This is a genomic window from Desulfovibrio piger ATCC 29098 (genome assembly GCF_000156375.1).
Lineage (GTDB): Bacteria > Desulfobacterota > Desulfovibrionia > Desulfovibrionales > Desulfovibrionaceae > Desulfovibrio > Desulfovibrio piger.
Genome location: NZ_DS996353.1, coordinates 21368 through 79038, shown reverse-complemented (window position 1 = coordinate 79038; position 57671 = coordinate 21368). Strand labels below are relative to the sequence as shown.

The 57671-nt window shown below is 64.4% G+C and carries 44 protein-coding genes and 1 tRNA gene (1 of these 45 cut by a window edge); 24 read left to right on the top strand and 21 right to left on the bottom strand.

The window, feature by feature from the left end; genetic code table 11:
- The 12 genes from trsM to DESPIG_RS01830 all read right to left on the bottom strand — a co-directional run.
- Window positions 1-113, bottom strand: the beginning of a protein-coding gene (gene trsM, locus DESPIG_RS01885) for a DVU_1556 family methyltransferase (protein WP_006004354.1). 592 nt of this gene lie to the left of the window's left edge; only the first 113 of its 705 coding nucleotides appear in the window; its start codon is at window positions 111-113; the stop codon falls past the left edge of the window.
- Window positions 110-325: a DVU_1557 family redox protein gene (locus DESPIG_RS01880; protein ID WP_040369047.1), complete on the bottom strand. Its 216-nt coding sequence runs from the start codon at window positions 323-325 to the stop codon at window positions 110-112. The genes trsM and DESPIG_RS01880 overlap by 4 nt, the downstream gene beginning before the upstream one ends.
- Window position 326: 1 nt before the next feature.
- Window positions 327-2690, bottom strand: a complete 2364-nt coding sequence (locus DESPIG_RS01875) for a pyridine nucleotide-disulfide oxidoreductase/dicluster-binding protein (protein ID WP_246118383.1) — start codon at window positions 2688-2690, stop codon at window positions 327-329.
- 211 nt (window positions 2691-2901) lie between these two features.
- Window positions 2902-5631 (bottom strand): molybdopterin-dependent aldehyde oxidoreductase, encoded by a 2730-nt coding sequence (locus tag DESPIG_RS01870; RefSeq protein ID WP_006004345.1) that lies wholly within the window; start codon window positions 5629-5631, stop codon window positions 2902-2904.
- A gap of 51 nt (window positions 5632-5682) precedes the next feature.
- Window positions 5683-6708 (bottom strand): molybdopterin-binding protein, encoded by a 1026-nt coding sequence (locus DESPIG_RS01865; RefSeq protein ID WP_147589186.1) that lies wholly within the window; start codon window positions 6706-6708, stop codon window positions 5683-5685.
- A gap of 596 nt (window positions 6709-7304) precedes the next feature.
- A complete protein-coding gene (locus DESPIG_RS01860) occupies window positions 7305-8222 on the bottom strand; it encodes a DUF2333 family protein (protein WP_006004336.1) in 918 nt (305 codons plus the stop codon).
- A 307-nt stretch (window positions 8223-8529) separates the two neighbouring features.
- Complete coding sequence (locus DESPIG_RS01855) at window positions 8530-11190, bottom strand: M16 family metallopeptidase (protein WP_006004330.1); 2661 nt, start codon at window positions 11188-11190, stop codon at window positions 8530-8532.
- Between the two features lie 282 nt (window positions 11191-11472).
- Complete coding sequence (locus DESPIG_RS01850) at window positions 11473-12195, bottom strand: ABC transporter ATP-binding protein (RefSeq protein WP_006004328.1); 723 nt, start codon at window positions 12193-12195, stop codon at window positions 11473-11475.
- Window position 12196: 1 nt separating this feature from the next.
- Window positions 12197-12982: an ABC transporter ATP-binding protein gene (locus DESPIG_RS01845; protein WP_006004326.1), complete on the bottom strand. Its 786-nt coding sequence runs from the start codon at window positions 12980-12982 to the stop codon at window positions 12197-12199.
- Entirely contained in the window at window positions 12979-14013 is a 1035-nt protein-coding gene (locus DESPIG_RS01840; RefSeq protein ID WP_006004324.1) for a branched-chain amino acid ABC transporter permease, read from the bottom strand. The genes DESPIG_RS01845 and DESPIG_RS01840 overlap by 4 nt, the downstream gene beginning before the upstream one ends.
- The gene (locus tag DESPIG_RS01835; RefSeq protein ID WP_006004323.1) at window positions 14013-14906 is read right to left on the bottom strand and encodes a branched-chain amino acid ABC transporter permease; all 894 of its coding nucleotides are present in this window, start codon (window positions 14904-14906) and stop codon (window positions 14013-14015) included. Before DESPIG_RS01835 ends, DESPIG_RS01840 begins: the two co-directional genes overlap by 1 nt.
- Window positions 14907-14999: 93 nt before the next feature.
- A complete protein-coding gene (locus DESPIG_RS01830; RefSeq protein ID WP_006004321.1) occupies window positions 15000-16136 on the bottom strand; it encodes an ABC transporter substrate-binding protein in 1137 nt (378 codons plus the stop codon).
- 459 nt (window positions 16137-16595) lie between these two features.
- Between DESPIG_RS01830 and DESPIG_RS01825 the strand changes: the two genes are divergently transcribed.
- Window positions 16596-17591 (top strand): LysR substrate-binding domain-containing protein, encoded by a 996-nt coding sequence (locus DESPIG_RS01825; protein ID WP_006004318.1) that lies wholly within the window; start codon window positions 16596-16598, stop codon window positions 17589-17591.
- 323 nt (window positions 17592-17914) lie between these two features.
- Here the strand turns inward: DESPIG_RS01825 and DESPIG_RS01820 are convergent, their stop codons facing one another.
- The 4 genes from DESPIG_RS01820 to polA all read right to left on the bottom strand — a co-directional run bounded on the left by DESPIG_RS01820 (window position 17915) and on the right by polA (window position 24070).
- Window positions 17915-19666 carry a YcaO-like family protein gene (locus tag DESPIG_RS01820; protein ID WP_006004315.1) on the bottom strand — a complete coding sequence of 584 codons (1752 nt, stop codon included), beginning with the start codon at window positions 19664-19666 and terminating at the stop codon, window positions 17915-17917.
- A 295-nt stretch (window positions 19667-19961) separates the two neighbouring features.
- Window positions 19962-20354, bottom strand: coding sequence for a 30S ribosomal protein S9 (gene rpsI / locus DESPIG_RS01815; protein ID WP_006004313.1), 393 nt, complete (start codon window positions 20352-20354; stop codon window positions 19962-19964).
- Window positions 20355-20366: 12 nt separating this feature from the next.
- A complete protein-coding gene (gene rplM, locus DESPIG_RS01810) occupies window positions 20367-20801 on the bottom strand; it encodes a 50S ribosomal protein L13 (RefSeq protein WP_006004312.1) in 435 nt (144 codons plus the stop codon).
- 509 nt (window positions 20802-21310) lie between these two features.
- On the bottom strand, window positions 21311-24070 hold the full coding sequence (gene polA / locus DESPIG_RS01805; RefSeq protein ID WP_006004310.1) for a DNA polymerase I: 2760 nt from the start codon (window positions 24068-24070) through the stop codon (window positions 21311-21313).
- Window positions 24071-24168: 98 nt separating this feature from the next.
- Here polA and DESPIG_RS01800 point away from each other — a divergent pair, with 98 nt between their 5' ends.
- The 4 genes from DESPIG_RS01800 to DESPIG_RS01785 are packed head-to-tail and all read left to right on the top strand — an operon-like array spanning window position 24169 to window position 27634.
- Window positions 24169-25296 carry an MlaE family ABC transporter permease gene (locus DESPIG_RS01800; RefSeq protein ID WP_006004309.1) on the top strand — a complete coding sequence of 376 codons (1128 nt, stop codon included), beginning with the start codon at window positions 24169-24171 and terminating at the stop codon, window positions 25294-25296.
- 1 nt (window position 25297) lies between these two features.
- Entirely contained in the window at window positions 25298-26071 is a 774-nt protein-coding gene (locus DESPIG_RS01795; RefSeq protein WP_006004308.1) for an ABC transporter ATP-binding protein, read from the top strand.
- 16 nt (window positions 26072-26087) lie between these two features.
- Window positions 26088-27041 carry an MlaD family protein gene (locus tag DESPIG_RS01790; RefSeq protein WP_006004307.1) on the top strand — a complete coding sequence of 318 codons (954 nt, stop codon included), beginning with the start codon at window positions 26088-26090 and terminating at the stop codon, window positions 27039-27041.
- Window positions 27038-27634 carry a PqiC family protein gene (locus tag DESPIG_RS01785; protein WP_006004306.1) on the top strand — a complete coding sequence of 199 codons (597 nt, stop codon included), beginning with the start codon at window positions 27038-27040 and terminating at the stop codon, window positions 27632-27634. The genes DESPIG_RS01790 and DESPIG_RS01785 overlap by 4 nt, the downstream gene beginning before the upstream one ends.
- 355 nt (window positions 27635-27989) lie before the next feature.
- On the opposite strand, the gene DESPIG_RS01780 is transcribed toward DESPIG_RS01785, so the two are convergent.
- Window positions 27990-29282, bottom strand: a complete 1293-nt coding sequence (locus DESPIG_RS01780; RefSeq protein ID WP_040369045.1) for an OmpP1/FadL family transporter — start codon at window positions 29280-29282, stop codon at window positions 27990-27992.
- 387 nt (window positions 29283-29669) lie between these two features.
- Window positions 29670-30239, bottom strand: coding sequence for a nucleotide exchange factor GrpE (locus DESPIG_RS01775; protein ID WP_050760242.1), 570 nt, complete (start codon window positions 30237-30239; stop codon window positions 29670-29672).
- 231 nt (window positions 30240-30470) lie between these two features.
- Here DESPIG_RS01775 and hisD point away from each other — a divergent pair, with 231 nt between their 5' ends.
- The 8 genes from hisD to DESPIG_RS01735 all read left to right on the top strand — a co-directional run bounded on the left by hisD (window position 30471) and on the right by DESPIG_RS01735 (window position 40833).
- Window positions 30471-31775, top strand: a complete 1305-nt coding sequence (gene hisD, locus DESPIG_RS01770; protein WP_006004299.1) for a histidinol dehydrogenase — start codon at window positions 30471-30473, stop codon at window positions 31773-31775.
- A 27-nt stretch (window positions 31776-31802) separates the two neighbouring features.
- Window positions 31803-32699, top strand: coding sequence for a phosphoribosylaminoimidazolesuccinocarboxamide synthase (locus DESPIG_RS01765; RefSeq protein ID WP_006004297.1), 897 nt, complete (start codon window positions 31803-31805; stop codon window positions 32697-32699).
- A gap of 44 nt (window positions 32700-32743) precedes the next feature.
- Window positions 32744-33508, top strand: a complete 765-nt coding sequence (locus DESPIG_RS01760; protein WP_006004296.1) for an enoyl-ACP reductase FabI — start codon at window positions 32744-32746, stop codon at window positions 33506-33508.
- A 539-nt stretch (window positions 33509-34047) separates the two neighbouring features.
- Window positions 34048-34139: transfer RNA gene (locus DESPIG_RS01755), tRNA-Ser, on the top strand.
- Window positions 34140-34429: 290 nt separating this feature from the next.
- Window positions 34430-37495, top strand: a complete 3066-nt coding sequence (locus tag DESPIG_RS01750; RefSeq protein ID WP_006004293.1) for a hypothetical protein — start codon at window positions 34430-34432, stop codon at window positions 37493-37495.
- Between the two features lie 273 nt (window positions 37496-37768).
- Window positions 37769-38251 (top strand): GNAT family N-acetyltransferase, encoded by a 483-nt coding sequence (locus tag DESPIG_RS01745; RefSeq protein WP_006004291.1) that lies wholly within the window; start codon window positions 37769-37771, stop codon window positions 38249-38251.
- A gap of 134 nt (window positions 38252-38385) precedes the next feature.
- Window positions 38386-39603: a dicarboxylate/amino acid:cation symporter gene (locus DESPIG_RS01740; RefSeq protein WP_006004290.1), complete on the top strand. Its 1218-nt coding sequence runs from the start codon at window positions 38386-38388 to the stop codon at window positions 39601-39603.
- Window positions 39604-39906: 303 nt separating this feature from the next.
- A complete protein-coding gene (locus DESPIG_RS01735; RefSeq protein WP_006004289.1) occupies window positions 39907-40833 on the top strand; it encodes a LysR family transcriptional regulator in 927 nt (308 codons plus the stop codon).
- Window positions 40834-41200: 367 nt separating this feature from the next.
- Here the strand turns inward: DESPIG_RS01735 and DESPIG_RS01730 are convergent, their stop codons facing one another.
- Together DESPIG_RS01730 and mgtE are read right to left on the bottom strand one after the other, a co-directional pair.
- On the bottom strand, window positions 41201-41869 hold the full coding sequence (locus DESPIG_RS01730; RefSeq protein WP_006004287.1) for a response regulator: 669 nt from the start codon (window positions 41867-41869) through the stop codon (window positions 41201-41203).
- 33 nt (window positions 41870-41902) lie between these two features.
- Entirely contained in the window at window positions 41903-43225 is a 1323-nt protein-coding gene (mgtE, locus tag DESPIG_RS01725) for a magnesium transporter (RefSeq protein ID WP_239463818.1), read from the bottom strand.
- Between the two features lie 305 nt (window positions 43226-43530).
- On the opposite strand from mgtE, the gene nadC reads away from it, so the two are divergent.
- The 11 genes from nadC (at window position 43531) to DESPIG_RS01670 (ending at window position 56436) form a co-directional block, all read left to right on the top strand.
- On the top strand, window positions 43531-44403 hold the full coding sequence (nadC, locus tag DESPIG_RS01720; protein WP_006004283.1) for a carboxylating nicotinate-nucleotide diphosphorylase: 873 nt from the start codon (window positions 43531-43533) through the stop codon (window positions 44401-44403).
- A gap of 23 nt (window positions 44404-44426) precedes the next feature.
- Window positions 44427-45497 carry a quinolinate synthase NadA gene (gene nadA / locus DESPIG_RS01715; RefSeq protein WP_006004282.1) on the top strand — a complete coding sequence of 357 codons (1071 nt, stop codon included), beginning with the start codon at window positions 44427-44429 and terminating at the stop codon, window positions 45495-45497.
- Between the two features lie 21 nt (window positions 45498-45518).
- Window positions 45519-47117: an L-aspartate oxidase gene (nadB, locus tag DESPIG_RS01710; RefSeq protein WP_006004281.1), complete on the top strand. Its 1599-nt coding sequence runs from the start codon at window positions 45519-45521 to the stop codon at window positions 47115-47117.
- A gap of 171 nt (window positions 47118-47288) precedes the next feature.
- Window positions 47289-48830: a hypothetical protein gene (locus tag DESPIG_RS01705; RefSeq protein ID WP_006004280.1), complete on the top strand. Its 1542-nt coding sequence runs from the start codon at window positions 47289-47291 to the stop codon at window positions 48828-48830.
- 264 nt (window positions 48831-49094) lie between these two features.
- Window positions 49095-50288 (top strand): class I SAM-dependent rRNA methyltransferase, encoded by a 1194-nt coding sequence (locus DESPIG_RS01700; protein WP_006004278.1) that lies wholly within the window; start codon window positions 49095-49097, stop codon window positions 50286-50288.
- A 21-nt stretch (window positions 50289-50309) separates the two neighbouring features.
- The gene (locus DESPIG_RS01695) at window positions 50310-51497 is read left to right on the top strand and encodes a pyridoxal-phosphate-dependent aminotransferase family protein (RefSeq protein WP_006004277.1); all 1188 of its coding nucleotides are present in this window, start codon (window positions 50310-50312) and stop codon (window positions 51495-51497) included.
- A gap of 79 nt (window positions 51498-51576) precedes the next feature.
- On the top strand, window positions 51577-51873 hold the full coding sequence (locus DESPIG_RS01690) for a DUF1844 domain-containing protein (protein ID WP_006004276.1): 297 nt from the start codon (window positions 51577-51579) through the stop codon (window positions 51871-51873).
- Window positions 51874-51884: 11 nt separating this feature from the next.
- Complete coding sequence (argC, locus tag DESPIG_RS01685; RefSeq protein ID WP_040369044.1) at window positions 51885-52937, top strand: N-acetyl-gamma-glutamyl-phosphate reductase; 1053 nt, start codon at window positions 51885-51887, stop codon at window positions 52935-52937.
- 12 nt (window positions 52938-52949) lie between these two features.
- Window positions 52950-54041: a hydrogenase formation protein HypD gene (gene hypD / locus DESPIG_RS01680; RefSeq protein ID WP_006004274.1), complete on the top strand. Its 1092-nt coding sequence runs from the start codon at window positions 52950-52952 to the stop codon at window positions 54039-54041.
- A gap of 163 nt (window positions 54042-54204) precedes the next feature.
- Window positions 54205-55212: a hydrogenase expression/formation protein HypE gene (gene hypE / locus DESPIG_RS01675; protein WP_006004273.1), complete on the top strand. Its 1008-nt coding sequence runs from the start codon at window positions 54205-54207 to the stop codon at window positions 55210-55212.
- A 222-nt stretch (window positions 55213-55434) separates the two neighbouring features.
- The gene (locus DESPIG_RS01670; protein ID WP_006004272.1) at window positions 55435-56436 is read left to right on the top strand and encodes a homocysteine S-methyltransferase family protein; all 1002 of its coding nucleotides are present in this window, start codon (window positions 55435-55437) and stop codon (window positions 56434-56436) included.
- Between the two features lie 169 nt (window positions 56437-56605).
- Here the strand turns inward: DESPIG_RS01670 and cobI are convergent, their stop codons facing one another.
- Complete coding sequence (gene cobI / locus DESPIG_RS01665; protein WP_040369061.1) at window positions 56606-57328, bottom strand: precorrin-2 C(20)-methyltransferase; 723 nt, start codon at window positions 57326-57328, stop codon at window positions 56606-56608.
- Between the last annotated feature and the right edge of the window lie 343 nt (window positions 57329-57671).

Genomic DNA, 57671 nt, shown 5'->3' with positions numbered 1-57671 from the left:
TCATGCCAGCGCCGCCCCAGGACCAGCAGCCTGTCCGTGATCTCCGTCCCGCCGGGCCGCCAGTGCTCGCCCGCGATACGCCTGAATTCCGGCCGGGTGTAGAGCTGGCTCACTTGTCTTCCAGAAGAGCTTCCACTTCCAGCATCTTGCCCTCGGCCAGCGACTTGGGCACCATGGTCAGCCCGCATTGCGGACAGCGCGGCAGCATGACGTCGAAAGCGCTGTTGAGGTAAAAGACCTGCACCTTGCCCTGTTCCAACGGGCAACCGCAACGGCCGCAGGTCCAGCTGCCGCCATCCGGTTCATAATTGGGACCGATACTCATCTTACGCCTCCCCGCAGCAGCCGTTTTCCTGCACGCCGCCGCTGCCCGGTACGCGCATCCGGTGGCACCAGGCATCATGCAGCAGCCAGCGCCCACCTTCTTCCGTATATTCCACCCAGAAGGTCACGTTGCGCGGCCGCCACGCGCCCAGACGATGGCCGCTCTCCGCATCCACGAAATAAGCCTTTTCCGCTTCCACGGCCGCCACGGCCCCGTTCACGTCTTCCAGCAGGATATGGCGGCGCTCCAGCTCTTCCAGCAGACCGGGAATCAGATCCAGCCGTCCGGCGGCCGGTTCGGCAACTTCCTGCCCCAGCCAGACACGGGCCAGGCGACGGCGCAAGGCCGCACGACGGGCGCGCCGCTCCGAAAGGCCGGGGCCCTTTTCCGGCTCCAGACCGTGGGCCAGCGGGGCCAGCTGCGGCAGCAGGTCCAGCAGATGCAGCCCGGGCTTGCCGCTGCCCGCCAGACGGTCACGGCACATGATGCAGGAGCTGAGGGCCGCATGCGGCAGCCCTTCGGCCCGGTGACCGGCCATGGCATCGGCCAGTTCCGGCTGGGCGCACCAGACCAGACCGCCATAGCCGCAGCAGGCCGTCCTGTCGCGCCCCTGCGGCGGCTCTTCCGGGACCATGCCCGCCTTGCGCGCCAGCGAGCGCACGGCCTCCTGCCATGCCCTATCGTACCGGGCCGTGCAGGGATCCTGCATGGTCAGCAGCGTGCCCCGGCCAGCACCGCCGGGGAGGCCTTCGGGCCACGGCAGGGCATCCAGCACTTCCCAAAGGGAAAGGGCCCGCGCCTCGGGCAGGACCTCGCGCAGGACGGCGAGACAGGACGAGCAGGCGGCCATGATCCGCGGCCTGCCCAGCTCTTCCCATTGCTGCCGCAGTTCCTGCGCCTGCTGGGCGAAAAGCGCTTCACGACCGCCCCAGCGTGCCGGGATGCCGCAACAGCGCAGCAGCAGGCTCACGGGCCCGCGTTCCAGGCCGGGGGCAAACTCGCCCTGCCCGGCCAGCGCCTCACGCAGCCAGGCATAAAGGGCTTCCACCTGTTCCCCGCGCGAGGCCGCCAGCTGGCAGCCGGGGAAGAACAGCCAGCCGCCCTCCCCTCCCTTGATGCTCAGGGCGCATTCCGGGCCGCTGGCGGCTTCCATGTCCTCCAGCGCGAATTCATGGGCCGAAGGCGGCATGACGCCGCGCTCCACCATGTCCTGCCGTGCGCTCAGGCAGAGCTCGGCCATGGAGAAATTCTCGGGGCACAGTTCCTCGCACTGGCCGCACAGGGCGCAGCCGTTGATGAGGTTGTTGGCCAGATGCAGGCCTTTGACGATGGCCGCATTATTGTACATCTGGCGGGCGTAGACGCGAGGATAGCCCTTGTATTTTTGCAGATAGACGCAGGCCTTGACGCAGACCAGGCACTGGCATTGCAGGCAGCGTCCGGCCTCCTGCCGGGCCTCCGCCTCGGAATAGGTTTCCGCGACGGGCAGGACCCGCTCCACCGGCGCGATGCCGTCCAGCTCGGTGAACAGGCTGCGTTCGTCGGTATCCCGGGCCGCGGTCAGGGACACGCCGGCCACCAGGCGTTCCAGGGTCCGGGCAGCGCTCCTGCCCTGCCCCGCCTGCCGCGACGCGGACGCGAAACGGTGGCCCGTAGGCGTGACGCTGGCCCAGCCCGCGCAGCAGATATTGTCCCGCCAGTGCAGGATCTGCGCCTCCATGCCGGATTCCGCGGGCGCCAGTTCCGGCAGGGCACCGGCATCCAGCAGGACGCCGTCGTACTCCCCGGCAGCCTGTTGCAGACAGGCCGCATCCGTGCGGGCCTGTTCAAAGCGCACGCCCCGGCGGCCCAGGGCCTCCCATTCGGCATCCAGGGCAGCGGCCCCCGCCCCGGCCAGCACGGGCCAGCAGGACAACAGCTGCGCTTGAGGCTCGCCTTCATGGAAGACGGTCACGGGATAGCCCTTGCCTGCCAGATCCCAGGCGCAGACCAGACCGGCCAGACCGGCACCGATGACGGCGATGCGCTTTTGTTTGCGCGGCATGGGCAGGGAACGGGTCTGCACGCCCAGATGCTCCGTGCAGAAGATCTCCAGTCCGTGCAGGTTGACGGCGCCCCCCAGATCGCCGCGCAGGCACCCCTGCTCGCAGGGATGGTCGCAGATGCGGGCCAGCAGGCCCGGCAGGGGCAGATAACGTTCCAGCTGTTTGCGGGCATCGCTCCAGCGGCCTTCGGCGGCATGGCCCAGGAAGGCGCGCGCGTCCAGACCCAGCGGACACAGGGACTGGCAACGGGGCGGGCGCTCCTGCGTGCAGCGGGACTCCACTTCATGCAGCGCGCTCTGGCTGTTCATGGAAATGCTCATGGGGACCTCGGGATGCCAGCGGGCAGGGGCCCCGCATCGTCATGCCCCATGGCGAGGCAGGCAACGGATACGGCACACGGCACGCCTGCGGCGGGCAGGGAAGAAAAAACGGTGCAGGGCAAGACGGCATCCCTCCAGCAGGATGCCGTCAGCCTTGTCTGCATCTGACGGGGGACCGGCGGACCGGTCCCCCTGACAGTCATTGTTCCATTTACTTCTTGGGCATGGCCGCCAACACCTTTTCGGGGTACGCGGGCAGATGGGTCACGCGAGCGCCGCAGGCGTTGTAGATGGCGTTGATGATGGCCGGATGCGGGCCGCACAGCGGGATCTCGCCCGTGCCGGAGGCGCCGAAGGGGCCGTCAGGACGCGGGGTCTCCACGTAGATGAGCTCGATGTCGTCCGGGATATCCTTGATGGTGGGGATACCGGCACCGGCCATGGTGCTGTGCTTCTTGATGTCCTCGTAGTCTTCGGTGAGGGCCAGACCGATGCCCTGGGCGATACCGCCGTAGAGCTGGCCGTCGGTGAGCAGGCGGTTGACCACCTTGCCGATGTCGGCCACCATGGTCATCTTTTCCACCTTGGTCTTGCCGGTGGCCACTTCCACGGCCACTTCGGCCATAAACAGGCCGTACATGTAGCAGCAGAAGGGTTCGCCCTGGCAGTTCTTGCCGCAGTCGCGGGCCGGGGCGGTCCACTTGCCGTCCTGATGCACGGCGCGGCCTTCGGCCTTCATCTCATCATAGGTGTAGAAGCCGCCGTCAGGCTTGCGCATGGCTTCCACCAGCTGTTCGCAGGCCACGCGGATGGCGTTGCCGGTCATCACCTGGGAGCGGGAGCCGCCGGCAGGACCGGAGTTGGGGGTCTTGCTGGTATCGTTCATGACCAGGCGGATCTTTTCCACAGGCAGGCCGATGGGACGCAGGGCCTCATGGGCGGTGCACTGCGCGCCGGAGTCGGCGCCCTGGCCGTGATCTTCCCAGGAGCTGCCGATGGTCACGGAGCCGTCGGGGTTCAGTTCGGCCCAGGCTTCGGAGGAGTCGGGGCCGTCCAGACCGGCACCGTACACGGCAAGGGCCAGGCCCACGCCGCGCTTGACGGCATCGGTGGATTCCGCCTTGGCCTTGGCTTTGGCGGCCTCATACTTGGGACGCAGGGCCTTGAACATGGTGGGCAGGTTCATGACCTCGGGCTTCTGGCCGGTGGGCGTAGTATCGCCTTCCTTGTAGCAGTTGAGCTCGCGCAGGTCGAAGGGATCCATGCCCAGCTTTTCGGCCAGTTCGTCCATCAGCACTTCGGAGGGGAATTCCGACTCGGGACCGCCGTAACCGCGGAAAGCCGCGCCCCAGGCGTGGTTGGTGGCCACGGTGCGGCCGTCACCACGGATGTTGGGGATGCCGTAACCGGCACCGATGAACTGGGCACCGCGCAGGGTCAGCAGGTCGCCGAATTCGGAGTACGGGCCATGGTCGCAGGTCCAGTCGGTCTCCATGGCCACGATCTTGCCGGTCTTCTTGTTGGCGGCCATGCGCACCTTGGTCCAGAAGGGCGAACGCTTGCCGGTGTACTGCTGTTGCTGCTGGTAGTTGTAGCGCAGGTGGCAGGGACGGCCGGTGGCCAGCACGGCCACGCCGATGAGGGCTTCCATGGTGGGGCTGAACTTGTAGCCGAAGGTGCCGCCGGTGGTGTTCTGCACCATGACCAGCTCTTCGGGGAATTTCACGCCCAGGCCGGGGGCGATCATCAGGGCATGCAGGTGCAGGCCGATGGACTTGGAGTGGATCACCAGCTGGCCCTGCTCGTTCAGGTAGCCGTAACCCACATCAGGCTCGATGTTCAGGTGCGGCTGACGCTGGGTGTAGAAGCTGTCTTCCACCACCACGTTTTCGGGATCGTCGAAGAAGGGCTTGGTGTCCTCGCCCTTTTCGATGTGGGGCTCATAGTAGATGTTGGGCGTGCCGGGATGGATCTCGATGGCGTCGGGAGCCATGGCTTCGGGCGCGCTCATGTATTCGGGCAGCAGTTCCAGGTCGAACTTGACCTTGTCGGCGGCGGCGCGGGCGTGGGCCTCGCTGTCGGCGCAGACGATGGCCAGGGCGTCACCATACTGGAACACCTTGGTATCGTTGAGAATGGGACGATCCCAGCCGTCGCCCTTGTTGTCGGCGAAGGTGATGAGGCCGGTGATGCGGTTCTTGCCCTTGACGTCCTTGTGGGTCAGCACGCGGACCACGCCGGGCATCTTTTCGGCTTCGGAGGTGTCGATGCCCTTGATGATGGCATGGGAGACCTTGGCCTGGGCCAGGGCCAGGTGCAGGGTGTCGGGCGGCATGTGCACGGCGGCGTCGGCGCCGTATTCGGCCAGACCGGTCACCTTGACCAGGGCGCTGGGACGGGGCAGACGCGAACCGAAGGCGCGGCCGTCGGCGGGCAGCTTGTAGCGCAGCTCTTCGATGTCCTTGTCACCGCGCATGACGGCGGCGGCGTCCATGACGGCGTCCACCAGGGGCTTGTAACCGGTGCAGCGGCAAATATTGTGATGTTTCTGGAACCAGTCGCGCACTTCTTCACGGCTGGGGGCGGGATTGGAGTCCAGCAGGGCCTTGGCGGACACGATGAAGCCGGGCGTGCAGAAGCCGCACTGGGCCGCACCGTGGAACATCCAGGATTCCTGGAGGGGATGCAGTTTGGCGGGGGTGCCCACGCCTTCGAGGGTGGTGATCTGGGCCTGGTCGGGCACGCGGCGCATCTTGACGATGCAGGCGCGGGTGACCTTGCCGTCGAGGATCACGGAGCAGGCACCACACTGGCCCTGACCGCAACCGACCTTGACGCTGGTGATCTGCAGCTGGTTGCGCAGCACGTCAACGAGAAGAGTGTCGGAATCCACCAGGACCTGACGGGGAATACCATTGACCACAAGCGTTTTCGTTTCCATATGCGACTCCTAGAAACGGCTTGCAAGTTGAGACGGTCGCTGCCGCGCCGTCTATTTTCCAAACGGACAGATGGGATACCGGCATTCGCCACAGCCGGAGCAGAAGCCCCCGTGACCCATGCCGGCGATATCCTCGGCTGTCACCTCCAGTCCGGCCAGAAGGCGCGGGACTACGAGTTCGAAGATGCTGGCCTTGTAATACATGACACAGCCGGGCAGCCCCAGCACGGGGACGCGGCCGCGTTCCGTGGGCACATAGCCCAGCAGGAACATGGCCCCGGGATAGACCGGTGCGCCATAGCTCACCACCTGCGCGCCAGCGGCACGGATGGAAGCGGGGGTCTTGTCGTCGGGATCCACGGACATGCCTCCCGTCACCACCACCATGTCGGCTCCCTGTCGGATGAAGCCGCTGATGGCTGACGAGGTCATCTCCACTTCGTCACTGGTGAAGACCTGATCCATGACGGTGCATTCAAGGCGGGCGAACTTGTCTCGAAGCACAGGGCCGAACGCATCCTTGATGCGGCCCGTGTAGACTTCGCTGCCGGTAGTGACAATGCCTACCTTGAACTTTTGCAGGGGCAGGACCTCCACCACGGGACGGGAAACCAGCTGCTCGAGGGCGACGATCTTGCTCTCCTCGATGAGCAGGGGCACCACGCGGGTGCCTGCCAGGTTCTGTCCCGGCCTGACCTGCTGCATGCTGTGCAGCGTGGCCAGGGTGATCTCTCCCAACGAATTGATGCGGGTCAGCGTGGGGACATCCACCCGCAAGAGGCCCATACAGGACGCCGAATAGTTGATGCGCCCTTCCTTGGGCTCGCTCAGCGTGATGTTGGCCCCGGCCGTAGCGGCCGCGATGCGCCGGGCGGCTTCATTCTCATGCAGCACGCCCTCCTGCGGCTCGTACACGTACAAATGTTCCTTGCCTACCTCCAGAAGGGTTTGGATGTCTTCCTCCCTCACGATATGTCCTTTGCGGAACACGGGCCCTTTGTCCCCTCCGGGCACGATGCGGGTGATATCGTGACAGAGCACGCTGCCGACAGCGTCCTTGACGTGAATGGTTTTCATGGCAGCAGCTTTCATTGTCTCTCCTGAACAAACTATGAGATACAGAAAAGGAATAGCAAGTTTTCATAAAAAGTGCAAAGAAAAACCTTATAAAATAAGATGGCTTGATACGCCATCGCAGGATGCACGCTTTTGCAATGATTTCCGGGAGAATGTCACGCTTTGAGCTTTTCCGGTGACAAAAGTGCGCCTTGCGATCATTGATTGTGAAAATATATACAAAATATTTCCATCCCTCCGCACCTTCCGGCCAGTATTTTTTGCAGCCTCTTCTGTCTACATCCATAAAAGGGCAGGAGCATCCGGGCTCGCCTGTCGCCGACCGTTCAGCTCCTCTGCCCGACCGGCATGACATCCATTCCCGGCGGTCAGCCCGCGCACAGATCCGCAGACGCAAAGAGCCCCGCCAGACGAACTGACGAGGCCCGGACGCATGACGGGATCACGAGGAACGGCGCGCCGCCTCCTTTCCTGCACAGGGCAGACGGCATACGCCGGGCCGGTGCGGCCTCTCCCCTTCCCTCCTCTCCCATAAACGCAAAAGGCCGGAGCCTTTGGGGCCCCGGCCTTGCTGATGCACTTGAGAGGACGTCCTGCTAGATGCGCAGGCTGTCGCGGATGTCTTCCAGACGGTTCTTGGTGAACATCAGGTAGGAGATGATGAGCTCACCGGAGTTGAGCGACGAGGTGATGTACATGGGATCATAGGTGCAGATGTCGTTCATGAACTGCATGGCGGCGGCCATGTTCTCGGCATTGTTCTTCTGGGCAATCTCGGGATACAGGTCGTACAGGGCCTTCACGAAATCACGGATGACCAGCACCATGCCCTGTACCTCGTAGATGCGGTTGTCCAGGGTGTAGAAGGGGATGTCCTGGGCATCGGCCAGCAGGCCCAGAGCGTAGCCCAGCATGTTCTCGCCCACCACCGTGTTCAGGGCCGCGTACAGGTCGTCAGTGCGGCAATTGTAGGTGCCCTTGCCGGTATCCAGGGACTTCTTGTATTCCTCCACCTGCTTCAGGGCCTTTTTGTAGGAGCCTTCCGCCGAGGGGAACATGAAGCTGCGCGGGTCCACGGCAAAGCCGTTGAGGCGGGCCTGATACAGGAACTCGCTTTCGCGGTCATTGGAGCCCAGCTTGGCGATCTGGGTGGAGTACAGGTCCATGAGCACGCGCGTGGCGTGGTAGACGCCGTACTGGCGATAGGCGCGGTTATCCAGCACGAAGCGGTTGAAGACGATGTCGTTCATGGTCCAGCCGAAGGTGGAGCCCATCTCGCGACGCAGCTGATTGGTGACGGAATCCACCAGCAGCTTGCCCTTGTCGTTTTCGCTCAGGTTCGCGGTCTCGCCCACGCTGTAGGCCTGGGGGAATTTTTTGGTATCGATGACGCCGTAGAAAGCCTGGCTGCCCCAGACCAGCACCAGCAGGCCCACGAAAAGGCACACCTGGATGCCCAGGGTCTTGGCCACCACACGGGCCTTGTCAAACACATGCATGTCCGTCAGTTTCATGTCATCCTCGCAGGATTAAAAATTTCATTCTTTTTATGACAGGGTATATTTCCATAAAAAGGAAATAGGCAAGACGGCCTTTCCGTACCAGCATGGCCGGGCCATCGGCCGCCGCACCCTTGCGGTCTAACAAGACAGGCGTCAGTCAGCCGTCAGGATGCTTTATTCAGAGATAATCCCGCCCGGGCAGCGGTCAAGATGGCGGGCCTGTCCGGCAGACACAAATGCCCCTGCCGTAAACAAAAGGGGAAGGGCCCTGCCCACGGCCGGAACCCTTCCCCTGTCTTCATGATCCTGTCCCTCTCAGCTAGGGCAGCAAGGTCACTTCGTACATATTATCCACCAGCAAGTACTTGCGGGCGACCTCACGCAGCTGTTCCGGCGTCACTTTGGCGGCCTTTTCCAGCAAACGCTTCTGGAAATCCTGGGGCTGGCCCAGCAAACGCTCGCTGGCGGCCTCGTCGGCCCGCGCGCCCAGGCTCTGGCGGCCACGATAATAGCTGCCTTCCATGCGGTTCAGGCCCTTGGCCAGCAGATCGGCAGGCAGCAGATCGGTCTTGATGTCCTTGATGATGCCGCTGAAGCCCTGCCGGGCCACGTCCAGATTGCGAGGCGTGGTCCCGATATAGAAGGCCATGAAACCGGCCTTGGGCAGGCTGCGGTAAAAAGCCGTCACCGTGTAGCCCAGGCCCTGCTCGTCACGCAACTTGTTGAACAGCAGGCCGCTCTGGCCGGAAAGCACGGATTCCAGCAGCATGAGCGCCGGAGCGTCGGGATGGTCCAGCGGCACGGCATGGAAGGCCAGCAGCAGATGGGCCTGCTGGCGACCGGGCAGGGACAGGGGCAGGCGCTTGTCGGCGCCCCAGGACGGCTGGGCCACATCCACGGCAGACGCGGTGGGCACGGGCAGGCTGCGGGCAAAAGCCAGCACCTTTTCCCGGTCAAAGTCCCCGGCCACGGAAAGGATCCACGGCTGGGCATTCTGCTGCTTCCAGAAGGTTTGTACATCCTTGGGACCGAAGCGGTCCTGGTTCTCCGCCGTGCCCAGACCATCAAATCCGTAGGGCTGGCCGCCGGGGAAGAGGAAGCCGTTGATCTTGGAACCCATGAAGCTCATGGGGTTGTCCTGACGGCGCACCAGGGCCGCCTTCAGCGTATCGGCCTGACGGCGCACGTCCTTCTCGGCAAAGGTGGGCTTGTGCAGCAGATCGCCCAGCAGGGCGAAGTAATCGGCATTGAAGCGGGCCGGGCCCGTCAGGGAGACGGTAAAGCTCTGCACGCCCGCCGAGGCGCTCAGGGAGGCGGCACGTTCGGCCACGAAGCGTTCCATGGCATCCAGGTCACGCGTGCCGCAACCGTCGGTCAGGGTAGCGGCCGTAAGCTGGGCCAGGCCCTGGTCGGCAGGCTTGAGCAGCGCGTTGCCGCCGGGACGCAGGATCTCCAGCGACACATAGGGGATGGTGCGGTCCGGCTGCAGGATCACGGTGCGGCCCTGCCCCAGATCGACGATCTCGCGCTTGCCCACCTTTTCCGCAGCGGCGGCGGCCTTCTGCCGCTCCGCGGCAGGCGCGGGCCAGTTGCGCTGCAGGATGGCATCCAGATCGGGCAGCTGGGCCTTTTCGGGCGCCAGCACACGCACGCGCACCTGATCGGGACGCAGCCAGAGGTCCTGGGCCTGGCGCAGACGCGCGCTGTCCACGGCGGCCAGAGCATGCCGCACGTTGGCCTCGCCCTGCGGTCCGCCCAGCTCGAACTGCACCGTGGCCTTCCACGAGGTCAGGCCGTCCAGGGTCTCGCTGGCGCGATCCATGCCGTCCTCATAGTTGAAGCGGGCCCGCTCGATGACGTCGGGCGTGATTTTGCCGGCGTCCAGCGCGGCCAGATCGCGGGTGAACTCCTGCCAGAAAGGCTCCACCTTGTCCGCATCCAGCTGGGCGACCATGTAGAACAGACCGGCACGGTTGAGGCTCATGTTGCCGACGCTGATGCTGTCCACCAGCTGCTTTTCGTAACGGTACTTGCGGTAGAACTGCGAGGTGCCGTCACCGCCCAGTGCATAGGCCAGCACGTCCAGATCGATGGAGCGCTGGTCGCCCAGGGCGGGAGCAGGCAGGGCGATGCCCAGATAGACCTTGTTCCACGGCCCGCGCGTCACCTCCACACGGGGACCGCCCGCGGCACCTTCCAGCCGCACGGGGGCGGGCTCGGGCAGGATGGCATCGTTCTTCAAATCGCCGAACAGCTCTTCGGCGTGGGCCAGCACGGCCTTGGGATCGATGTCGCCGGCCACCAGCAGCATCATGTTCTGCGGCTGGTACCAGGTGCGGATATAGGCACGCAGATCGTCCGCGGTCACCGCGCGGATGGTCTTTTCAAAGCCGATGATGGGGCGTCCGTAGACCGTATGGGCCAGACCGGCCACCTGCAGGTCCTCGAACAGGCGGCGGGTGGGGGTGTCGTCACCGCCCTTGAGCTCGGAAACGATGACGTCCTTTTCCGCTTCCAGCTCGGCCGGATCCAGCGAGGGATGGAAAGCCATGTCCTTGACCACGTCCATGCCCGTCTTCCAGTGCTTGGCGGGCATGTCGGTGATGTACCAGGTCTTGTCGAAGCTGGTGGCCGCGTTGAGATAACCGCCCAGGGATTCCACATCCCGGGCCACCTGCCCCTTGGGACGTTTTTCCGTCCCCTTGAAGACCATATGCTCCAGCACATGGCTGATGCCCGCTTGCTCGGCGGTCTCGTTGGCGGAACCCGTGCCCACATAGAGGCGCGTGCAGACCAGCGGGAAGCGGCTGTCCCGGATGATGTAGACCGTCAGGCCGTTTTTGAGACGGACGAGCATGGTATCGTTACCAGAGGTTGAAGGATTGGCCGGGGCGGCCTGCGGCGCGGCAGCGGCGAGCTGCGGCAACAGCAGTATCCCCAGCAGAAGGATGAGCAATGCATGGCGGGAAATGCGCAGCATGGGTACTCCTTATGAAGGGTTGCGGACGTCTCCGGCCCCTCCGAAGACATCCGGGGAACAGCACGGACCGGTCCCCCTGCCTGACGGCAGCCGGCCCTGCATCCTCCGTTTTCGGACAGTAATGTCAGAAGGCCCGCCTGACAAGAGCCGACACCGCGATGTGACGGCGGGCACGAAAGGACGACAGGGGACGAGCCCCTCCTCCCCTGCCGTCATGTACAAAAAAAGGAGGGGCGCCCCTTGCGGAAACGTCCCCTCCCCTGCATGCGTATGATGACGGCACTAGCCGCCCAGATAGGCTTCCTTGACCTTGGGGTTCTCCAGCAGCTCCTGACCGGTGCCTTCCAGCACCACGCGGCCCACTTCGAGGATGTAGGCATAATGGGCCACGGAAAGGGCCGCGAACGCGTTCTGCTCCACCAGCAGCACGGTCATGCCGTCTTCGTTGATGCGGCGGATGATGTTGAAGATCTCCTTGACCAGCAGCGGGGCCAGACCCAGCGAAGGCTCGTCGAGCATGATCATGTCCGGGCGGCTCATGAGCGCGCGGCCCACGGCCAGCATCTGCTGTTCACCGCCCGAAAGCGTGCCGCCCTTCTGCCAGTGGCGTTCCTTCAGACGGGGGAACAGGGCGTAGACGCGCTCGATGTCCTCGTTGATGCCGTCCTTGTCGGTGCGCGAGTAAGCGCCCAGACGCAGGTTTTCCACCACGGTCAGATGGGGCAGGATGCGGCGCCCTTCCGGCGAAAGCGAGATGCCCCGGCGCACCATCTCCTCGGGCTTGAGACCGATGAGGGAGACAGGCTCGTCGCCCTCCTTGCGGGTCAGCGAGATCTCGCCGCTGATATTTTTGTTCAGGCCGGCGATGGAGCGGATGATGCTGCTCTTGCCCGCGCCGTTGGCGCCCACCAGCGTGACGATGCTGCCGCGCTTGATGTCCAGGCTGACACCCTGCACGGCCTCGATGCCGCCGTAACGAACGTAAAGATCCCTGATTTTCAGCATACTACACCACGTCCTCGCCCAGATAGGCCCGGATGACCTCGGGATTGCTGCGAATGGCGTCCGGGTCGCCGTGTGCGATAAGCGCACCGTATTCCATCACCCAGATGTACTGGCACACACCCATGACCACCTTCATGTCATGCTCGATGAGCAGGATGGTCAGGTCGAAGTGATCCCGGATGGCCTGGATGAAGTGCATGAGTTCGATACTTTCCTGCGGGTTCATGCCGGCGGCGGGTTCGTCCAGCAGGAGCAGGCGCGGTTCCGTGGCCAGGGCACGGGCGATCTCCAGACGGCGCTGCGCCCCGTAGGGCAGGCTGCCCGCCTTCTCGTCCATGTATTCGGCCAGGTTCAGGTGTTCCACCAGGTCGCGGGCCTTTTCCGTGATGGCCTTCTCTTCCTTGTAGTACATGGGCAGGCCCAGCGGCGCCATCCACCAGGGGCAGCGGCGGCGCACATGGCAGCCCACCATCACGTTCTCCAGCACGCTCATGTGCGGCGAAAGACGGATGTTCTGGAAGGTGCGGGCCATGCCCATGCGGCAGATCTCGAACGGCTTGCGGCCGCGGATGCTCTTGCCCGCAAAACGCACGTCACCTTCCTGCGGCGTATAAAAACCGCTCAGCACGTTGAACAGGGTGGTCTTGCCCGCACCGTTGGGACCGATGACGCCCACGATGCTCCCCTCGTCCACCTTCAGGGAAAGGTCGCTGACGGCCGTCACGCCGCCAAAGCGCATGGTCACGTTTTCAGCCGTCAGGATGGGCTGGACTTTGCTTGCACTCATGCCTTGCGCCTCCCCAGCGAAAAGATGGATTTCCAGGTGATCTCACGGGTGCCCATGATGCCCTCACGCCGGAACAGGATGATGGCCAGCAGGATGAGCGAGAAGACCACCATGCGCATGCCGGGGATGCCCGGGATCTCGAACACGCCGAAGTCCATGGGCTCCTCGATGGCGCGCAGCCATTCCAGCAGGATGGTGACGATGGTGGCGCCCAGCAGGCTGCCGGTCAGCGAGCCCAGACCGCCGGCCACAACGAACATCAGCACGTTGAAGGTCAGCAGGAAGTTGAACATCTTGGGGTCGATGGTGGACAGGTGGCTGCCCAGCAGCGCGCCGCCCACGCCCGCGAAGAAGGCCCCCACGCAGAAGGAGAGCACTTTGTAGCGGAACACGTTGATGCCCATGACGCCCGCGGCGATCTCGTTATCGCGTATGCAACGCAATACGTTGCCGAAATTGCTGAATATGAGCCGTGACAGCACCACAAGCGTGATGACTGTCCAGATATAACAGGTCAGCAGGGTCGCCTCGCCGGGGATGCCCTTGATGCCCAGCGAACCGTTGGTGATGGACGTGGCATTGACGATGACCACGCGGATGATCTCGGCAAAGCCCAGGGTGGCGATGCCCAGGTAGTCGTCCCCCAGCCGCAGCACGGGCACGGCGATGATGAAGGCGAAGATCATGGCCACCAGGCCACCGGCGATGACCGCCACCCAGAAGGGCGTGTGCAGCACCGAGAAAGGCCAGATGATGGGATCCAGGATCCACATGATCTCTTTCTGTTCCGGCAGCAGGGTACACAGGGCGCCCACATAGGCGCCGATGGCCATGAAACCGGCATGCCCCAGCGAGAAGAGGCCGGTGAAGCCGTAGATCAGGTTGAGCGACAGGGCCAGGATGGCGTTGATGAAGATCAGTTTGAGGATGTAGATCTGGTAGTCGCCCATATAGGCCTCGGCCTGGGTCAGGGCCAGACCGAAAATGACGATAAGCGCGATGTTGAGCAGGGTCGTTTGATTGAAGCGCATTAGATCTTCTCCTCCATGCGCTCGCCCAGCAGGCCCGTGGGCTTGAACACAAGCACCAGCACCAGCAGGATGAAGGCGAAGGCATCACGGAAGCCCGAAAGCTCCGGCATGAAGGCCACGGTCATGATTTCCACAAAGCCCAGGGCCACACCGCCGATAACGGCGCCGGGGATGGAACCGATGCCGCCGAACACGGCCGCGATGAAGGCCTTGAGGCCGGGCATGATGCCCATGTAAGGATGCACCTGCGGGTAGCGCAGGGCCCACATGATGCCCGACGCGGCAGCCAGGGCGGAACCGATGAAGAAGGTGAAGGCGATGATGTTGTCCACCCGCACCCCCAAAAGACGCGTGGTCTCGATATCCTTGGAGATGGCGCGCATGGCCAGACCGGGCTTGGTGTGGTGCACGATGTAGAGCAAGAGCGCCACCAGCACGATGGTCATGACCGGCACGAAGGCCGTGAGTTTGAGAATGCGCACATCACCGAACTGCCAGACCGAGAGCAGCCAGTCGGGCTGCAGCACGGGCCGGGGCTGGCCGGTGAAGACCACCACGGCCAGACTTTCGATGAAGAAGGAGACAGCGATGGCGCTGATGAGCGCCGAAATTCGGGGCGCGTCACGCAAGGGCCGGTAGGCCACGCGTTCCACCACCACCCCCAGCACGCTGGCACCGAGGATGGCGATGATGGCGGCCACACCCCAGGGCCAGCCATAGGCGAACGTACCGAAAAAGACGAAGTAAGCCCCGACCATCAAGATGTCGCCGTGGGCAAAGTTGATCAGGCGCAGAATGCCGTAGACCATGGTATAGCCAATGGCGATCAGCGCGTAGAGCGAGCCTAGCGTCAAGGCGTTGAAACAGTGCTGCAAAAACATGTCAAGGGTCATGGGGCCACCTGGAAATAAGCTTTATCCGCCCGAAGGGGCGCGAAGACGGAACGGCGGGGCCCGTCGGAGCCCCGCCGTGAACAGACGGATCCCTTACTTGGGAGTGACTTCGGTCAGATAAACGCGCTTGCCGTCCTTGTACTCAATGATGCCCACGGGCATTTCGGCGTCGTGGCTGGCATTGATGGTCAGGGTACCCAGCGGGGTCACCAGGTTCTTGGTCTCGGCCAAGGCCTTGGTGATGGCAGCGGGATCAGCGGAGTTGCCGCGCTTGATGGCGTCAACGATCAGGAACAGGCAGTTGTAACCCAGGGCGCCGTTCACGTTGGTTTCCTTTTCAGGATAGGCCTTGTTCCAGGCTTCGGTGAACTTTTTGGCTTCGGCGCTCATGTTGGGCATCTTGGCGTCATAGGGGAAGGTGGTGTGCAGGAAACCTTCCGCAGCCTTGCCGGCCAGCTTCACGGTGTCGGGGTTGTCCATGGCGTCAGCGCCCATCAGGCGGAAGGTGGCGCCCAGTTCGCGGGCCTGCTTCATGATGATGGCGCCTTCGGCGAAGTAGGCGGGCATGAAGACGATCTCGGGCTTTTTGGCGATCAGTTCGGTGAGCTGGGCAGTGAAGTCCTGGTCACCGGAGCTGTACTTGAGGTTGGCCACCACTTCGCCACCCAGCTTCTTGAAGGAGCGGGTGAAGAAGCTGGACAGGCCCACGGCGTAGTCGTTGGTCATGTCCATGAGCACGGCGGCCTTGCGCAGGCCCAGGTTCTCATAGGCATAGGTGGCGGCAGCGGCGCCCTGATAGGGGTCGATGAAACAGGCGCGGAAGTAGTACTTCTTGCCCTGGGTCACCAGGGGGCTGGTGCAGGAGGTGCCCACGCCGGGCACCTTGGCCTTTTCGGCCACTTCGGCACCGGCCATGGCCAGAGAGGAACCGTAGGTACCGATCAGGGCCACGACCTTGTCGCGTTCCACCAGGCGCTTGACGGCGTTGGCGGCTTCCACCTTGTCGGACTTGTTGTCCACCACAACCAGTTCAATGGGGCGGCCCAGCACTTCAGGCATGTCCTTCAGAGCCAGCTGCACACCTTCCAGCTCAAGCTGGCCACCAAAGGCATTCTGACCGGTCAGGGGCAGGTACACGCCGATCTTGATGGGTTCAGCAGCCAGGGACTGGCCGGCCAGCCCCAGGGTCAGAGCCATCAGCGCCAAGCCAACGAATTTGCCCAGTTTCATAAATCATCTCCCAGGTCTTGGAGGGTGAAAGAGCTCGCCCCGGCGATCCTTTTCCAGGGCTATTCCTGTTGAGATACACCAAATCCGCCCATTGCGCAATTTGCCGGGAGAATTTGGCCATAAACCCCAAGCCGAACAAACCCCGCGGATACCCCTATACAAAATGGTTCATCCGCAGTTGAAAAAATTTATCCTCTTTCACGTCAGGCGCCAAGGCCTTTTTTCGATAATTTGCCTTTTGATTTTTTATTATCTGTAACTAGTTATAATAATATATTTTTCAAGTATTTTCATCACAGATCCTCATGGTTGAAGGCTGGTCATCTTTTCCCCTGTTCCTCTTCCCGGGCACATCCTGTCCGTATTGACGAAAGGCCATGAAGAAAGGAATATCCCCTTCGCAACGTATATCTGTCCGTATCCCCTGCCCCGTTCGGGCGGGATCTCCAAGGAGACAATGTGACGCTTCCCGACAGCAAAAATCGTCAGCGTTCCCGCAGCATCGCCCGCGTCCTCAACGATGACGCCAGCCTCATCAACATAAAGACCTTCGCCATCGCGGCCCGCTACATGAGCTTCAAGGCCGCGGCCCGGCATCTTGGCCTGACCTCCGGCGCTGTCAGCCACCGCATCGCCCGCCTGGAAAAAGAACTGGGCTTCCCCCTGTTCAACCGCCTGACCCGCGCCGTTTCCCTGACACCGGAGGGGGAACGCCTGCGCGACGTCTACCTCAATGCTTTCCAGAAGATCTATGAGGAGATCACCCAGCTCCTGCAGGACGACTTCAGCTCCCTGACCATCTATGCCGCCCCCAGTCTGGCCCTGGCCTGGCTCATCCCCCAGCTCAGCGACTTCCAGCAGCGCTCCCCCTCCATGCAGCTGCATGTGCGCACCGGCAACGCCCCCATCGATTTCCACGGGGACTCCACGGTGGACGTGGCCCTGTATTATGCCGAAAGCCACGTCAGCGGCCTGACCTCGCGCAAATTCATGGACGAGGCCACCCTGCCCGTCTGTTCACCCGGATATGCGCAAAAGCACGACCTGATAGGCCACCCCGAGAACCTGCCCGCCTGCACCCTGCTCCATGACTCCGCCGCCTGGCATTATGCCGCCACCACGGCCGAATGGCAGGAATGGGCAGACAGGAACCATGTGGACATCTCCAACTGTCTGAACTTCGTCACGTTCGACCATACCTACGGGGCTTCCGTGGCCGCCAGCCACGGCCTGGGCGTGGCTCTGGGGCGGTGCAGTCTCATCGCGCCCCTGCTGGCTGAACAAAAGCTGGTCACTCCCTTCCCCGACCTGCCTCCCACCACGGCGTTCCGCTCCTACTACGCCGCCTGGCCCCGGCATACCAATCCTTCTCCCAAGCTCCAGGGCTTCCTGGACTGGCTGGAAGAAAAAGGCCAGCAGAGCAATGCTGCTCTTGCCCGCCTGATGCACGCCTAGCGGGCGAAAAGTTTTGAGCGAGGGGGGAACGGAGACCTTTTTGAGAAAAGGTCCTCCTTTCCCCCCTCGCGCTCCCCTCTTTCCTCCCAAAAACTTTTATCAGATCACAAAAAAAGGACGCTAAGGCGTCCTTTTTTCATGACCACTGGCATGGTCTCTGTTATCTCCCCTGTCTGCTTTGCCCGGAAAATGATCTCCAGATAACGTGTGCTTGAGGTACGGCTATATGCCTCCGTATAGCGGGTTTTGGGGGAGGAGGGGGCACGGGGGAGGAACCCGCTTTTTGCCGCAAGCAAAAGGGGGCTCCTCCCCCGCTCAGATTGCTACTTCTGCCAACGGGCCGTGTAGCGGGCCAGCAGGCGCAGTGACGGCCGGGAGAAGCGGTCGAAGTCCGCGGTGAGCTCCAGGCCGGGGACCAGGGCACGCACCACAGGCATGTCCAGATCCTTGCGGGAAATATCCACATACAGGGGCGTACGGCCCTGGGCAGACAGCGTCTTTTCCAGCAGCTTGCAGGAGGCTTCGGCCGACGGCAGGCTGTAATCGGGCAAATCTTCCAGCCAGCGCACCGGCAGGCCGCCCAGGGCAGGCCCCGTCGGTTCGCCATAGGGATAGGGCCAGGGCACTTCGGTCAGCGCCGCCAGCGCGGCCCGGCTGCCGCACAGATTGGCGCCCGTGGCCTGCGCCACTTCGCCGCGACGGCTCATGACGAAGCAGCGGTAGACCGGCACGCCCAGCTCCGTGGTGATGTCCTGGAACTGGATCTGGATGCCGCGAGCCGCATAATCGTCCAGCAGGGCCTGCAAACGCTCGTCACGGCTCTTGAGCACGAAGCAGCCTTCACGGCCGAAGGGCGTGGTGGCTTCGGCGTCACGCTCCACGATCTCCGTGAGCGCCGCCAGCTTGGCTTCGGCCTCGGTGTTGCCGGAAGCCAGGCCCGTGGAGCCGCCGGCCAGGAACAGGGACTGCTCGTCCAGGTTGCAGAACAGGAAGACCGCCTGCGCGGGCACCAGCACGGTCTTGCCCTCCGGATCACGGGCCTCCAGCCAGTACAGGGGCACATAATCCTCAAAAGGCGTTTCCAGCGGCAGGGACGAAAGGGGAAGGAAATCCTTGCCCTGGGAGCGCAGCTTGGCGCAGGAAGCATGGATCAGCGGCATGGGCCGGCGACGGTTCGTCACCTCGAAGGAGTGCTCACCGGTACGGGCCACGCTCACATAGCTGCTGGCCCGCTCCACGATCTCCATGACGTAGGAGGCCCGGGCCGCCGCCAGGGAAAGGCCGCGCCCGTAGGCCGTGGCCTCGCCACGCAGGCTGTGGCGCATGCGGCCGCAATCGACATCCAGATCCACCTTCCAGGAACGCAGCAGCGCGATAGGAGACAGCGACGCCTGATGCCGCATCTCCTGACCGGCCAGCACATCGTTCTCCAGCAAAGCATTGACGGCCTGCTCGTAGGTCTCCTGCGCCGGACGGCGCTCAAGGCGCGGCAGGTCTTCCGCCTGCATGCGGGCGTGTTCCCGCTTCAGCATCCCGGCCCGGGCACGCAGCCCTTCGCGGCAAACCTCCAGCTCCTCTTCGCTGTAGGGCAGCTCCAGCTCCAGTTCTTCCCAGTGCGGCAGCATGTGGTGCCGGGCGATGTTGTCGGCAAAATGGGCGCTCCAGGCCTGCATGAGGCCAAAATCCTTCCGGCTGGCAGCGCGCAGGTAGATCAGGGAGGACGACAGCGTCAGGCGCTGCAGGGCATCCTCGGGAAAGCTGTCGCAGCAATGGGCCAGTTCGGGCACCAGCAGCGAGCACTCCAGCAGCAGGCCGGCAAGCCCCATGCGCCGGAAGCTGTCCGTCTCGCGGTCGTACAGTTCCTCGGCCAGATTTTTGATCTCCTCCGGCGAACGGCGGCTCAGCTGGCGCAGGCAGTGCTGGCGCAAAAAATCATCAAAGGGCGTGGCCTCCAGACGGGCCAGCGCCTGGGGCAGGGTCAGGGATGCGGGCGGCTGGCAGGAAAAATAGCCGGTCGTGGCCTGGGTGGTCTCGTGGGTATAGGCATAGGCGATGCCTTCGGGGATCACGGGCATGGCGTGGAAAACCTCATGGCAAAAAGATGGCGACAACATCCCGGGGCGCGATCCGGCAGGACCGGAAGCACATGGCGCCTCGACGATCCATCGTCAACCAGACGGCATGGAAGAGGGCCGGTGCGGTCCGGCAAGGGGCCAAGGGCACGGACGGCAGCAAAAGGCGTGGCCCGGCAGGACCGCGAAAGAAAGGGCTCGTACTCCCGTCTCCCGGGACAGGACGGGCGCAAGATAACAGAAAAGGGGTGGGCCAACAATGACCCACCCCTTGAGGTTCCGTAATCCGGAGTGCGGATTAACGCTTCGAGTACTGGTAACGAGCGCGGGCAGCGCGCAGACCGTACTTTTTGCGTTCCTTCTTACGCGCATCGCGGGTCAGGAAGCCGGCCTTCTTCAGGATAGGACGAAGGGCGGGATCCACCAGCAGTAGGGCGCGGGAAATACCGTGACGCACGGCTTCGGCCTGACCGGCCACGCCGCCACCAGCCACGTTGACGCGCACGTCCAGCTTTTCAGCCAGCTTGGACAGCACGAGGGGCTGACGGATGATCATCTGCAGGGTCTTGCGGGGGAAGTAGTCTTCAAAGGCACGACCGTTCACCGTGATGTTGCCGGAGCCAGCGTAGACGCGGGTGCGGGCAGTGGCGGTCTTGCGGCGGCCGGTGCCGTATTCGAATTTGTCGCTCATGACGTGCGCTCCTTAGTAAGGCAGGGTCAGCGGCTGCGGGTTCTGAGCCGTGTGCGGGTGTTCGGGACCCGCGTAAATCTTGAGCTTCTTCAGCATGGCGCGGCCCAGACGGTTCTTGGGCAGCATGCCACGCACAGCGGCCATGAGCACACGCTCGGGCTTGGAAGCCAGCATATCGCCCAGGGAGGTGGTCTTCAGACCGCCCACCCAACCGGAGTGGCGATAGTAGTTCTTGTGGGCCATCTTGGTGCCAGTCACCTTGACCTTTTCGCAGTTGACCACGACGATAAAGTCGCCGTTGTCCATGTGACGGGCAAATTCGGGCTTATGCTTGCCGCGCAGGCGGTGGGCGATCTGGCTGGCCAGACGACCCAGCACCTGATCCTGGGCGTCAACCACAAACCATTCGTGGTTGATGTCTTTCGGGGTGGGGCTGAACGTCTTCATCGGGATGAACTCCTCATCTACTTATCTCAGTAGCCATCAAGCGGCGGAAAATCCGTCTGCGACGTGCCGCCTAACGGGTGACGACAGTATCGCTCACAAAGAAAGCGCTCTTTATCGTAAAGTGCGCAACTTGTCAAGCATTCACGACGGAATGCCAAATTTGTGCCGTATTCCAGACGGCTGCGGGTTGGTGTATATCAAAATGCTCCGGCTGTCATCCTTTTTTTGCCAAAAATTTGAACCAAGCAAAAAACCATCTGAAAACATTAGTTTTTTCTATCCCTATTTATCAGGCCACTCTGCCGCCCCTCAGGAAGGGAGCACCTGCACCAAAGGGATGGGAGCTCCTCCCCGCTCCGATTCGTGAGGACAAAGCGGCATGGCAGGAAAATCCCTCTCCTGCCGTTTTCCACCCACGTGCGGGAAAGAAAATTTGGGGGAAGGGGCCACGGCCTCATGCGAGAGCAGCTCCCCTTCCCCAAACGATCATGGGCTGTGCAACAGCGGGCCTAATGCGCCGCACCCCAGTCGTGACCGGTGCCCCAGTCCACCAGCAGCGGCACGGAAAGCTCCTTGCCTGCGGGGCAGACGTCCTGCATAAGGCGGGCCACCAGGGCCCCGGCTTCTTCGGCGGCGTCAGCGGGCACTTCCAGCAACAGTTCGTCGTGCACCTGCAGCAGCAGACGGGCATCCAGCTCCCGCAGGCGCTCATCACGGGCCACGGCCAGCATGGCCAGTTTGATGATGTCCGCCGCAGAGCCCTGGATCACGGTATTGATGGCCTGACGGCGGGCCAGGGCCGCGGCCTGGCCGCTGGCGGAATTGATGTCCGGCAGCAAACGGCGGCGACCGCCCAGAGTGGTCACGAAGCCGTGCTTGCGGGCCGAGGCCTCCACGCCTTCGTAAAACTCCTTCAGGCCTTGCAGGCGCTCGAAATAACGGGCGATGAAGTCCTTGGCCTGCGTGGTGCTGATCTTGAGCTCCTGGGCCAGCTTCTGGGCGCCCATGCCGTAGATGAGGCCGAAGTTGATGGTCTTGGCATTACGGCGCTGGTCCGGGCTCACCTGGTCGGGCGGCAGATCATAGACCAGGGCCGCCGTGCGGGCGTGGATGTCCTCGCCGTTGCGGAAGGCTTCCAGCAGGGCCGGATCCTGCGAGACATGGGCCAGCACGCGCAGCTCCACCTGCGAATAGTCGGCCGAGACCAGCAGACGGCCCGGCCCGGCGATGAAGCAGGAGCGCATGCGCTTGCCCAGCGGCCCGCGCACGGGGATGTTCTGCAGATTGGGATTGCTGGAGGAAAGCCGCCCCGTGGCCGTGGCCTTCTGGTTGAAGGTGGTATGGATGCGGCCCTGCGGGTCCACCAGGCGCGGCAGGGGATCGAGATAGGTGGAACGCATCTTCTCCAGCTTGCGGTACTGGAGGATGCTGTCCACCACGGGATGCTGCCCGGCCAGTTTTTCGAGCGTCTGCTGGCTGGTGGAAGCCTGGCCGCCCTTGGTCTTGCGCGGCGCGGGCAGGCCCAGCCCGTTGAACAGCACGTCGCCCAGCTGCTGGGCCGAGCGGATGTTGAACTGCGTGCCCGCCAGCTCGTAGACATGGGCCGTGAGCTGGTCCAGCTGCCCCTGCACGTCGTCGAGGAAGGCCCGGAAGGCCGCGGCGTCGATGGCCACCCCGCTCTGCTCCATGCCTGCCAGCACGGGCAGCAGGGGCATTTCCAGCCGCCGGAACAGCTCCAGCAGACCGTCCTTTTCCATGCGCTGCTCGAACAGCTGCGCCATGGCCAGTCCCAGGCGTGCGGGGCCGGAGGCCGTCTCGCCCCTGCTCTCCAGTTCATGGCGCAGCACGGCGCCCCAGCGGGCCGAAAGACGGGGCCAGCCGTAATCGTTCTCTTCGGGATTCAGCAGATAGGCGGCCACGCCCAGGTCGATGCAATCCGCCGCACGTCCGGCCAAAAACTGCCAGCAGGGAGCGGACGTCAGCAGTCCCTTGAGATCGGCCGTCACCAGGGTGCGGGCAGGGGCCAGCCAGCGGGCCAGTTCCGCCACGGGGCCTGTCCACTGCCATTCTCCCAACGAGCCGCCGTCAGCCCCTTCCACGGCAAGATAGGGGGCCTCCCGGTCACCGTGGGCCCAGATCAGGGCCACGCGGGCATCCCCGCAGTCCGGCAGGGCCGATACGTCATCCAGCGCGGGCGCGGACTCCTGCGGCATGGCATCCAGCAGGCTCATCTGGCTGGTGGCGCGACCGCTGCGGGCAGGCTGGGCCAGCGGCAGGGAAGCCTGTTCCGCGGCCGCCTTTTTCCCGGCTGCGGGCCGAGCGTCCTCCCGGATGCTGCCCGCATCCAGGAACTCCTCGGGCAGGTCGGCCTCGGCGGCCTGCAAACGGTCCAGAGCGGCCAGCTCGCGCCGCAGGGCGAAAAGCTCGAACTCTTCCGTGAGCAGGGCGCAGGTGGCGGCATCCAGCGGGCGCACGCGCAGGTCGTCCAGGGTGACGCCGGGGCAGGCCTCGCGGCTCAGGGTGGTGAGCTGCCGCCAGATGAACATGTTTTCCAGATGTTCCTGCAGCTTGGCCTGCAATTTGGGCGGCAGCAGGACGAAATGGTCGCGGATGTCCTCAAGGCTGGGACAAATGGAAAAAATCTGGCGCGCGGTCTTGGGACCGATGCCCGGCACGCCGGGGATGTTGTCGCTGGTATCACCGATAAGGGCCTGCACGTCGGGCCACTGGCCGGGCGTCACGCCGCTCTCCGCCGTGAAGTCGGCCTCGCTCACCAGCTTTTCTTCCTTGGAGGCCGGATCCCACATATAGACATTGGGGCCCAGGCACTGCTTCAGGTCCTTGTCGCCGCTGACGATGATGACGGGGTGTTCCCCCGCGAAGCGCGCCGCCAGCGAGGCGATGCAGTCGTCGGCCTCGCAGCCCTGCGAGACTTCCAGCCGCAGGCCCAGGGCCCGCACCATGCGCTGGATGGGGTCCAGCTGGCGTACCAGGTCTTCGGGCGTGGCGTCACGGTTGGCCTTGTAAAGGGGGAATATCTCGTGCCGGAAGTTGGGGCCCTTGCCGTCCTGCACGAAGGCGAAATAGCGGGGGCGCTCTTCGCGCAGGATGCGCAGCAGCACACGGCTGACCACCACCAGGGAATTGGTGGGAAAGCCGTCGGAACGCTGCATGTTCCTGTTGGCAAAAAAGCCGCGATAGATGAAGGCCGAGCCATCCATGAGAAAGACGGGCTCTGCGGCAAGCCCGAGGCGTTGTTTCAGCGACATGGCAATCCGGGGTTGAGGGTAAGCAAAAAGGGGAAAAAGCCTGCGGGGGAGCGGCCTCCCTCCTTGCGTAGCTTCTGTCCCACGCGTATACTATAGAGATGGAAACAAGTCCGCAAGTAATCCTGGACAGGGCCGGAGAGCGCCTTCAGGTCACCGTCTCCGGCAGCTGGGCCATCAATACCCCCTGGCCGCCGCAGTGTGCCGATGCCCTGCAGCAGCTGCAGGGCCCCGGCATCCGGCAGCTGCACCTCGCGGCGGCCTCCCTCGACGCCTGGGACAGCAGCCTGCTGGTCTTCCTCGTCCAGTTGCACAAGGCCGCCAGCGCCGCACGGATCGAGATCAGCCAGGACCTGCCCGCAGGCCTGGCACGGCTGCTGCATCTGGCCTTCGCCATCCCGGCCCAGGCAGGGGCCGCCCGCAGCGACCACCGGCAGGGGCTTTTCGCCCGGGTGGGCGGAGCGGTCATGAGTCTGCCGCCCCGCTGTGCGGATTTTCTGGAATTCCTCGGCGACGTGACCCTTTCCATCTGGCGCCTCATCCTGGGACGCGCCGGCATGCGCATGCAGGACTTCGTGGAAGCCATGTACGAATGCGGCGTGCGCGCCCTGCCCATCATCTCCATCACCAGCCTGCTGTTCGGCCTGATCCTGGCCTTTGTGGGCGCGGTGCAGCTGACGCAGTTCGGCGCCCAGATCTATGTGGCCGGGCTGGTGGGCATCGGCATGCTGCGCGTCATGGGGGCGGTCATGGTGGGCGTGGTCATGTCCGGCCGCGTGGGGGCCGCCTATGCGGCCATGATCGGTACCATGCAGGTCAACGAGGAAGTGGACGCCCTGACCACCCTGGGCATCTCGCCCATCGATTTTCTGGTGCTGCCGCGCATGCTGGCCCTGATGTTCATGGTGCCCCTGCTCACGGTCTATGCCGACCTTATGGGCATTTTGGGCGGTTATGTGGTAGGCGTCTCCATGTTGGGGCTGAGTTCCGCCGAATATCTCAACGCCACCATGCAGATGGTCTCCTTCGTCCACGGGCTCATCGGTATCGCCTACGGCACGGTGTTCGGCGTCATCATCGCCCTGGCGGGCTGCTATCAGGGCATCCGCTGCGGCCGCAGCGCCCAGGCCGTGGGCTTGGCCACCACCACGGCCGTGGTCCAGTCCATCGTGGGCATCATCATCGCCACGGCCATCATCACCATCATCTGCAACGTACTGGGCATCTGACATGAGCACTCCCCGCCTGCGCGTCCGCGACCTGACCCTGGGCTACGGTTCCTTCGTGCTCATGCGTGACGTGAATTTCGATGTGGCCGCCGACGACATCTTCCTCATCATGGGCGGTTCCGGCTGCGGCAAAAGCTCGCTCCTGCGCACGCTCATGGGCCTCAAGGAGCCCCAGAGCGGCCAGGTGCTCTACGGCGATACGGACATCTGGGCCTGCACCGAAAAAGAGCGCCGCCGCATCCTGCGCCGCACGGGCGTCCTTTTCCAGGGCGGCGCCCTGTGGAGCTCCATGACCCTGGCCGAAAACGTGGGCCTGCCGCTGCAGCAGTACACCGACCTCGATGACGACGAGATCCGCGAGCAGGCATCCCTCAAGCTGGCCCTGGCCGGTCTTGCCGGTTTCGAGGACTACTACCCTTCGGAGATCAGCGGCGGCATGCGCAAGCGGGCCGGTCTGGCCCGGGCGCTGGCCCTGGACCCCGAGATCCTTTTTCTGGACGAACCGTCCGCCGGTCTGGACCCGGTGAGCGCCCGCATGCTGGACGACCTGATCCTGGAGCTGCGCGACGCCCTGGGCACGACCTTCGTCATCGTCTCCCACGAGCTGGCCAGCATCTTCGCCATCGCCAGCAACGGCATCTATCTTGACGTGCGGACCCGGCGCGTCACCGCCCGGGGCAACCCCTCCGAACTGGTGCGCGACCCGCACACCGAGCTGCAGGCCCTGCGCTTTTTGACGCGCGGCGAGGCCGACGGCCCCCAACAACAGGACTGAACCCACAGGATACGGTATGGCAAAACAATCATTCAAAACCGCTGTAGGGGCTTTCGTCATCGGCGGACTGGCGCTGCTGGTGGCGGGCATCATCCTGCTGGGCGGCGGACGCATGTTCAGTGACGACATCGAATACGTCCTGTACTTCGACGGCTCGGTGAGCGGCCTCAACATCGGGGCGCCCGTGGTCTTCCGCGGCGTACCCATGGGCCAGGTCACGCGCATCAGCCTGGAGGCCAACCCGCGCGACGCCAGCGTCACCATCCCGGTCTACATCCGGCTGGACGAGAACAGCATCGTCCGGGCCGGGGTCACCGGCGAGCTCACGGACAACTTCCGGCAGGAGATCCTGCGCCGCCTGATCCAGCGCGGCCTGCGCGCCCGCCTGCAGCTCCAGAGCCTCATCACCGGCCAGTACCGCGTGGAACTGGACTTTTTGCCCAACACGCCGGCCAATTTCCGGTCCCCCATGCCGGACAGGGAGATCCCCACCCTGCCCTCGCCCATCGACACCCTGCAGCGCACCGTGGCCAGCCTGCCGCTGGAAGAGATGGCGCGTACCACGGCGGGCATACTGGAAAAGCTCAACGCCGCCCTGTCCGGCGATGCGCTGGAGCGCGGTCTCAAGGCCTTTGCCACCACCTTCGAAGAGGCCCAGGCCCTACTGGCCGGCATGCAGGAATCCCAGAAGACCCTGGCCCAGGCCCTGGAAAAGCTGAATGCGGCGGCCACATCGGCCCAGCACGACCTGCCCCAGGCCCTGCAAAGCACCCGTGACGCCATGAACAACGTCTCCTCCGTTTCCCTGGCCACCAAGGCCGTGGTGGAGCGCAATGCCCCCCTCACCCAGGAGCTGCGCCGCCTGATCCAGGAAAGCGCGGCTGCCGTACGTTCCCTGCGGGCGTTCATGGACGTGCTGGAACGCAACCCTGAAGCCCTGCTCCGCGGCAAACAAGGAAGTCGCCGATGAACCCTATCCTCCGCCATACGACCATTTTCCTGGCCCTGCTGACGCTCCTGCTGACCGCCTGCGGCCGCAGCGCGCCCACGCATTTTTATCTGCTGGACAGCGGCCAGCCCCCCCTGACCGCCGACAGCCTGCCCGCTGCCAGCCTGAGCATCGCACCGGTGAGCGTGCCTGACTATCTGGACCGCAACGGCCTGGTGCGCCGCAGCGACGGCCAGACCCGTCTGGAGGTCTCGGAACTGGATATCTGGGCCGAACCGCTTGGACAGGGCGCCCGGCGCGTGCTGGGCGAAGTGCTGGCCGCCCGGCTGCTGCCCCGGGGCATCGATGTGATCGCGGCCGGAGACCGGCAGGGAGACATGGAACTGGCCGTGGCTCTGGAACGTCTGGACGGCGACACGCCGGGCACGGCCCGCTTGCAGGCCCGCTGGCAGCTTTCCCGTGGCGGGGAGGCACTGGATCGCGGCATCTACGCGGCCAGCGAGGACGCCGGCATGAGCAGCGCCAGCCTGGTGGCGGCCCAGAGCCGCCTGTTGCAGGGGCTGGGCGAACACCTGGCCGAACGCCTGCTGCCCCGGCTCAAGGGGGGACGCTAGAGACAACGCATTTTGCGTTACCTGACCGGCATTGCCCCCAGCAGCAGGCCCGGCGGGTGCCGTACCATCCGGCATGGCCGGACGGCAGGCCGGAACATACGGAAGGCAACTGTCGATCACGACATCACAAGACGAAAAAAGGGAGGCTCAAGGCCTCCCTTTCCTTTTGGTCCAATGTGGCCTTGCTGCCAGTGACTGCCCCGCACGGACCGCGCCATCCCGCTTGCCGCCGTTTTATCCTTCAAATGAAAAATATCAGTTTCGTACAGTCAGAGCGGTTACCGGGCCATGCCTGCATTCCGGTCCGGCATGCGCTTGCCGACAGCCTGTCATGCCCGACGTGGCAGTCCAGCCATCAGAACGTGTAGCCGATGGTGGCGGAATAGATATTGGCCACCGTGTTCCGGCTGTTCCCGCTGCTGACATTCCCCACGGACGAACGGATACCGGCGGCATCGGTCTCCGAATAGTCCAGGCTGTGCACCCAAAGATGGGCATAGGCCAGATCGAGCGTCCAGTTGCCCCACTGGAAGCCCGCGCCCACGCTGACGCCCGTGCGGCCGTGACTGGGGACCATGAAATCCGCGTGCGACTCGTTGGTGACCGGCGTCTCGTACCAGAAGCCCGCGCGCAGGGCCAGCCAGTCCAGGGGCTCGTATTCCACGCTGGCGTTGAAGTTCCAGCCGTCACGCCACTTCTTATGGTTGATGGACTGGAAGTCGGAATCGAAATAGATGTTCATGGAATCGTAGGTGGACCAGCGGGTGAAGACGGTGCCCACCTCGAAGCTCAGATTTTCCAGCGGGCGGTAGGCCAGGCCCACGGCGAAGGAATCGGGCAGATGCACCGTGCTGTGCACGTCGGTATCGATGGTGTGCGGCACCTGTCCCTGGTCGGCCAGCATGTTGCTGTGATGCCGGGAGAAATCCGCCGTGCCGGCGATATTGAGCGTGACCGGACTTTTATAGGAAAAGCCCAAAGACAGCTCGTCGGTCATGCGGAAGTGCGCGCCCAGCTGGGCCCCCACGCCCCAGCCCGTACCGTTGAGCGTCATCTTGCTGTCCTCCCCTTTGCTGGGGAAATAGCCGATATACTGCATGCTGGGGATCTGCTGTCCCATGGCAAAGCTGGCATGCATGATCTCCACGCCCGCCGAAAGGGAGAGGACATCGTTGACCTTCAGGGCCACGGTGGGCACGAGGGAAAAGGTCTGGAAATTGATGTTGGTCAGGTTGTAGCGCCCCGTCCAGTTGTCGGCGAATTCATTGCCGAGGCCGAAACGCGAGAACAGGCCCAGGCCCAGCCAGAAGCGGTCGTTCAGCTGATGGGTGATGTACGCGTGCGGTGCAGCCCAGATGTGCGGTTTTGTGGTCGTGGAGGTATGGCTGCCGTCGGCGAGGTCCAGATCGATGGTGCCCATGGGCGCGATGGCGGCAAAACCGCCCATGACGTGTGTGCCCGGCAGCTGGGTGATGCCCGCCGCATTGTAGGCGATGGCCGAGGGGTCATCCGCACGCCCCACCATGCCGCCTGCCAGCGACAGGCCCCGCGAGCTCCATTCCGTCAGGGCGAAGCCTTCGGCCCCTGCCGTCGTCACCTGGCATGCCCACAGAAGACAGACCGCGAGCACGACATACAATTTTTTCATATCCATCCCCCACAAAAACAGTCGGAACACGATAAAAGCACCGCACGCAGCATTCACCGCCGTACAGCCACCTACCATTACGCTAGGTGGCAATACTTCTGAAAGTCAAGCTGTTTTGCCGGACTGCCCGGCGCTGGCGCAGGGAACGGCAGCAAAGCCTGGCCCTCCCCTGTCCGGGATGCCGGGCAGACCACTGCGACAACGACCGGCCGCGAGCCTCCGGCAGCAAGGCTGCCGATATGCCTGGGGGCCCCCCGTTGGAGCAGACAGGGAAGGGAAAAGGCCCCCGGCATACCGGCAGGGCGTCCTCTCCGCCTTTGCCGGCAATAAAAAAGGGCCCTCCCCCAACGGGGAAGGCCCTTCCGGTTGTCTTGCGGGTAACGGCGCTTAGCCCTGCTTGATCATGACCTTGGCCGGACGCAGCAGACGTTCGCCCAGCTTGTAGCCGCTCTGCAGCACGCGGGCCACGGCCCCGGCTTCCACATCGGCCTCGGCATCGAAGCCCACGGCTTCGTGCAGTTCGGGCGTGAAGGCCTCACCGGCCGTGCCCACGGGGGTCAGGCCGTGGCGCGCCACGGCTTCCAGCAACAGCTTGCGGGTCATGGCCACGCCCTGGAGCATGTCCTTGCAGGCCTCGTCCTTGCTGCCGTATTGCAGGGCCAGGTCGAGGTTGTCCAGCGTGGGCAGCAGGTCGCTCATGACCTTTTCCGCCGCATAGCGGATCTGATCCTCGTGCTCGCGCTTCAGACGCTTTTTGAAATTATCCATCTCCGCGGCCGCGCGCAGGCGTGCGTCATCGGCATCGCGCTTTTCGGTGCAGTTGGGGCACACATGTTCGTGGCACAGGCTTTCCAGGTTTTCCGGCAGGGTCTGCACGGCGTCCCCGGCATCCCCGGCCTCGGCACCGGCACAGGCCTCTTCCTGCGCTTCCGTGTTCTGCGTGTCCTTCATATGCATATCATCGTTCTCGTTGTGACGATCCATGGTTCCTCCCAGAAATGCACCGGCGTTGTGCCGGCTAGTATTGAGTAAATACGCACCGGCGTACTGTCAAGGGGATGACAGCCCGGCAAAGGGCCCCTGCACGGAAGTCTCGACATTGGTGCACGCCTTCGCTATATTCGTCCGACGCGCAATTCCGCGCGTCCACGCGCCCTCCGGTGGCGTTTTTTTCTTGAGGTATATTCCATGATTTGCCGAATTTTGCACCTGCAGTCCGAGCAGGAATGGGTCAAGGCCTCGCAGTGGCTCGACGGCCGCTTCAATCCCGGCGACAGCGTTGAGGGCAGCGTGCGCGAGATCCTCGCCAATGTACGTGAAAAGGGCGATGAGGCCCTGATCGACTATACCCGCCGTTTCGACTGTCCCGAATTTGCCGCGCCCCTGCGCGTCAGCGAACAGGACATCGCCTGGGCCGCGGCGTCCATCTCTCCCGAACATCGCGAGCAGATCAGCGAAGCCGCCCACAACATCCGTACTTTCCACAAGGAACAGCTGGAAAAATCCTGGTTCCAGACCCGCCCTGACGGCAGCATCCTGGGCCAGCGCGTGCTGCCCGTGGACCGTGTGGGCCTGTATGTGCCCGGTGGCCAGGGCGGCAATACCCCGCTGCTCTCCAGCATGCTCATGAATGCCATCCCCGCCCTGGTGGCCGGCGTGCCCCGCGTGGCCGTGTGCACCCCGCCCCGCAAGGACGGCACCATCAACCCGCACATCCTGGCGGCGGCCCACCTGCTGGACATCGACGAGATCTACCGCGTGGGCGGTGCCTGGTCCATCGGCGCCATGGCCTACGGTACCCAGAGCATCGATCCCGTGGACGTCATCGCCGGTCCCGGCAACATCTATGTGGCCACGGCCAAACGTCTGGTGCAGGGCACGGTGGGCATCGACATGGTGGCCGGCCCCAGTGAAGTGCTGGTGGTGGCCGACAGCTCCGCCCGCCCGCACTGGCTGGCCGCGGACATGCTCTCCCAAGCCGAACACGACATGCTGGCTTCCGCCATCCTGCTCACCGATGACATCACCCTGGCCGAGCAGGTGCAGCAGGAACTGGAAAAGCAGTGCAGCCAGCTGCCCAAGGCCCAGATCGCCAGCAAGTCCCTCATGGACTGGGGCGCCATCGTGGTGGTGCCCAACATCATGACCGCCGTGGCCATCGCCAACCGCGTGGCCCCCGAGCATCTGGAACTGTGCGTGCGCGATCCCTGGGCCCTGCTGCCCCACATCCGCCATGCCGGGGCCATCTTCATGGGCCAGCACAGCCCCGAACCCGTGGGGGACTACTTCGCGGGCCCCAACCATGTGCTGCCCACCCTGCGGACCGCGCGCTTCTCTTCCGCGCTCTCCGTCCAGAACTTCTGCAAAAAAACCAGCATCGTGGCCACTTCTCCGGCCTTCCTGCTGGAAAACGCGCCTGCCATTGCTTCTCTGGCCCGTCTGGAAGGGCTGGAGGCCCACGCCCGTTCCGTGGAGATCCGCAGCAAGCGCTAGTGCCTTAAACAAAACTGGATCAAGACTATGCGCATCACCACCAAGACTGAAATCAGCGCTTACCCGCTGCTGTCCCGCGGCAAGGTCCGCGACATCTATGACATCGACGACAAGACCCTGCTCATCGTCACTACCGACCGCATGTCCGCCTTCGATGTCATCATGGACAAGCCCATCCCCTACAAGGGCGTGATCCTGAACCAGATCACCCTGTTCTGGATGGACAAGTTCAAGGACATCATCCCCAATCATCTGGTGGAAAGCGACGTGGACCGGTTCCCCGCCGCCCTTGCCCCCTGGAAGGACGAGCTTGAAGGGCGCGCCGTGCTGGTCCGCAAGGCAAAGCCCCTGCCTGTGGAATGTATCGTACGCGGCTACATCTCCGGCTCGGGCTGGAAAGACTATCAGAAGACCGGCACGCTCTGCGGCTATCAGCTGCCTGCCGGCATGCGGGAATCCGACAAGCTGGAGACGGCCCTTTTCACGCCTTCCACCAAGGCCGAGCTGGGCCAGCACGACCAGAACATCAGCGCCGACGAGGCCGCCCGCCTGCTGGGCGAAAATGTGGCCCGCAAGGTCCAGGAGACCACCCTGGCCATCTATGAAGCCGGACGTGCCTACGCTGCCAGCCGCGGCATCATCGTGGCCGACACCAAGTTCGAATTCGGTTTCGTGGACGGGGAACTGCGCCTCATCGACGAAGTACTGACCCCCGACTCTTCCCGCTTCTGGCCTGCGGACCAGTACGAACCCGGCCGCAGCCAGCCTAGTTTCGACAAACAGTACCTGCGCGACTGGCTCACCTCCCAGCCCTGGGACATGCAGCCGCCCGCGCCTGCCCTGCCTGCCGAGGTCGTGGACGCCACGGCCCGGCGCTACCGTGAGGCCTACCACATCCTGACGGGCAAAGAATTCACCATCTAACCTGTGGTCACCGTCGCCAAGGCGACTTTTCTGGAGGATACTACATGCTGCTTCAAGGAAAAAAAGCCCTGATCCTGGGCCTGGCCAACAACAAGAGCATCGCTTACGGCATCGCCAATGCCTTCAAGGAACAGGGCGCCCGCCTTGCCTTCAACTATGTGGGCGACGCCATCAAAAAACGTGTTGAGCCCCTGAGCGAAGAACTGGGAGGCGAGTTCACCTTCCAGTGTGACGTGACCGACGACGCCCAGATCCAGGCCGCGGCCGACCTGGTCAAGGAAAAGTGGGGCGAGGTGGACATCCTGGTCCACTCCGTGGCCTTTGCCAACCGTGAAGACCTGAGCGGCCGTTTCCTGGATACGTCGCGCGCCGGTTTCCATCTGGCCCTGGACATCTCCGCCTACTCCCTCACCGGTGTCTGCCGCGCTTTCGAGCCCCTGCTGCATGACGGTTCTTCGGTGCTGACCATGACCTACCACGGTTCCACCAAGGTCATCCCCGGCTACAACATCATGGGCGTGGCCAAGGCCGCCCTGGAAGCCTCCGTGCGCTACCTGTCCTACGACCTGGGCGAAAAGGGCGTGCGCGTCAATGCCCTGAGCGCCGGCCCCATCAAGACCCTGGCCGCTTCCGCCGTCTCCGGCCTGAAGAACATCTTCACCCGCGTGGAAGAGCATGCTCCCCTGCGCCGCAACGTGACCACCGCCGATGTGGGCGGTGCCGCCGTGTTCCTGGCCTCCGAGCTCTCCCACGGCGTGACCGGTGAAGTCATCTACGTGGACAGCGGCTTCAGCCAGCTGGGCATCTAAAACGACCATAGGCGGCTGCCACGGCAGCGCCATCCTTTTCTGATGCTGACGGCCCGGCAACGGCGGGGCGGGACCATCCCGCTCCCCTGCCGGGCCTTCTGGCAACAACGGACGAACTCCGGGACACCCCGGACAGTCTTTCAGGAGATCGTATGGATACCATCTTCATGCTCAATCTGGCCGGTATCGTGGCCTTCGGTGTGGCCGTCCTGGGCTTTTTTTACATGATGGGCAAAAAAAAGCGCGAAGAAGACAGGGATCGCAAGGACTAGGCCATGTGGCAGACCCTGCTCGTCCTGCTGGTCATCGTCCTTGCCGTGGCCCTTGCCAAAGGCAGGGCCGGGACCCCTTTTCGTCATCATGCTCCGTGAGTAGGCAGTTGTGACCATCTCCGGCGGAAGATGGAGACGAAAAGCAGCGAAGATAACATACTAAAATAACATATAAATTTTGGAAGAAAAAATTTTTTCGCGAAAAATGCGATTTTTTGCTTGCCAAAGCCGAAGGTTCTGCCTATAAAGAGCAGGTCTTCACGACACGGAGAGGTGTCCGAGTTGGTCGAAGGAGCACGATTGGAAATCGTGTGTACGTTAAAAGCGTACCAAGAGTTCGAATCTCTTCCTCTCCGCCACCGAGAAAATAGCCCGCTGAGCAATCAGCGGGTTTTTTCGTTTATGGGCCCACCGGGATGCCGTTCGGGGTCCCTTCCGCTCCTTCCCCGCATGCGGGGCACTTCCTGCCTTGCATCCGCCCCGGGCCGTCCTTTCGTCCCCCTTGGGCATCCCGACCTCATCCGTTTGCAATCCCCGACGATATTTGTCACATTTTCTTCTTTCACACCGGGAGGGACAGCCCGGCATATCGTGCGGCCGCCGGCCGCCCCCAGTGCCGCCCGCATCTCCACCAATCGAGGGAACCGTCATGTGCGCCACCAGACATTCGGCCAATGCCGTCACCACTTCCGGCCCGGACAAGCAAGCGTCCTGGCTGTTCGATCTGCAGGACCATCAGCTGATCCAGCTGGTCAACAGTTTCGTGGCCGCCCGCAACATGTCCATGAGCCTGGCCCAGCCTGAAGAAGGCCTGCACCCGCGCGGCATCATCAAGCTGACCACGGACCCGGGCATGCGCATCGCCCGCGCCGTCATCATCCTGCTGGAGAGCCTGGAGGCCCGCGGCCCGCAGGAACGCCTGCAGGCCCTGCGCCGCCTGCATGACGAGGTCCTCTACTCCGCCCTGTCCAGCCTGCAGAAGAACACGGCCCGCGTCCTGATCCAGATCATGAAGGACCTGGTCCGCGCCGCGCCGCACGTCCATATCCAGCTGCCGCTGGCCCACGATTTCTATCAGGCGGTGCGCGGCACGCCCCATGTCATCCGCTCGCTGCTGCGCCGCTACCACCTGCTGGAGATGCCCGAAGCCTGGAACCAGCAGGCCTTCGACCATCACGTCCATGATGCCAACACCAAGGGCCGCAAGAGCCCCACGCATCTGGTCATGGATGCCTGGCTCAAGGGGCTGCGCTTCATCACGGTCGTCTACTACAATACCGTGGACCCCGAAGCGGCCAGCGAACTGCTGCGCGCGGCCCGCATCATGGGCATCACCGTGCGCATCGGCATCGAGTTCCGGGCCACTTTCCACGACAAGCTCATCGAATTCACCTGGTCGCCGCTCAATGTCCACAGCAGCCGGGCCTTCATCAAATTGCTCCAGCGTCCGGACATCGCGGCCATCCTCAAGGAATACGCCACGGTGAACCAGTGGATGCGCCAGCATGTCCTGCGCCTGCTCCAGGCCTGGAACCAGAAACATGCGGGTAACCTGGCCCGAAAGCTGCAAGTCCCGCCCCCGCCTCCGCTGGATGCGGACGCGTTCCTGGCTTTCGTGGGCCAGCGCCAGCCATCGTCCCTGCATCTGGCCGAATACATCCTCCAGCAATGGCAGCCCGCCCTGGAACAGGCCCTGGAAGAGCTCCGCAACGATCCCCGGAGGGAGGGCACGGACGAGGAAGCCGCCCGCCTGCGCGCCCGTCTGGAAGCCATAGAGGGCCTCATGCCTGACAGCCTGCGCCAGGAATGGCTGGGACCGCAGGCCAACCCGGACATTTTGTTCCCCGTGGCGCCCCACAAGGATCTTCCCCCCGTGCTGCTGCGCGATCCCGAAGTCCTTTTGCAGTCCCTGGTGCCCCTGCATCCCTGCCAGATGATCCTTGGCCTGGAAGGACTGAACGTACAGGATACGCTGGAACTGCTCTGGCGCGGCAAAGGACTCATCACCCATCTGGAACTGTTCAACCTGCGCACCTGGTCCAAGGGCCAGCTGCCGCATATCGAGGCCATCAACGAACTGCAGCGGGCCATCAACGAGGGCAGCCCCCTGCGCCTCAAGCAGGTGGTCCGCCGGATCGTGCAGGACGAACCCGCAGATTCCCCCCGCCGGGAACTGCTGCTGGAGGTGCAGGACAACCTGGCCCAGCTGCGGAGTTTTTACGAGCTCTCGTGGCTTGGCTCGCGCATCGGCACGGATTCCACCAGCCGTTCCCACATGACGCACGGCATGGGCCTGGTCTTCACCGAGACCCTGCCCCCGCAGGCCCGGGCCGCCCTGCGCCATGAAAAGAGCGGACAGCGCCTGACCCTGCCCGTGCATACCGACATCTACGGCTTTACCCATTATCACGAGCCCGCGACCCTGCCGCGCTGGCTCCAGGCCCTGCGCCGCCTGCCCCTGCTGCACCATCTGGGCTGTCGCGTGGTCCGGGGCTGGGAGCTGGAAAAAAAGACCACCACCATCAGCCCCGACGGCGGTAACCTGGTGACCCTGGGCGGCGTGGACTCCCGCGGCATCAATGCGGAACAGCATGACCCCGTGAGCATGATGCGCGATGCCGCCACGCCCTGGAACGTCCACTATTTCAACAGCAATCTGGTGAACGTGCTCAAGGTGCTGCTGGGCTTCATCCCCGCGCAGTGGGCCTTCTGGTATGTGGACAGCTGGTGGATCCTGACCTGGATCGGCGCCCTGCTCTGGTTCGCCATCACGGCCGTGCGCAACGTCCTGCAATCCATGGTGGGGGGCGGGGCCTTCTGCCGCTCCATGCTCCTGCCCTGGAACCGCTATGTGAGCTGGAGCCGCATGGCGGACTCGCTGCTCTACACGGGCATATCCGTCCCCCTGCTGGAGGTGGTCGTCCGCATGTGGCTGCTGGAGGACTGGCTCGGCATCACGGTCCAGAACAACGAGCTGGCGGTCTATACGGTCATCGCCATGATCAACAGCGTCTACATATCAGGGCACAACATCTTCCGCGGCCTGCCCAAGGAAGCCGTCGTGGGCAACCTGTTCCGCAGCGCCATCTCCATCCCCCTGTCCATCGTGCTGGGCAAGGGGCTGCTGGTCTGCTTCGTCTGGCTGGGCATCGCCGATCCGGTGGGCGCCCTGCAGAACTGCGCCGCCATCGTCTCCAAGTGCTCCTCGGACATCGTGGCCGCCGTCATCGAAGGTTTTGCGGACCGCAATATGTACCTGCGCATGCGCTCCCTGGAGTATGACAGCAAGTTCACCCAGATCTTCAACAATCTCGTGAAGCTGGCCCTGCTCTTCCCCCAGGCCACCATCCGGCGCCTGATGCAGGATCAGCCCCGCGAGTTCTGGCAGCAGCTTTTGGAAAAGGATCCCAACGCCGCCCGGCAGGCCATCGTCCATCTGCTCGACCTGATGTACATGTGGTACTATCTGCCCCGCTCGCACGACATCTTCTGGCGTCGCCTGGGCAGCATGCCCACGGAAGAAGTGGAAGGCATCCTGGCCCTGCATTCCCTGCTGCGCCTGCAACGCGAGATCTCCAGCCAGGTCCTCGACGGCCTGCTGGGCGACAATTTCGCCAACGCGCTGGCCTTCTACCTGCGCCAGCACGACAGCTACCGCAAGGAGATCCGGCACGAAGCCGCCCGCAGGAACCTGTTCATGGAAAAGGCGGCCTAGCGCATTCATCCTTTGAGGTAAGGTCCCTTTCTCTTCCGGCGGTGCCCGTGATGCCCAGGAGCTGACGGACACCGCCGTGGATCATCTTGTCGCGGAAGGAGAGCGGCCTTCCACCCTCTCGCAGCACGCGTACAGGACCCCATGCGTCCCTGATGCCCGCCCTAAAGGGCCTCGTTCAGCAGGCTGCCGTATTTTCCCGACCTTCATCCCGTCCCGCGACGGCCCCTCATCAACCTCACGGTCCGCTCCGGCGGGCCCCGCCCAGGAGCTCCCATGCATATCAGACAAGCCCGTCCCGAAGACCTGCCCGCCATCGCCGCCCTGGAAGCACGCGGCTTTCCCCCTGCCGAAGCCGCATCGCCGGAAAGCTTTGCCGCTCGTTTTGCCGTCTTTCCCCACTGCTTTTTCGTGGCCGAAGACGACGGCGCCATCGTGGGCCATATCAACGGCTGCATGACCGACTTCGACACCTGCCGGGACGAGCTCTACCACGATGCCGGACTGCATCGTGAGGAGGCCCCGCATCAGGCCGTCTTCGGCCTGGTGGTGGATCCGCAGCGGCAGCATCAGGGCATCGGTGCCGCCCTGGTGCGCCATTTTCTGGAAGTGGCCCGGCAGCGGGGCAAGGAAGCTGTGGTCCTCACCTGCAAGGAACGGCTGATCCCCTTCTACAGCGCGCTGGGCTTCCGGCTGCTGGGACGTTCCGACAGCCAGCACGGCCAGGCCTGCTGGTATGACATGCGCTGCCCGCTGTGACGTGCGCACGGGATCTTCCCCGGCCATATCCCCAGACAAGGAAAACGTTGCGCGCGGAACGAATCTTGCTTACTGTCGGCAACAGTATCGTGACATTACGCAACACGCAGTGAGGTTCCTATGAGCGCAAGAAAATGGGCCTGCCCCTGCAGATGGGCATCGGCATGGTTTTGGGCATACTGGTGGGCACGCTGGCCCCCAAGCTGGGCATCAGTGCCGCCTTCTTCAAGCCTTTCGGCGACCTGTTCATCAATCTCGTCCGCATGGTCGTCGTGCCCCTGGTGCTGGCCACCCTGGTCTCCGGCGCCGCCAGTGTGGGCGATGTAGGCCGTCTGGGCCGGGTCGCCGCCAAGACGCTGGTCTTCTATTTCGCCACCACGGCCCTGGCCGTGGCCATCGGCCTTGTCCTGGGCAATATCTTTCAGCCCGGTGTGGGGCTCGACCTTTCCACCGCCAACCTGAGCGCCAAGGAAGTGGCCGCGCCTTCGCTGGTGCAGGTGCTCATGGGCATCGTGCCCCTGAACCCCGTGGACGCCCTGGCCAAGGGCAACATCCTGCAGATCATCTTCTTTGCCGTGCTGGTGGGCATGGCCATCAGCCTGTGCGGTGATAAGGCCAAGCCTGCCGCCGCCTTCTTCGACGCCATGAGCGAGGTCATGATCCGCGTCACCAGCATGGTCATGCTCTACGCGCCCATCGGTGTCTTCGCCCTCATGGCCTACACCGTGTCCAACCACGGTCTGGAAGTGCTGCTGCCGCTCATCAAGCTCATCGGCATCATGTACCTGGGCTGTCTGATCCACGTCATCATCACCTACCTGCCCTGTATCCGCTACGCCGGTCTCAAGCCCGGCACCTTCTTCCGCGGCCTGAGCGCCCCGCTGCTCACCAGCTTCACCACCTGTTCCAGCGCCGCCGCCCTGTCCACCAACCTGACCAGCGTGCAGAAGCTGGGCGCTTCCCGCAGCGTCTCCAGCTTTTCCATCCCGCTGGGCAATACCATCAACATGGACGGCACGGCCATCTACATGGGCATCGTGACCATCTTTGCCGCCGAGATCTACGGCATGCCCCTGCCCCTGGATCAGCAGATCTCCGTGCTGCTCATCGCCCTGCTGGCCAGTGTGGGCACCATGGGCGTGCCCGGTGCGGCCCTGATCATGCTCTCCATGATCTTCACCCATGTGGGCATCCCGCTGGAAGCCATCGCTTTGGTGGCCGGTATCGACCGTGTCATGGATATGGCGCGTACCACCATCAACGTGCTGGGCGACGCCACCGCGGCCATCTTCATCTCCCGCACGGAAAACGATTTCGATCCCCAGCGGGGCGCCGCCCTCCAGGACGAATAAGTCCCGCTGCCGCACAGGGAGGTTCCGGGAAGAGGCAGGCCCCGCACCATGCGGGGCCCCTCTCCCGGATGTCCCTTTCCCGGAAAGTCCCCCTTCCGGTACGGACATGGACAAGGGCAAAAGGCGCCTGTATCCTCTCTGGTCAGGCCCCTGCCGCATCCAGCCCCGCCCGGCGGGGATTTTTTGTATCCGCTCTCCGGCCATGCGGCCAAACGTGCCGGTCTTCCGCCGTCCCTGACCGGGGCGGACGGTAATGGCACCAGCCGCAGACGCCCCACCTGCATCCCGGCAAAGGAGCATCGTATGGAATTGAGGACCCTCCGCTATTTCTTGGCGGTCGCGCAGGCAAAGACCATCTCCGCTGCTGCCGAGGCCCTGCACGTGACCCAGCCCACCCTGTCCCGGCAGATGCAGGAGCTGGAAGAAGAGCTGGGCAAGACGCTTTTCCTGCGCGGCAAACGGAGCATCACCCTGACGGAGGAAGGTACGTTTTTCCGCAAACGGGCACAGGAGATCCTCAGCCTGCTGGAAAAGACCACCGCGGAACTCAGGGCGCCGGACGAGCTGTTGAGCGGGGACATCCATATCGGCGGCGGCGAGACCGACGCCATACGTCTCCTCGCCCGGGCCGCGCGCCGCATGCGGCAGGATCACCCGCACGTGACCTTCCACATCTTCAGCGGCAATGCCGAGGACGTCATGGAAAAGATAGACCGGGATCTGGTGGATTTCGGCCTCTTCATCGAGCCCGTGGATCTTGCGGGCTACGAGTTCTTCCGTCTGCCGGTCAAGGACCGCTGGGGCGTCCTGATGCGCAAGGACGCGCCGCTGGCAGCCCGGACGTCCATCACGCCTGCCGACCTGCGCGGCCTGCCCCTGCTGGTCTCCCGGCAGAACATGGTCAACAACGAAGTCGCGGGCTGGCTGGGCGAAACGCACGATGCCCTGCAGGTGGTGGCTACCTACAACCTGCTCTACAGTGCTTCGATCATGGTCGAGGAAGGCATGGGCTATGCACTTTGCCTGGACAGGATCATCCGCCTGCCGGAAAACGGTCCGCTCTGCTTCCGCCCCCTGCGTCCGGCCATGGAAGTGGGCCTGAACGTGGCCTGGAAAAAGCAGCAGCTCTTCTCCAAACCGGCCAGGGTCTTTCTGGAGTACCTGAAGGCCTCGCTCTGGGGCGGGCCTGTTCCTGAAGACACAGCCCGGGACGCCTCCACTCCGGCGTAAGGCCTGCTGCGCCAACGCCATGCTCCCGCAGGGCCTTGCGTATGCCGGCTTTTATCCCGCTCCTGCCCGGAAAGGGGCAGGCATACGGGAACAAGACCGCTGCCGTTATGACGTACCACGGCAGGGACAGCCGCAGGATCGAGACAGGGTTGCCGCGGGCACCCCAAGCAAACATGGTCGGCGGATATGGCAGGTGATCGGAGCAAGAGCGGGAAGTCTGCCGGGAAGGCAGTCCGCCACGGCAAGAGAGGGCTTGGAGCGGCAGGCCCCGAGAGGAAGGAGACGCCCCCTGCAAGCCCTGCCGCACGGGACGGCCGGAAGGGGACCACACAGGGAAGGCTCTGGAAGGACAGGCCCGAAAACCGGGCTATAGCGAGACCAGGCCCAGACGGATGGCCATCTTGGTCAGTTCGTTGATGGAGCTGGCGCGCAATTTGGTCAGCACGCTGTACTTGTGGGTCTCCACGGTCTTGGGGCTGATGTTGAGGGCATCCCCTATCTGGCGGACGCTGTAGCCGTCGGCCAGCAGGCGGAAGATCTCCTTCTCGCGCGGCGAGAGCATGCCGATGTCCGGCCCGCCCTCGGCGGGGCTGAGGCGCTGGCGGTTCTGGCGCATGAGGGCCGCCATGCAGCCGCCGGGGTCCGCACAGCTGAGGAAGACCTCCCCCTGCCGCACGGCATCGATGGCCTGGAGCAGGACGGACGGCGGATCGCTTTTGCAAACGTGGCCCATGATGCCCAGCTGGATGAGCTCCAGCAGATGCCGCTGGTCCTCGTGACCGGTATAGATGAGGATGCGCGTCTCGGGCCGGATCTGGAGGATGGCGCGGCTGGCTTCCACGCCGTTCATGCCCGGCATGGAGATGTCCATGATGACCAGGTCGGGAGACAGGGTGGCGGCCAGGCCCACGGCTTCCTTGCCGTCGGGGGCCATGCCGGCCACACGCAAATGGCTGTGGGGGGCCAGCAGGCTGCGGATGCCCTCCATGAGCAATTTGTGATCGTCCACCAGCAGGATGCGGCAAACGTCGTGCATGGCTACCTGCCTTTGCGTTGTGTACGGGCAGGCCTAGAAAAGGAACATGGTGGCCAGCCCGAGGAAGATGAAGAAGCCCGCGCCGTCTGTGATGGTGGTCAGGAAGATGCTGGAAGCCTGGGCCGGGTCACGCCCCAGGGCACGGAAGATGAGGGGGATGGAACCACCGGCCACCGCGCCCAGCATCATGTCGCACAGCAGCGCACCAGCCATGACCATACCCACCAGCGGGTTCCCTGTGAAGCCCCAGGCGCCGCACAGGGCCAGCATGGCCATGAAAAGGCCCGTGACCAGGCCGATCTTGGCCTCGCGCAGCACGGCCATCCAGGCTTTTTTGGTCTCGAAGCGGTCCGTGGCCAGCTGCCGAATCATGACGGCCAGAGCCTGCTGGCCGGTGTTCCCGGCCTGGTTGGCCACCATGGGCATGAGCACGGCCAGGGCGGCCATCTGGGCGATGGACCCCTCGAACATGTAGACCACCGATGCCGAGAGCGCCGAATTGACCATGTTCACCACCAGCCAGGGCAGGCGCTTGCGCACGCTCTCCTTCCAGGGGGTGTCCACGCTTTCTTCGGGGTCGGCGCCCACCATGCCCAGCATGTCGGCGCTGGCCTCTTCGTGCATGATGTCCATGATGTCGTCATAGGTCACCACGCCCATGATGTGCCCCTCGTAGTCCACGACGGGCATGGCAAGATAGTTGTAGTGCGACAGCAGGTTGGCCACTTCGCCCTTGTCCATGTCATAGGGCACGGAGACCACGCTCTGGCCCGACACGGCATCGCCCACGATGGTCCCGGGGCGCGCCAGCATCAAGTCGCGCAGCGAAAGCACCCCCACCAGCTTGTCGTTCTTGTCCACCACATAGGCGTAGTAGGGGCTTTCCTTGTCCTCCATCTCGCTGCGGATGTGGGTGATGGCCTCGTCGGCCGTCATGTTCTCTTCCAGCAGGATCAGCTCGGTGTTCATGACACCGGCTGCGGAGTCGGGGTCGAAATTCAGCAGGTTGCGCAGCTCTTCGGAGTCTTCGCGCGTCAGCTTGCCCAGCAGGACGTCACGGTGTTCCTCGTCCAGCTCGTCCAGCACGTCGGCGGCGTCGTCGGGCTCCATCTCGGCGATGATCTGGGCGGCCACGTCGGCATCCAGGTTCTCCAGCACGTCCACGGCCACACTGCCTTCCAGTTCGGCCAGGGCCTCGGCGGCGTCTTCCGTGGGCATGTGGCGCAGGGCGCAGACCTGCTTTTCCAGGCTCAGGTTCTCCAGATGGTCGGCAAGGTCGGCGGGGTGGACGAATTCGGCCTCGTCCCCCAGCTCGCGGCAGGCCTCGGGTATGCTTATGCCATGTCCTTCCGCCATCCCGTCATCTTCGGGGATCGGGTTCGCCATCTGCGGCCGGTCGTCTGCGGTCTGGGTCTTCTCTTGTTCACTCATGGCAATCAGCTCCCTCGTCTGTACGCGTGCCGGGCCTCTGCCTGCCCGACGGACTTCTCCCACAACACGGCGGTATCATACAGCATCTTCGTGACAAAAAGAATGCTTTTTTGCTGCGCTGTTGTGAAAAAGCTCTCAAACTTGACGCGCCCCAACGGGCCATTTATCACTATGTAATGCCGTGCTTATGCGCAGGGCTTACCATGCACACCATAGACGGGACAAGAAGAATGTTCACACCCTGGAGCACGTTTTTTTCCGACGAAGGCCGACGCTACCTGCGTCGCTCCATAGAACTGGCCCTGGATGAGGACGGCCCCGACCTGACCGCCCAAGGCCTTTTTGCCGCCGACGCGCCCATGCATGCCGTCATCCGCGCCAAGGAAGACACCCACGTGGTGGGCCTGCCCGTCATCCACGAGGTCTTCGAGGTCATGGGCGCCGATCCGCACGTGGAGATGCTGGTGGAGGAAGCCTCCACCGTCCCGGCCATGACCGAGGTCGTCCGCATGGATGGCCCGGCCATCGTCCTGCTCAAGGCCGAGCGGGTCATCCTCAATTTCATCACCCACCTTTCGGGCATCGCCAACCTCACGGCCCGCTACGTGCACGAGCTGGAAGGTACCGGGGTCCGCCTGCTGGATACCCGCAAGACCACGCCCTGCCTGCGCTGGCCCGAAAAATACGCCGTCCAGGCCGGAGGCGGCTGCAACCACCGCAAGAATCTGGTGGAGATGCTCATGCTCAAGGACAACCACATCGACGCCGCCGGTTCCATCACCCGCGCCGTGGCCCGCCTGCGTGAGACCTACTCCCCCTGCCCGCCCATCGAAGTGGAGTGCCGCACCCTCGACCATGTGCGTGAGGCCGTGGCCGCCGGGGCCGACCGCATCATGATGGACAATATGGGCGTCCCCCTGCTGGGCCAGGCCCTGGAACTGGTGCCCGCCCACATCGAGGCCGAAGTGAGCGGCGGCGTGACCCTGGAGACCATCCGCGACATCGCCCTTACCGGCCCCCGCCATCCCGATTTCATTTCTGTGGGCCGCCTGACGCATTCCGCCGTGGCTGCCGACTTCAGCATGACCCTGGCCAACGCCTGATCATCCCCAACCCGAAGGAAACCATGTCTCGATTCTCCGACGCCATTACGGCCATCAAGCAAGGACTGGGCGACCGCCTGTGCATCATGGGGCATCATTACCAGCATGATGATGTGGTGCGGCATTGTGATGTGACCGGGGACTCCCTGGAACTGGCCCGCCGCATCGAAGGCATCGATGCCGAACATATCGTGTTCTGCGGCGTGTACTTCATGGGCGAATCCGCGGCCCTGCTGGCCAAACCGGGCCAGAGCGTGCATCTGCCCGCCTGGGACGCCAACTGCATGATGTCGCTCATGACGCCGGCCGGGCTCGCCCGCACCGTACTGCTGCAACTGCAGGCCACAGGGCGCAAGATCGTGCCCCTGGCCTATGTGAACACCACCCTGGCGCTCAAGGCCGTGGTGGGCGAATTCGGCGGGGCGGTCTGCACCTCGGCCAATGCCCGCACCATGCTGGCCTGGGCCCTGGAAGAAGCCGGGCCCGACGGTGCCGTGCTCTTCATGCCCGACAAGCATCTGGGCCGCAACACGGGCCTGCAGCTGGGGCTGGGCCCCGATGACTGGCATGTGCTGCGCCTGAGCGGCAAAGACGGTCTGGCCGAAAGCGAACGCCGGCCCGGCAGCGCCGCCGCCAGCCGCCGTCTGCTGCTCTGGCCGGGTTGCTGTGCCATCCACGGCCGTCTGCGTCCCGAAAGCGTGCAGGCCGCCCGGGCCGCCCATCCCGGCTGCCGCGTGCTGGCCCATCCCGAATGCCGTCCCGAGCTCATCGGCCTGTGCGACGGCTCCGGTTCCACTTCCTACCTCATCAAGGAAGCGGAAAAGGCCGCCGGCGAAGGCGGCACCCTGGTCATCGGCACGGAGACCAACCTCGTCCACCGCCTGCGTGACCGTTTCGCCGGACGTTGCCGGATCGAACCCCTGGCGCCCGCCATCTGCCCCGACATGGCCAAGGTCACCGAAGAGAACCTGCTGGCCTGCCTGCAAGGCGTCGCTGCCGGCACAGCCCCCATCATGACATTGCAGGACGAGCAGCTGGCGCCCGCCCGGGCATCCCTGACCCGCATGCTCCAGGTATGCGCGGCCCAACGCTAGCGCAAGAAACAAGGAGTCAAGATGAGCTCGACACGTCGTCACGTCACCATCCTGATCATCGGTTCCGGCATCGCCGGTTGTACTGCCGCCCTTACCCTGGCCGATGCCGGGCGTGACGTGCTGCTCATCAACGCCGGTCCCGACCTGGACGACGGCAACACCCCCCTGGCCCAGGGCGGCATCATCTACAAGGCCGCGGATACCCCCCGTGACGCCGAAGCCCGCGCCCTGGAACACGACATCCTCGTGGCGGGCCACCGCTACAACAACAACCGCGCCGTGCGCTTCCTCTGCCGTCAGGGGCCCGACTGCGTGGACAATGTGCTCATCGAACGCGCCGGGGTCGATTTCGACCGTAACGAAGACGGCACCTACAACCTCACCCGCGAAGGCGGCCACGGTGCCCACCGCATCCTCCACAAGGCCGACTATTCCGGCCGCGCCCTCATGGACGGCCTGGCGGCCCAGGTGAAGATCCATCCGCGCATCACCTGCCTGCACAACCATTCGGCCATCGACCTGCTGACCACCCACCACCACGCCAAGAACTCCCAGTACCGCTACAGCGTCACCAACCGCTGTCTGGGGGCCTACGTGCTCAATGCCGAGACCGGCGAGCCCGAGACCATCCTGGCCGACTGGACCGTCCTGGCCACCGGCGGCGTGGGGCAGGTCTTCCTGCACTCCACCAATGCTCCCGGCTGCGTGGGGGCGGGCATCTCCATGGCCTTCCGCGCCGGTGTGGAACTGGCCAACCTGGAATTCATGCAGTTCCATCCCACGGCCCTGTATGAGGAACGCAGCTACCGCCGTCCGCTCATCACCGAGGCCATGCGCGGCGAAGGCGCCCGCCTGCTGGACGACAGAGGCGATGCCTTCATGCTCCGCCACGACAAACGCGGCGACCTGGCCCCCCGTGACGTAGTGGCCCAGGCCATGGTGGAAGAGATGCTGCGCCGGGGCGTGCCCTGCCTGTACCTGGATGTGAGCGGCGTCAAGCAGGATCTGCCCACGCGCTTCCCCACGGTCTTCAACCAGTGCCTCGAGATCGGCATCGACATCCGCAAGGAGCCCATCCCCGTGGTACCCGCGGCCCATTACTTCTGCGGCGGCATCCTCACCGATACCTTCGGCCGTACGTCCATGCCCGGCCTGTATGCCATCGGCGAATGCGCCTGCACCGGCCTGCACGGCGCCAACCGTCTGGCCAGCACCTCCCTGCTGGAAGCCGCCGTCTGGGGCCAGAGCTGCGGCCAGCATCTGGCGCGCATCACCGCCTCCGGCCGCGAAGCCATCCCCCGCGCGCTGGCGGCCGCCATCCCCGACTGGCGCCACGAAGGCAACGAACATCACGATGACCCGGCCCTGGTGGCCCAGGACTGGGCCAACATCCGCAACACCATGTGGAACTATGTGGGCATCTCGCGCTCCAAGGCCCGCCTGCGCCGGGCTTTCGAAGATATGCGCGATCTGGTGCGCCACATCCACGACTTCTACAAGGGCACGCGCATCTCCAAGCCGCTGGTGGATCTTTTCCACGGCTCCCAGACGGCCTACGTCATCACCCAGGCCGCCATGCGCAACAAGAACAGCATCGGCTGCCACCACCGCGTGGACTAGCCCTTCCCCTTCCCTGACGATGAAGCGCCGTGACCTCCGGGCCACGGCGCTTTCCGTTCCCCGCGCCCCCTGGGCATTTTTTCTGTACAAGCAGCCGGAGCCCGGCTATTTTGAAAAAAGCCCCACCCTCACAGGTGGCCATCCATCCTTTTTGCCCAAGGAACTACTGCCATGTCCAAAACAGCGAAAGGCCTGTTGGCCGCACTCATCATCTGTGTCCTCGCCGTCGTGGGAGGATTGTTCGCCTGCAAGCCCCTGGTGGAACAGGCCGTCCGGGATGTCCTGCGCACTGCCAATCCTGATGCCGCCATCTGCAGCGTGGAGACGGTGGACATCAATCCCCTGAGCTTCACCCTGAAGCTCGGCAACATCCATCTCTCTGACCAGCGCACGTATGACACGACCCTGAAAGAGATCTCCTTGACGCTCAGCCCCCGCTTCGTCCTGGCCTGCGTGCCCTTCCTGCGGGACAGCATCCTGCCCGCCACAGGGGACGCGCCCCTGTTCTCCAGCGCCACGGGGCGTGATCTTATCGAGAAGTCTCTGATACCGGGGGATTCCGTGACCTGCACGGTGGAGGGGCTCTCCTCCGGTCCTGTGGCCATGGACGCCGCCGTGCTCAAGCGTCTGCTGGACGGGCAGCAGGTGCCCGAGGGCGAACTCATGATCGCCGCCATCGCGGAAAAGGTCACCTACGGGCCCATCCGCATCAGCAACACGGTTCCCGACGAGCAGATGCAGAGCTCCATCGCCGCCGTCAGCATCGAAGGCGTGGACCGCCGCACCTGGAAGCGGATGACCATGGATGCCACCGAGGTCACCATCCGGTCCGAAGGCGCGCTCAAGATGGACAAGCTGGAGAGCCGCGACATCTTCCTGCCCGACGCCGACTGGTTCGGGCGTTTCCTCAGCCTTGTCCGCCGTACCGGTGACACCGGTATCGACGAATTCCAGCTCCAGCTCGAAGCCCTTCTTATGGAAATCGCGCGGCCCCAGAAGGATGCCGCCGGCAAGCAGATGATGACCCGGCCCTTCTTTGGTCAGCTGACTGTCAAGGAAGTCGACATCATCGAATCGCCCGGCAGGAAGAACGAGAACCTGTTCCATGCCGGCGAGATGCGGTTCGACTGGCTGGGGCTCGCCCCCCATCATTTCAAGAGCAGCCTGACCTGCGACTTTTCCACGAAGCCCCTCCGCGGGATGATCGCCATCCCGGGCAAGGAACGCATCGCCCTCAAGTGGCAGGACGACACCCTGGAAAAGCCGGATGCTGCCGGTCAAAGCTGCCTGCGCCAGACGGGCCGCCTGAGCCTGGAAGGCCTGGTCGATCTGGACTATGCCTACAACTTCTTCAGTGAAGACCCGAGCATGATGGATGCCGCCATCTCCGACCTGTCGCTGGATCTGCACGACCACGGCCTGACGGCCGTCCTGGCCTACAATATCGATCCCCGTCCCGAGGCCATGGAAGCCATGATGCCCATGCTGGGCGCCTCGTTGAGCAGCGATCTCAATGACCCCCGGGATGCGGAAGCCATCCAGACCTTCCTGGCCCGCCCCGGCACTCTGTCCATCCGCAGCGAGGACCCGGCCCGGGTCATGCCCTGGATCCAGTTCATCGATGCCGCCGCTCTGGGCCGCATGCTGGTATTTACCGCGACGCCCGGCGAAAAGTCCCTGCTGGAGCAGATGAAGGCCCTTACGGCCAACTAGGCCCTGACCGGCCGCAGGGGCCCGCCGCTCCTTTGGCCCTGCCCTGACTGACAGGAACACTCCCTTTGGGGAGCGTTCCTTTTTTCATGCCCGCGACACACGGCACGGACGCGTCCGGCACCGGGCCAGGCTCCCCTCCCGCAGGGCACAGGGGCATCATGGTGCTGGCGAAAAATCCTTTTTTCAGCCATAGTCATCTGTGCGGCATCGGACAGGATGCCTCCTGCCCGCGCCGTCAAACTTTTTTGCCCATCGGGAGTTACCATGAAGACACTTTGGCTGAAAAAAGAGGAAGACCGCCGCATCCGTGCCGGCCACCTGTGGATTTTCAGCAACGAGATAGACAGCGCCAAAAGTCCCCTGCCCGACTTTGAGCCCGGCGAGAACGCCACCCTGCGCGACGCGCGCGGGGCCGTGCTGGGCAGCGTCTTCGTCAACCCGCATTCGCTCATCTGCGCCCGCCTCTACAGCCGCAAGGCCGACCTGCCCCTGGACGCCGACCTGCTGCGCCAGCGCCTGCAAAGCGCCCTGGGCCTGCGCCAGCGCCTCTACAACCAGCCCTGGTACCGCCTGTGCCACGGCGAAGGCGACCTGCTGCCCGGCCTGGTCATGGACCGCTTTGGCGATCACCTCACCGTGCAGGTCGGCACCTGGGGCATGGAAGCCCGCAAGGAAGAGCTGCGCGAAGTGCTGGGCGAACTTTTGCAGCCCCGCTCCATCCTTTGGGACAACGACATCGCCGCCCGTTCGCTGGAAGGTCTGTCCCGCGAGAACGAAAGCGAGGGCCCGGTGCCCGATGTGCTGGAAGTGCCGGAAAACGGCTGCATCTTCCGGGCCCCCCTGCAGGGTGGCCAGAAGACCGGCTGGTTCTATGACCAGCGCCGCAACCGCCGCGAGGCCGCCCGCTACGCCGCGGGCGCCGACGTGCTGGACATCTTCTGCTACGCCGGCGGCTTCGGCGGGACGGCCGCCGCTGCCGGGGCCCGCTCCGTGACCTTCCTGGACGCCTCACCGCAGGCCCTGGCCCTGGCCACGGAGAACGCGGCCCGCAACGCGCCCGAACTGGCCCGCACCAAGGCCATCGAAGGTCTGTGCGGCGATGCCTTCGAACGTCTGGCCGAACTGGATGCCCAGGGCCGCCGTTTCTCGCTCATCTGTCTCGATCCGCCCGCCTTCATCAAACGCCGCAAGGACTTTGCCCAGGGCCTGGCCGCCTACCGCAAGATCAATGCCCTGGCCATGCAGCTCTTGACGCCGGGCGGTGTCTTTGTAAGCTGTTCCTGTTCACACCACCTGCCCGCCGAGTCCCTGCGTTCCTGCGTGCAGCAGGCCGCCGCCCGCCGCAAGTGGCAGGCCCGCATCCTCTATGCGGGCGGACAGGGTGCGGACCATCCCGTGCATGCCGCCATGCCCGAGACGGCCTATCTCAAATGTTTCATCGCGCATCTGCTGCCGTAAGCGGCGCATAAAGGACGCATCATGCTCAACAAAAAACGCCTCCTGACCCCCGGCCCCACGCCCCTGCCCGAAGAAGTCCGCCTTGCGCTGGCCCAGGACATGATCCACCACCGCAAGAGCCAGTTCAAGGAAGTCATGCAGCGCGTGCAGGGCCACCTGCGCGAGCTTTTCGGCACCACGCAGCCCGTCCTGCCCCTGTCCTGCTCCGGCAGTGGCGCCATGACCGCCGCCGTCTACAACCTGTTCGCCCCCGGTGAGAAAGTGCTGGTGGCCGAAGCCGGCAAGTTCGGCGAACGCTGGGTGGAGATCGCCCGCTCCCGCGGTCTGGAATGCACCGTGCTGTCCGCCCCCTGGGGCCAGGCCGTCAAGGCCGGGGACGTGGCGGCCGCCCTGGATGCCGATCCCGACATCCGCGGCGTGCTGATCCAGATGTCCGAGACCTCCACCGGCGTGCTCCATCCCGTGCGCGAGGTGGCGGCCATCACCCGCACCCGCAACGTGCTCTGCGTGGTGGACGGTATCTCCGGCGTCAGTCTCTCCCCCTGTCCCATGGACCAGTGGGGCGTGGACTGCCTGGTCACCGGCTCCCAGAAAGGCCTGATGCTGCCTCCCGGCCTGGCCCTGCTGGCCCTTTCCGCCCGTGCCTGGGAAAAGGCCGAAAAGACCGGCACCGGCTGCTTCTATTTCGACCTGTGCCGCGAGCGCGACAACGTGCTCAAGAACCAGACCCGCTTCACCACGCCCGTGAACCTCATCGTGGGCCTGGACGTGAGCCTGAAGATGCTGCTGGCCGGCGGTCTGGACGCCATCTACCGCAAACAGTGGGCCCTGACCATGTTCACCCGTGCCGCCGTCAAGGCCATGGGCCTGGAACTGCTGGCGCCCGAGGACTTCGCCTGGGGCATCACCAGCGTGTTGCTGCCCGAAGGCGTGGACGGCAATGAGGTCCTGCGCCTGGCTGCCGAAAAGCACGGCGTCTACATGGCCGGCGGACAGGACCAGCTCAAGGGCCGCATCGTGCGCATCGGCCACATGGGCTGGGTGGACTGGGCCGACGTGGCCGCGGGCCTCTACGCCCTGGAACGCAGCATCGTGGACGCCGGCGGCTACATCGGCGCGCGCAATTACCTCGAACAGGGCCTGGCCGTGTACCGTGCCGCCCTCGAAGTGGCGCCCGGCACGCCCGTGAGCTGCCCCGCCGTCAGATAGATCACAGCAGCGGCCGCTGCGGCGGCCGCACCGCTCCCGGGCCCCGGACGGCCCCGGAGCGCATCAGCAGGAGAACAGCATGAGTCAGAACCAATGCGGCTGCGGCGGCAAGGGCCCCCTGCCGGAAGTGACCTTCTCTACCTTCGTCCTTTCCCTGGCGTCCGCCGCCCTCGTCCATTTGGGCGAAGTGGCCGACCCCGAGACCGGCCAGACCAGCCAGCAGCCGGAACTTGCCCGGCACAGCATCAGCATGCTGGAGATGCTGCATGAAAAGACCACCAAGGGGCTGGACGAACAGGAGCGCAAGATGCTGGAGAGCATCCTTTACGAATTGCGCATGAAATACGTCATCAAATGCGGCCCGGACAGCAAATAAAGGAGAGGGAGATGAAGATATTCAAAGTGGGTCTTGTGGGCGTCACCGGGTACACCGGCATGGAACTGGCCCGGCTGCTGGCCAGCCACCCCCGCATGAAACTGGAGATGGCCTGTTCCCGCACCGAATCCGGCCTGCGCCTGGGCGAGTTCTATCCCTTCCTCGAAGGCCTGCCCGGTTCTGACGTGGTCATCAGCATCTTCGATGCCAAGGAAGCCGCCCGCCGCTGCGACCTGGTCTTCCTGGCCGTGCCCCACGGCAAGGCCATGGAGATGGCCGGAGAACTGCTGGAAGCCGGGACCCGCGTCATCGACCTTTCCGCCGACTTCCGCCTGCGCGATGTCGATGTCTATGAAGACTGGTATGTGCCCCACACCCGCCGCGAGCTGCTGCCCGAGGCCGTCTACGGCCTGCCCGAGCTCTACGCCGCCGAGGCCGCCAAGGCCCGCCTGATCGCCAACCCCGGCTGCTATCCCTCGTCGGCCATCCTGGGCCTGTACGCCGCCTTCAAGCATGGCCTGATCTCGCCGGACAACATCGTCATCGACTCCAAGTCCGGCACCTCCGGCGCGGGCCGCAAGCCCGTGGTGCCCTCCCTGTTCTGCGAGGTCTACGACACCTTCCGCGCCTACGGTCTGGGCAAGCACCGCCATACCCCCGAGATCGAGCAGGAATTCAGCCGCGCCGCCGGCTGCGACGTGCGGGTCTCCTTCAACCCGCATCTGGTGCCCATGGTGCGCGGCATCCTGTCCACCATCTACACCACCCTGCGCAAGCCCGGCACCACCCTGGACGAAGTGCACGCCGCCTACTGCGAGACCTGGGCCCAGAGCCCCTGGGTCCGCGTGCTGCCCAAGGGGAAACTGCCCGAGACCCGCTTCGTGCGCGGCAGCATGTTCTGCGACCTCGGCCTGGTGGTGGACCCGCGTACCAACCGCCTCATCGTGGTCTCGGCCATCGACAACCTCTGCCGCGGCGCTTCCGGCCAGGCCCTGGCCAATGCCAACCTCATGTGCGGCCTGCCCGTGGACTGCGGCCTCAACGCCGCGCCCATGCTGCCCTAGCCGAGGCCTGCCATGTCCCTGAGCTCTCCTTATCAGGACCCCGCGCTCTGCCGCGCCCTGCTGGACCGCCTGCAAACGGCCCTGGACGGCCGCGAGCTGCGCTTTATGGAAGTTTGCGGCACGCACACCGTATCCATCTTCCAGAGCGGCCTGCGCTCCCTGCTGCCCAAGGAAGTCACGCACCTGTCCGGGCCGGGCTGCCCCGTCTGCGTCACCCATGACGCCGAAGTGGCCGCCTTCCTCGATCTGGCCGGTCGTGACGGCGTCATCATCGCCACCTTCGGCGACCTGCTGCGCGTGCCCGGCCCCGGCGGCCGCAGCCTCAAGCACGCCCAGGCCCAGGGGGCCCGCATCGAGATCGTCTACTCGCCGCTGGACGCCCTGAACATCGCCGCCGCCAATCCCGGCGACACCGTGGTCTTCCTGGGCATCGGCTTCGAGACCACCGCGCCCACCGTGGCCGCCACCCTCATGATGGCCGAGCAGCGCAAGCTGGACAACTTCTGCGTACTTTCCCTGCACAAGCTGGTCCCGCCCGTGCTGCGCGCCCTGCTGGACGACAAGGACGGCTGCGGTGTCCAGGCCTTTTTGCTGCCGGGGCACGTCTCCACCATCCTCGGTCTGGAGCCCTACGGCTTCCTGGCCTCGGAATACCGCGTCCCCGCCGTGGTGGGCGGCTTCGAGCCCGTGGACATCCTGCAGGCCCTCTGCATCATGGCCGAACAACGCCGCGACGACGCCCCGGCCGTGGTCAATGCCTACCAGCGCGCCGTCAGCGACCAGGGCAACCCCCGCGCCCGCGCCCTGCTGGAGACCTACTTCATACCGTCCGACGCCCTGTGGCGCGGCCTGGGGCCCATCCCGCACAGCGGTCTGGCCCTGCGGCCCGCCTACGAACGCTTCGACGCCATGAAGCGCCTCGACATCACCCTGCCGGACGTGCCGCCCCTGCCGGGCTGCCGCTGCGGGCAGGTGCTCAAGGGACGCATCACGCCGCCGCAATGCCCCCTGTTCGGCAAGGCCTGTACCCCGGCCAGCCCCGTGGGGCCCTGCATGGTCTCCACCGAAGGCAGCTGCGCGGCCTACTTCAAGTATATGGCTTAGGAGCGGGATCTCTCCGGCTGTCCATGCCGCATCAGCCTGAGCGCCAACATGGACAGCCGCAGCATCCTGCTTCTGGACAGACGGGGAAGGGGCACCTTCCCCGTTTTTTCCGGCCCGCGCCGCAGCGACGCCCGGCCGTAACCCCAAGACTACCGGGATCATCATGGACGATCGCATTCTGCTGGATGCAGGCAGCGGCGGACGCGCCTCGCAACGGCTCATCTCCCAGTGCTTCATGCGCCATTTCTCCAACCCCCTGCTGGACCGCATGGACGACGCCGCCCTGCTGGACATCAAGGGCCCGCTGGCCATGAGCACGGACTCCTACACCGTCACGCCCCTCTTTTTCGCCGGGGGCAGCATCGGCACCCTGGCCGTGCACGGCACGGTCAACGACGTGGCCATGCTGGGCGCCCGGCCCCGCTACCTGAGCTGCGCCTGCATCATCGAGGAAGGCCTTGAACTCTCCATCCTCGACCGTGTGGTGGCCGACATGGCCGCTGCCGCGCAGACCGCCGGCGTACACATCGTCACCGGTGACACCAAGGTGGTGCCGCGCGGCATGTGCGACAAGATCTTCATCAACACCACCGGCGTGGGCGAGATCTTCGCCTCTCCCGTGCCCTCCGGCCATGCCGCCCGTCCCGGTGACGCCGTGCTGGTCAGCGGCGCCCTAGGCGATCACGGCCTCACCGTCATGGGCAGCCGCGAAGGCCTGTCCTTCCTCACCGACGTGGCCTCGGACTCCGCGCCCCTCAACCACATGATCGCCGACATCATCACCGCCTGCGGCGAGGTCCACGTCCTGCGCGACCCCACCCGCGGCGGTCTGGCCACCACCCTCAACGAGATCGCCGAGCAGTCTTCCGTCTGCATCGACATCGAGGAAAGCCTGCTGCCCGTGCACGAGAGCGTGCGCAACGGCTGCTCCTTCCTCGGGCTCGATCCGCTCTATCTGGCCAATGAGGGCAAGTGCATCTGCATCCTGCCCCAGGACAAGGCCGAAGCCGCCCTGCGCGCCATGCAGGCCAGCCCCTACGGCAAGGAAGCCGCTATCATCGGCCGCGTGGCCGAAGACGGCAAGCCCGGCCAGGTGCGCCTGCGTACCCGCATCGGCGGCCAGCGCCTGCTGGGCATGCTCGAAGGCGCCCAGCTGCCGCGCATCTGTTAGAAGAGAAAGGCAGGATGCGGGGGAGGGAGGACCTTTTGTGGACAAAAGGTCCTCCCTCCCCCCGCGCCCCCTCCCTTCCAAAAAACTTTGCTCCGGCCCGGATGGCCGGTCCCCGCCGCTGACTGCTGACTGATGAGATAAGCCGCCCCATGTGCGGGAAACCTCTATTGCGACGTTTCGACGGCAGCAGCCCGAACGTACAAGCCTAAAAAAAACCTCGGCATGGAACCCACCACCACTCCACCGTCTACAAAACGGCCCCTGTCCCTGGTTCGCTGTTTTGAACGTCACGATGCCCTGCTGCTGGAAGGCGCGTTGGGCGAACGCCTCAAGCGGGAATACGCTCTCACGCCCGATCCGCATGTAGCGCTGGCCGCCTTTGTGCGCAGTGAGGCCGGACGCCACGCCCTGTGCGAACTCTGGCAGGGCTACTGGCAGACAGCGGTCCGTTACGGCCTACCCTTCCTCGCTACCACGCCCACCCGCCGGGCCAACAGGGAACGGACGCGGCAGGCCGGGGAAGATGAGGGCCTGCTGCGCGACTGCATGACCCTGCTGGCCGGGCTCAAGGCAGGGTGGGAGAGGACGCCCACCTACACCGGCGGTCTGATGGGCTGCAAAGGAGATGCCTATACGGGCGAAGGCGCTCTGGACGAAGAGGACGCCCGGCGCTTTCATGCTTGGCAAGCCGATATTCTGGCCGATGCCGGAGCGGATTTCCTGTACGCGGGCATCATGCCCACCCTGCCGGAAGCCCTGGGCATGGCGCGGGCCCTGGCCGCCACCTGCCTGCCCTATATCATCAGCTTCTCCCTGTTGGACAAGGGGACGCTGGTGGACGGCACCCCGCTGCATACGGCCATCCAGCACATCGACAGCCGCACGGAACGTCCCCCGCTGTGCTACATGACCAACTGCGTGCATCCCGACATCGTCCGCAAGGCCCTGCTCCAGCCCGTTAACCGTACGGAGCTGGTCCGGCGACGTTTTCAGGGCATCCAGGCCAATGCCGCACCTCTGGAATATGCGGTCATGGACAACGCTACCAGCCTGCTGACCTCCGCGCCGGACGACCTAGCCCACGGCATGCTGGGCTTGCGGGAACTGACGGCCATGAAGATATTTGGCGGCTGCTGCGGTACGGACGGACGCCATCTAGAAGCCATCGCCCGACGCTTTTCCCTCCGACGATCCGCGACGCCGGACAGCGGTACGGGAGCCTGACACGCGGTTACATGCAACGCGTGCGGCAGAAAACACCCCATTCCGCGCATCGTGTGGGCCTGCGCTGTAGACATGTCCTGAGCATGCGACGTCCTTTGTTTTGAAATAAGGATGGCCCCATCTCCATAGTAGAGGCCTGAGCGGAGCAGACGCGAAAGTCAGGACGGGCTCAGGCGTCCTGTCCCGAACCTTTCCGGCTCAAGATCAGGGACATGTACGGCGGGGTGCCCTCTTCGGCAGCCACCGTGGTCACGGGAGCCAGACGCTCTTCGGGCTGCTCCACATGACTGGCCATGAGGCCGCTCTCAAGGCGTCCGCTACGGCGCAAGGATGACACGATGGCCGGGAAGTTGCGGTAGGCCTTGAGGATGACGGCGGAATCGGCCTGCTCCAGCGTTTGGGTCAGGCTCTCTTCGTCCCGGATACCGGGGATGATGCACAGGGTCTCGTGGCTTTCGCACAAAATGGTGCGGGTACGCGCGGCCGCCGCCTGGAACGACGTGATGCCCGGTATGATCTCCACCGGCAGGGACTCGTCCAGCTGCCGGAGCGTTTTCAGCAGGTAGCCGAACGTGCTGTAGACCAGCGGGTCGCCGATGGTCAGGAAGGCCGCATTCTCGCCGCCGCGCAGCACATCGCGCGTGATGCCCGCCGCTTTTTCCCACGCCGCGCGCAAGGTGGCCCTGTCGTGGGTCATGGGGAATTCCAGCCGCTGCAGGCGCACGTCCGGCCGCAGATGGGGACGGGCCGTCTCCAGCGCCCGCGAATAGTCGTTGCGCGGCGAGGCAGCCGCCAGGATCACGTCCACCCGGCGCAGGGCCTCCACGGCACGCAGGGTCAGCAGATCGGGAGCGCCGGGGCCCACGCCCACAGCGTACAGGGTTCCTGTCATGGTCATCTCGTATCGTTGCGGGCTCATGCCCGGTTACAGACTGTTTCCTTCATCTCTCCGCAGGGCAAAACAGGCCGCCGTTGTGATGGAACGCGGCAGTCTCTCCCCTGCTCATCCTTTCAGGGCAGCTTAACGTCCGGCAGGTAACATGCCTGTCCGAAGCACGGCCCTTCAAAAATCTGGTCCGATCCCTCCCCGGAGCCTGGCGGTACCCCATCCTTTCTCCCGGAGACAGCCCTCTGTTTTCCTTTCTCTCTTCGCGAAGACTGCATTTTACCGTGAAAGCACAGCTCCAATCAGCTCCTGCCCTCTCCTCCCGGAGACCGCCGGCACGGCAATACTC

What these genes read in the sequence shown, in the direction of transcription:
- DESPIG_RS01880 (WP_040369047.1), bottom strand. Translation starts at nt 325, where the DNA reads ATGAGTATCGGTCCCAATTATGAACCGGATGGCGGCAGCTGGACCTGC.
- DESPIG_RS01875 (WP_246118383.1), bottom strand. Translation starts at nt 2,690, where the DNA reads ATGAGCATTTCCATGAACAGCCAGAGCGCGCTGCATGAAGTGGAGTCC.
- DESPIG_RS01870 (WP_006004345.1), bottom strand. Translation starts at nt 5,631, where the DNA reads ATGGAAACGAAAACGCTTGTGGTCAATGGTATTCCCCGTCAGGTCCTG.
- DESPIG_RS01865 (WP_147589186.1), bottom strand. Translation starts at nt 6,708, where the DNA reads ATGAAAACCATTCACGTCAAGGACGCTGTCGGCAGCGTGCTCTGTCAC.
- DESPIG_RS01860 (WP_006004336.1), bottom strand. Translation starts at nt 8,222, where the DNA reads ATGAAACTGACGGACATGCATGTGTTTGACAAGGCCCGTGTGGTGGCC.
- DESPIG_RS01855 (WP_006004330.1), bottom strand. Translation starts at nt 11,190, where the DNA reads ATGCTGCGCATTTCCCGCCATGCATTGCTCATCCTTCTGCTGGGGATA.
- DESPIG_RS01850 (WP_006004328.1), bottom strand. Translation starts at nt 12,195, where the DNA reads ATGCTGAAAATCAGGGATCTTTACGTTCGTTACGGCGGCATCGAGGCC.
- DESPIG_RS01845 (WP_006004326.1), bottom strand. Translation starts at nt 12,982, where the DNA reads ATGAGTGCAAGCAAAGTCCAGCCCATCCTGACGGCTGAAAACGTGACC.
- DESPIG_RS01840 (WP_006004324.1), bottom strand. Translation starts at nt 14,013, where the DNA reads ATGCGCTTCAATCAAACGACCCTGCTCAACATCGCGCTTATCGTCATT.
- DESPIG_RS01835 (WP_006004323.1), bottom strand. Translation starts at nt 14,906, where the DNA reads ATGACCCTTGACATGTTTTTGCAGCACTGTTTCAACGCCTTGACGCTA.
- DESPIG_RS01830 (WP_006004321.1), bottom strand. Translation starts at nt 16,136, where the DNA reads ATGAAACTGGGCAAATTCGTTGGCTTGGCGCTGATGGCTCTGACCCTG.
- DESPIG_RS01820 (WP_006004315.1), bottom strand. Translation starts at nt 19,666, where the DNA reads ATGCCCGTGATCCCCGAAGGCATCGCCTATGCCTATACCCACGAGACC.
- rpsI (WP_006004313.1), bottom strand. Translation starts at nt 20,354, where the DNA reads ATGAGCGACAAATTCGAATACGGCACCGGCCGCCGCAAGACCGCCACT.
- rplM (WP_006004312.1), bottom strand. Translation starts at nt 20,801, where the DNA reads ATGAAGACGTTCAGCCCCACCCCGAAAGACATCAACCACGAATGGTTT.
- polA (WP_006004310.1), bottom strand. Translation starts at nt 24,070, where the DNA reads ATGTCGCTGAAACAACGCCTCGGGCTTGCCGCAGAGCCCGTCTTTCTC.
- DESPIG_RS01800 (WP_006004309.1), top strand. Translation starts at nt 24,169, where the DNA reads ATGGAAACAAGTCCGCAAGTAATCCTGGACAGGGCCGGAGAGCGCCTT.
- DESPIG_RS01795 (WP_006004308.1), top strand. Translation starts at nt 25,298, where the DNA reads ATGAGCACTCCCCGCCTGCGCGTCCGCGACCTGACCCTGGGCTACGGT.
- DESPIG_RS01790 (WP_006004307.1), top strand. Translation starts at nt 26,088, where the DNA reads ATGGCAAAACAATCATTCAAAACCGCTGTAGGGGCTTTCGTCATCGGC.
- DESPIG_RS01785 (WP_006004306.1), top strand. Translation starts at nt 27,038, where the DNA reads ATGAACCCTATCCTCCGCCATACGACCATTTTCCTGGCCCTGCTGACG.
- DESPIG_RS01780 (WP_040369045.1), bottom strand. Translation starts at nt 29,282, where the DNA reads ATGAAAAAATTGTATGTCGTGCTCGCGGTCTGTCTTCTGTGGGCATGC.
- DESPIG_RS01775 (WP_050760242.1), bottom strand. Translation starts at nt 30,239, where the DNA reads ATGCATATGAAGGACACGCAGAACACGGAAGCGCAGGAAGAGGCCTGT.
- hisD (WP_006004299.1), top strand. Translation starts at nt 30,471, where the DNA reads ATGATTTGCCGAATTTTGCACCTGCAGTCCGAGCAGGAATGGGTCAAG.
- DESPIG_RS01765 (WP_006004297.1), top strand. Translation starts at nt 31,803, where the DNA reads ATGCGCATCACCACCAAGACTGAAATCAGCGCTTACCCGCTGCTGTCC.
- DESPIG_RS01760 (WP_006004296.1), top strand. Translation starts at nt 32,744, where the DNA reads ATGCTGCTTCAAGGAAAAAAAGCCCTGATCCTGGGCCTGGCCAACAAC.
- DESPIG_RS01750 (WP_006004293.1), top strand. Translation starts at nt 34,430, where the DNA reads ATGTGCGCCACCAGACATTCGGCCAATGCCGTCACCACTTCCGGCCCG.
- DESPIG_RS01745 (WP_006004291.1), top strand. Translation starts at nt 37,769, where the DNA reads ATGCATATCAGACAAGCCCGTCCCGAAGACCTGCCCGCCATCGCCGCC.
- DESPIG_RS01740 (WP_006004290.1), top strand. Translation starts at nt 38,386, where the DNA reads ATGGGCCTGCCCCTGCAGATGGGCATCGGCATGGTTTTGGGCATACTG.
- DESPIG_RS01735 (WP_006004289.1), top strand. Translation starts at nt 39,907, where the DNA reads ATGGAATTGAGGACCCTCCGCTATTTCTTGGCGGTCGCGCAGGCAAAG.
- DESPIG_RS01730 (WP_006004287.1), bottom strand. Translation starts at nt 41,869, where the DNA reads ATGCACGACGTTTGCCGCATCCTGCTGGTGGACGATCACAAATTGCTC.
- mgtE (WP_239463818.1), bottom strand. Translation starts at nt 43,225, where the DNA reads ATGGCGGAAGGACATGGCATAAGCATACCCGAGGCCTGCCGCGAGCTG.
- nadC (WP_006004283.1), top strand. Translation starts at nt 43,531, where the DNA reads ATGTTCACACCCTGGAGCACGTTTTTTTCCGACGAAGGCCGACGCTAC.
- nadA (WP_006004282.1), top strand. Translation starts at nt 44,427, where the DNA reads ATGTCTCGATTCTCCGACGCCATTACGGCCATCAAGCAAGGACTGGGC.
- nadB (WP_006004281.1), top strand. Translation starts at nt 45,519, where the DNA reads ATGAGCTCGACACGTCGTCACGTCACCATCCTGATCATCGGTTCCGGC.
- DESPIG_RS01705 (WP_006004280.1), top strand. Translation starts at nt 47,289, where the DNA reads ATGTCCAAAACAGCGAAAGGCCTGTTGGCCGCACTCATCATCTGTGTC.
- DESPIG_RS01700 (WP_006004278.1), top strand. Translation starts at nt 49,095, where the DNA reads ATGAAGACACTTTGGCTGAAAAAAGAGGAAGACCGCCGCATCCGTGCC.
- DESPIG_RS01695 (WP_006004277.1), top strand. Translation starts at nt 50,310, where the DNA reads ATGCTCAACAAAAAACGCCTCCTGACCCCCGGCCCCACGCCCCTGCCC.
- DESPIG_RS01690 (WP_006004276.1), top strand. Translation starts at nt 51,577, where the DNA reads ATGAGTCAGAACCAATGCGGCTGCGGCGGCAAGGGCCCCCTGCCGGAA.
- argC (WP_040369044.1), top strand. Translation starts at nt 51,885, where the DNA reads ATGAAGATATTCAAAGTGGGTCTTGTGGGCGTCACCGGGTACACCGGC.
- hypD (WP_006004274.1), top strand. Translation starts at nt 52,950, where the DNA reads ATGTCCCTGAGCTCTCCTTATCAGGACCCCGCGCTCTGCCGCGCCCTG.
- hypE (WP_006004273.1), top strand. Translation starts at nt 54,205, where the DNA reads ATGGACGATCGCATTCTGCTGGATGCAGGCAGCGGCGGACGCGCCTCG.
- DESPIG_RS01670 (WP_006004272.1), top strand. Translation starts at nt 55,435, where the DNA reads ATGGAACCCACCACCACTCCACCGTCTACAAAACGGCCCCTGTCCCTG.
- cobI (WP_040369061.1), bottom strand. Translation starts at nt 57,328, where the DNA reads ATGACAGGAACCCTGTACGCTGTGGGCGTGGGCCCCGGCGCTCCCGAT.